Source organism: Trinickia sp. NRRL B-1857, from assembly GCF_050470685.1.
In the GTDB taxonomy this organism is placed as follows: domain Bacteria; phylum Pseudomonadota; class Gammaproteobacteria; order Burkholderiales; family Burkholderiaceae; genus Trinickia.
Genome location: NZ_JBFLUK010000011.1, coordinates 2249193 through 2306863, shown reverse-complemented (window position 1 = coordinate 2306863; position 57671 = coordinate 2249193). Strand labels below are relative to the sequence as shown.

Below are 57671 nucleotides of genomic sequence, written 5' to 3'. Positions count from 1 at the left end.
CGTTTCCAGGTGCTGCCGGGGCGTCCGGCAGTGGTGCTCGACGTGGGACACAATCCGCATGCGGCCGCCGTCCTTGCGCAGAATTTGGGCAGCATGGGGTTTTTCCGCTACACCTACGCAGTCTTCGGCGCGATGCGCGACAAGGATATCGCGGGCGTCGTCAAGCATCTGAAAGGCGAAGTGGATCACTGGTGCCTGACCGATTTGCCGCTTGGGCGCGCGGCGAGCGCCGAGGACCTCGAGAAGGTTTTACGCGAAGCGGGCGTCGAAGAGGGAGCCGAGAGCAGCATCAAACGGTTCGCTTCGCCCGCGCAAGCGTTTCAAGACGCGCTGAGCCGCGCGACAGAGGATGATAGAATCGCGGTTTTCGGCAGCTTCTATACGGTTGCCGGTGTAATGGCCTACCGTAAGTCTCGGCAACATTGACCGATGCGTGCCAGACGGGCCACCCCCTCGAACTCAGCGATTCATGGGATTTTTTTCGTTCGGCAAGAAAGACGACGCACCGCGCCGGCGGGGCGCCGCCGCTAAACCCGCGCACAGCGGGGCCGCGTTCGAAGGGCGCGAGACGCGACGTAGCCGTCGCAGCGAGCGCGCGGGCGATGCCGACGCGATGCTGCTAGATCCGACGTTGCCCGAAAAGCAGCGGGCGCGCCGGCGGCTCGTCGGCGCGATTGCGCTCGTGCTTGCCGCGATCGTCATCTTGCCGATGGTGCTCGATTCGCATCCCAAACCCGTCACCGACGATATCGCCATCGACATCCCGAACCGTCCGGCGACGGTGCCGTCGCGGGCGAGCGACGATCGCGATGCGGACACGCAAGCCGGCGTCGCACCCGATCGCGCCGACGCAAGCGATGCCGAAGCGGGTTCGAGTTCCGCTGCCGCCGGCATTGCATCCGCCCCCGCCGCACCGGCCAAATCCAATCAAGCTCAAACCCAAGCGCAATCGAAGTCGAAGCCGGCTCCGTCCGGCGCTTCGTCGACAGCCGCCACGCGCTCGAACGCCGCTCAAGCCGCACAATCGGCCAAGCCCGTAGCCGTACCCGCGCCGAGCCCAGCTGAGGCCGACTCCGGTACGCCGGCGGCGCCGGCGGGTGCGCGCTTTGCGGTGCAACTGGGCGTGTTCTCCGACGATGCGAGCGCGCGTGCCTGGGAAACGAAGCTCAAGGCGGCGGGCGTGCCGGCTTATATCGAGCATCGCAAGCAGGCCGACGGCAAGACGCGCGCGTTGTTGCGCGCCGGTCCGTTCGCCGATCGCGCGGCAGCGTCCGCCGCGATCGCCAAGGTTCGCGATGCAGGCTTGACGGCGAACGCCGCCAACGCCGGACAGTGACGGCGCGATGCTGACGGCATTCGATTATGCGGCGCTGGCCGTGATCGGTTTATCGGCGCTGCGCGGGGCGTGGCGCGGCATCTTGTCGGAAATTTTCGGTTTGATCGGCTGGGTGGTTGCTTTTTTTGTTGCCTGCCACTATGTACAGCTCCTGGTGCCCTATATTCCAAGCGACTGGCCCGGCGGTGCGCTGACGCAATGGCTGCTCGCGTTTGCGGTGATCATGGTCGGGGTCGTGCTCGTGGCGAGCGTGGCCAACGCGTTGATTGCGCGGCTCGTCGCCGTGACCGGCCTAGGCGGTGTGGATCGGTCTCTCGGCTTGCTGTTTGGCATCGTGCGCGGCGCCGTACTCGTGCTGTTGCTGGTCGCGCTGGCGGGGCTGACCGAGTTGCCGAAGCAAGAGTTTTGGCGCAAGGCGCTGTTGCGGCCCTATGCCGAACAAGGCGTGCGCGAGCTGAAGCCCCTGCTACCTCCGGCGCTCGCGGCGTACGTTCGCGTGTGAGGCGCTTGCGCCGGCTAATGGGCCGGCGCCAATGTTTTCGTATCTTTGAAGGACCCTGCCATGTGCGGCATCGTAGGCGTAGTCTCCCATTCCCCGGTCAATCAGCTGATTTACGACAGCCTCTTGCTGTTGCAGCATCGTGGCCAGGACGCAGCCGGCATCGCGACGGCGAACGGCAGTACGTTCCACATGTACAAGGCCAACGGCATGGTGCGCGACGTGTTTCGCACGCGCAACATGCGCAGCTTGCCCGGCACCGCGGGTATCGGCCAAGTGCGCTATCCGACGGCCGGTTCGGCATCGAGCGAGGAGGAAGCGCAGCCGTTCTACGTGAACGCGCCCTTCGGCATCATCCTCGCGCATAACGGCAATCTGACGAACTGGCAGCAGCTGAAAGACGAGATGTTCCGCATCGATCGTCGCCACGTGAACACGAACTCGGATACCGAGGTGCTGCTCAACGTATTGGCGCACGAGATGCAATTGGCGAGTTCGGGATTGCAACTCGACCCGGGTACGGTGTTCAAGGCCGTCGCCGGCGTGCATCGCCGCGTGCGCGGCTCGTATGCGATCGTCTCGCTGATCGCCGGTTACGGGCTGCTCGCCTTCCGCGATCCGTTCGGCATTCGCCCGCTTTGCATCGGTAAGCATGAAACCGAGCAAGGCGTGGAGTGGATCGTTGCGTCGGAATCGGTGGCGGTCGAAGGCATCGGATTCGAATTCGTTCGCGACGTGGCGCCCGGCGAAGCGATCTTCATCGATAACGAAGGGCATCTGCATAGCCAGCAGTGTTCGGACACGCCGAGCCTGAACCCCTGCATCTTCGAATACGTCTATCTCGCGCGTCCCGATTCGGTACTCGACGGCGTATCGGTCTACAACGTGCGTCTGCGCATGGGCGACTATCTGGCCGAGAAGATCAAGCGCGTGTTGCCCGGCGTGCCGATCGACGTCGTCATGCCGATTCCCGATTCGTCGCGTCCGGCGGCGATGCAGGTGGCTGCGAAACTGGGTGTCGAGTACCGGGAAGGGTTCTTCAAGAACCGTTACGTCGGCCGCACGTTCATCATGCCGGGCCAGGCGGTGCGCAAGAAGTCGGTGCGCCAGAAGCTCAATGCGATGACGATCGAGTTCAAGGATAAGAACGTGCTGATCGTCGACGATTCGATCGTGCGCGGCACGACCTCGCACGAGATCGTGCAGATGGCGCGCGATGCCGGGGCCAAGAGCGTGATCTTCGCGTCGGCGGCGCCGCCCGTGAAATTCCCGAACGTCTATGGGATCGATATGCCGACGCGTAGCGAGTTGGTCGCGCACGGCCGCTCGGACGAGGATGTCGCCAAGATCATCGGCGCCGATCACCTCGTGTATCAGGATGTCGACGCGCTCAAGCAAGCCGTCAACGATATCAACCCCGCGCTGTCGCATTTCGAAGCCTCGTGCTTCGACGGCGATTACATCACGGGCGATATCACGACCGAGTACCTCGATGCGATCGAGCGCGCGCGGCTTTCCCCGCAATCGCAGTCGGAACGCGATTCGGCCGGCGATGCGGTGGACGGCAGCGTGACGCGCTCGCAGCTGCATTTGCAACTGTCGGTGGAGTGACGGCTAACGCGGCGAGGAAGCGAATACGTCAAGGTACCGGCAGGTGCATTGGGTACTTTCTAGCAGTAATCGGAAGGATCCTTGCATCACCGGTCCACTTAGTTGCCGCGTTGTAGTACGGACCCTTGTCCTTCCTGCCGGTTCGCTCGGAATACTGGCGGTATCAATCTTGAAGTCCAACGGAATGTCGCTTTCGGTAATTCCCGGGCGCAGCAGTGTGCGCTTGGCACTGCGTCGTTCTGCCTAATGTCATCAGCAAGGGCCGCCGTCCAGGCGCACTTGCTGCGACTACTCTCCCTCGCCGCTGCCCCCCGTTTTTGTAGTCCGCCTTCCATCCCAAAATGAGGAAGTCTCCGCGAGTCTTGGTGTGGAACGGGGCCGGTGGCCCGGGCTGTGGCCCGGTATAAAATGCGTCCTCTCCCGGATGCGCTCGCTATGTGTGAGGCACACCCCAAATTCAAGGAACGTACGAAGGACACTCCGCCCGAACTTCGAGACCAAGCCTACGACTATGAACTTGACCATCCTATTACCCATCGGGTGCGCCGCGACTACGAGGGTCTCGGTCTTGCAATCCGGCACTAGCATTGCGTCTGCATCGGCTCCGGGGTCGGGTCTGCAAGTCAAGGTGGTAGGCGCGCGCAATGACGATGCTGCTACGGATACAACCTCGCCGCGCAGCCCGCGGTCGCTGATCCAACGACGCGAAATGCGCGATCCGGCCTTTCAGGAAAGGATGGCAGCAGCGAGAGGTCGAGTTGCACGGTCGATGTTTGCTTCAAAACCCAATTCGATCGCGGCGGCTCGCCTCCAAGCGGGCCTCTCGCAAGCCAAACTCGCTGAAGCTATCGGCACAAGCCAGTCCCACATCGCGAAGATTGAAGCAGGGAAAGTGCAAATTCAATTTTCAACTGCGACGCAACTGGCTGATGCGCTCAGCATCACGCTGGATTCGTTGCGCGGACTGATCGAGCAGTCATCAACCCAAATCGTGGAAGTGCAATGAAGCGCGTTGCCTATTGCCACTTTTGTGATGACGTTCGGGTCGAGATAGGCAACAAGACTTCGCTAATGGGGATATATGGGGGAGAGTTGCTGGTGCCGGCAATGCCGACGATGCTTCCCAAACTCGCTGTAGTCATATTCGTCCGCACCCCCATCGACCAACCCATGGTAACGCTCGCGTTTGAGGTTCGAGAAGGGGCAACGGTCTTAGTTCGGCACGAGGTTCCGTCTGAGGAACTACAAGCGGGCCAGAAGTCGATGGTCGACCGTGACTTTGGTGAAGAGCGTCCGAAAAGTCTCTCAATCGGCGCAAACGCGTTTCTCCAGCCGTTTGTAGTTGAACGTCCTAAGGTGATCGATGCCGTCGTTATTTGCGATGGAGAAGAACTCTCGGCCGGGAAGCTTTTCGTGAGACTGATGGATCAAGCGGCGCTAGCCGTTTAGCACGACTGTCGAGATGCGACGGATTGCGGCGTGCCGGATAGTGTTTCTAATAGCGCTTCTGCCATAAATTCCAGCACGCACGGCTTGCTGCACGATTCGGATCCGTTAGCCGTGCTACCATGCCGTTCAGCGTCGATTTGAATTCAGCTTGCGGACGCGGGGCAACCCGAAACAGCTAAAGCGAAAGACGGCGCTACGCCGTCCGACGCCGAACCGGCCCCGCATACGAAGCCCGCTTTTGCCGACGCGAAGCGGGCTTTTTGCTGCCCGTCGTTTATACGGCGGACAGTCTTGGGAAACGGCGTCGAACGCCTAAGGCATAGGGCATCAGGACCATGGACGACTCTTTGAGCTTCGATACGCTTGCGGTGCGCTCGGGCACGGTGCGCACCGAATACAACGAGCACTCGGAAGCGCTCTTTCTGACTTCGAGCTTTTGCTTTACAAGCGCCGCCGAAGCGGCCGAGCGCTTTAAGCATTCCGAGGACTACTACACCTATTCGCGCTTCACGAACCCCACCGTCACCATGTTCCAAGAGCGTCTGGCGGCGCTCGAGGGCGGCGAGGCGTGCATTGCGACTGCATCGGGTATGAGCGCGATTTTGTCGGTCGTGATGGCGGCGACGTAGGCCGGCGACCATATCGTCAGCTCGCGTGCATTGTTCGGCTCGACGCTCGGCATGTTCTCGCAGATCTTCGCGCGCTTCGGCGTCACTACGACGTACGTCGATCCGAACGATCTCGATGCATGGCGGCAAGCGGTGCGTCCCGAAACGAAAATCTTCTTCGTCGAGACGCCGTCCAATCCGTTGACCGAGCTGTGCGATATCGAAGCGATCGGCAAGATCGCGAAAGACGCCGGAGCCTTGTTCGTCGTCGACAACTCGTTTTGCAGCCCGGCCGTGCAACAGCCTTTGAAGCTCGGCGCCGATGTCGTCATGCATTCGGCAACGAAGCTCATCGATGGTCAAGGGCGCGTATTGGGCGGGGCGCTCGTCGGAGCGCGCAAGTTCATCATGGAGACGGTGTTCCCGTTCGTGCGTACGGCGGGACCGACGCTTTCGGCGTTCAATGCGTGGGTGTTGTTGAAGGGGCTGGAGACGCTCTCGTTGCGTGCCGAGCGGCAGTCGGCGAGCGCATTGGCCGTTGCGCGTTGGCTCGAATCGAATCGCGCCGTCAAGCGCGTGTTCTACCCGGGGCTCGAATCGCATCCGCAATATGCGCTTGCGCAACGCCAGCAACGTTCGGGCGGCTCGGTCCTAGCGTTCGAGGTGCTGGGCGATACGCCGGAGGAGCAGCGCGCCAATGCCTGGCGCGTGATCGACGGGACCAAGCTCTGCTCGATTACGGCCAACCTCGGCGATACGCGCACGACGATTACGCATCCGGCGACGACCACGCACAGCCGGATTACGCCGGAAGCACGCGCCGCCGCCGGAATTACCGAGGCGCTGCTGCGGATGGCGATCGGTCTCGAGGACGCCGGCGATATTTGTGCCGATCTCGGGCGCGGCTTGCAGGGCTAGACCTCGGCCCGCGTCTTGCCTTCGTCTTCCCGCCGCTTCAATGCATGCGCATCGCGCGCCACTGTCCCGGCGCAAGCCCGAAGCGGCGCGTGAAGGCGTGGGTGAAGGCGCTTTGATCGGCAAAGCCCACCGTCAACGCGATATCGGTCAACGTCAGGCGCGAATCGGAAAGTAGCGTCAGCGCCGTATCCAGACGCAGACGTTGCAGATAGCGGTGGGGCGTCGCGCCGAACGCCTCGTCGAACAACTGATGAAACCGGCGCTCGCCGAAGCCGCAGTGCGTGGCAAGATCGGCCACTCGCAGCGGTTCCGATAGATGCGCGCGCAACCATTTGTCGATGCGCGCGTAATCGAGGCCGGACGCCGGCGCTTCGATCCCCATGCTATCGCCGAGAAAGGCGGCCAAGCGTGCCGCCGTATCCCACGCCAAGCGTCGCGCTAGATGCGCCGCGTGCGACGGTGACGTCCCGCCGGCCGCGAGATCGGCATCTCCGGCATACGCGGCGGCTTCGTGCACCACGCCGACGAGCGCGTCGTTCATCGTGAGCGGCACCGAGCGCGAGAAGAAGCGCTCCGGCAATGCCAGCGACGCACAGGGTACGTCAAGCACGAGTTGGCGGTTTTCGCCGACACCCGAATATTCGTGACGCGCACCCGCGGGAATCAGCCAAGCGTGGCGCGCATCGATGCGATGGCCGACACCGTCGACGGCCATCTCCATCGCGCCGTCCACGCCGAGCACGATCTGGTGAAACGCGTGCACGTCGCAGGCGCTCACGGCGCCGTAGCGGCGCAGCGACAACGCCGGTGAAGCGATCTCGTGCTCGTGCATGGTCGTGCTCTACCCTTACTCGACGGCAATCGAGACGGGTTTATGCTTGCAGCAATTCGACTTCGAATACGAGCGTCGCGTTCGGCGGAATGACGCCACCGGCACCGCGCACGCCGTAGCCGAGTTGCGGCGGAATCGTCAGACGCCGCACGCCGCCGACCTTCATCCCCTGCACACCCTCGTCCCAGCCCTTGATGACCATGCCGCCACCGAGCACGAAGGCGAACGGATCGTTACGATCCTTGCTGGAGTCGAACTTCTGGCCGTCGGTAAGCCAGCCCGTGTAATGGACGGAAACGGTCGTTCCGGCCTTCGCTTCGGCGCCCGTGCCTTCGGTCAAGTCTTCGTACTTCAAACCCGAATCGGTCGTGACGATTGTCATGATTGTTACGCTCCCTTTTCAGAAGAAACCGTCATTGTAGGCGCTGCACCCGCCGGGGTGCCTATAATGTTCGTCTACTCAACATGCTTATGGCGTCACCGGCCCGTCGCACAAGCGCGAGGCGACTTCCGCCGACGCGTTGCGGCGAGACGGCCGGGGCAGCCAAGCGACTTTTCGAGAGGCCGACCGTGTTGACGTTTCCCAGCGCCGCATCCGCATCCGACGAACGTCTCGCTCATCTGCGGGCGGAAGTCGCGCTCTTCATGCGCGACCATGTATTGTCCCTCGTATCGCACGACCTCCGCAGCCCGCTGAACGCCATTCATAGCTGGGCGTACGTACTCGAACGCAAATTGGACGCCGGCGACGCGTCGGCCCAGCGCGCCCTGGCCGGTATTCGCTCGGGCGTCGAGCAGCAGGTCAAGCTGCTGGAAGACGCGGTCGACAAGACCCGCGCCGAAACTAAATCGCTGCCGCTCGCGCGCGAGGCGTTTCCTATTCGCGCCGCACTGGAACGGGCGCTGGACGATGCGCGTCGCGCGCTCTTGGACGCCCGCGGCACGACGGTGCATCTGGAGTCCGCGCTGGATGCCGAACGATGCGACGGCGATGGCGAACGTCTCGCACAGGCGCTTTGGACGATGCTCGTATTTGCGTCGGAAGCGAGCGCCCCGGGCAGCGCGGTGACGCTGAAGGCGGCATTGGATGCAGGATTCTGGCGCACCGAAGTGGCCTTTACGCCGAGTTTCGCCGCGCTGGCCGACGCGGATTCGCCACATGCGCTGGAACCGTTTGCGCGGACCCAGGCGATGGTCCCGCGCGAAGCCGGACGTATCGCTTGGGTGCTCGCGCTGGTGCAGCGCGTCGCATCGGCGCACGGCGGTACGTTCGAGCAAGGTGCAGCGAACGACGGCGAGCCGAGCACCCTCGTTTTGCGCGTACCGCTGTCTGCTCAATAGTCCAATCAATTGGCGCGGGGCGGGTCCGCCCGCTCCCGCGTAGCCGGCGCGATTTAGTCGCGCGGCACACCTTCTTCCACGAGCAGCGCCACGGGCAACGCACTCAACGCGTCGCGCAGATAGAGCTTGCCCGCGGCGTCGGCTTTCGGCGCGGCGGGACTTAAGCAGTCGAAGAGCGCGCGTCCGGCCAGCGCCGAGGGCAGCGCAATCGACGTGTCTTCCCATTGCGCCGGATCGACGAGCGGGACGTCGCGCTCGTCGGACAGCAACGACGAAGCGAGCCGGGTCGCGATGACGATCGCATAGGCATCCCCATGCTGGCGCGCGAACGCGATCGCATGGCGCGCGCGAGGGCCCGATACGGTCAAAGGAATATACGAGCCTTCGAGAAACAGCGCGGGAGACACGGCGCGCAGCGTCAGTGCTCGATGGACGATGCCGAGCTTGATGCGGCCGTCGCGCCAGTTTTCCAACTGCTCGCTGGGCGGCGTATCGACGAGCCGGCCCCGGCGCTCGCCGAAATCGACGGGTCGCCGGTTGTCGGGATCGACGAGGCTGAAGTCCCAGAGTTCGGTGCCCTGGTACAAGTCGGGCACGCCGGGACACGTTGTCCGTAAAAGCGTCTGCGATAAGCTGTTGATCGCCCCGGCGCGCGCGATGCGGCCGACGAACGCGGAAAGCTCGCGCAGGAAGCCGTCGCGCCGCTGCGGCGCCAAGATGTCGAAAACAAACGCGCGCGACGCCGCTTCATAGGCTTCGTCGTTGGCATGCCAGCTCGTTTGCAGTTTGGCTTCGCGCGACGCCTTCAGTTGCCACACGGCAATGCGCTCGGCGAGTGCGTGTACGCCCTGCGTATCCGTGTAGTCCAGTTCATAGGGCCACGCTCCGACCAGCGTTTGATAAAGCATGGCCTCGGCCGCCGGACCCGGCGCCCAGTCCGGTATCGGCCCCGGCAGCGGCGTGCAGGCCATCGCGAGTCCGGCCGGCGCGGTGGAGGCGGCCGTCGGTATTTGGGACAGGGGATTGTCCTCGGTCGGCGCCGTCACGTTCTGGGCATTGCCGTTCCTAGGCTGGGCGATTTCGTCCGCCGAATCGAACGCACGGCGGTGCGGTGCGTTCAGCGTCGACCAGGCGCGCAGCGTGGCGCTCCATTCGTCGGCGATTTCGCTCAGTACGGCAAGCCGGGCGCGCACGTCCTCGCCGCGCTTATGGTCGTGTGTGGCCGTCGCGATCAGCGCATGCGGAAAGCGGCGCGCGCGTTCGAGGTTGGCCGCGTGAAACGCATCGACGTCGAGCGCGAACTCGCCGGGATCGGCGCCCACTTCATTGCGCGAAAGCAAGCGTCCATAACGATAGAAAACGGTGTCTTCGAGCGCCTTCGCCGCTAACGGGGCGGTGACCTGAGCGAAGAGCGTCGCGGCCGTGCGCCGCTCGCGGTGCGCAAGCGCATTGCCGGTCCCGTTCGATTCGCCCGCACGGCTGTCAGCGCTCAAGGTTGCGGCTAGAAATGCGAGCACCGCATGGTCCCCACGCGGGAGCGAGCGCCGCGCGCCATCGAGCGCTTGACGGAAATAGGCCTCGTCGGCACTCGTGCGCTCCCCGCCCAGCGGGTACATCCGGTAGACGGGAAAGTGCGCGGCCAATTCGGCCAGCGCGCGGCGGATCGACGTGTAAGTGAAATCGCGACTGGCAGGCTGTTCGCGCGCGATCCGATGAATGCCGCGCGCGGCCCGATCGAGTTCGGCCGACAAGTTCTCCACAAGAATCTTGTGCCGCGCGTGGCAAACGAGTTCGGCATAGGGTTCGACCGATCCGCAAAGCTCGCCCCAGGTCGCCGTCAGCGTCGCTTCGCCGCGCGGATCGTGCAGCAGCGCGCCGATGTCGTTCATGAAGTCGTAACCGGTGGTGCCGTCCACCTCCCAATCGGCCGGCAATGCCTCGCCGTGGGCGAGGATTTTTTCGACGACGATGTAAGGGCGCGAGCCGTCGAGCTGCGGCGGTCGCTCCGATTCGCGCTCGACGAGCTTTTCGCGCAGCCGCTGGCAGTACTCGCGCGGATCGACGAGTCCGTCGACGTGATCGACACGCACGCCGTCTATGACCCCTTGCGCGAACAGGCGCAATACGAGGGTGTGGACGGCGTCGAATACCTCGGCGCGCTCGGTGCGCATGGCCGCGAGCGTGCCGATGTCGAAGAAGCGGCGCCAGTTCACTTCGTCGGCTGCCGTCCGCCACCACGCAAGGCGAAAGAACTGGCGCTCCAGCAGTCGATGCAAGCGCTCGCGCGAGGCGTCCGTGTTCGGCGCATACGCGGCAAGGGCTGCATCGAATGGCTGCGAACCGTGCGTCGAGGCGAAGGCGCGCAGCGCCTCGCGCGCGGCTTGCGCATGCGTCCGCTGTTCGGGCTGAGCCGTCAAGCCCTGGAAGTGTTCGGCAAGCGCCGTCAACTCGGGATGATGCGCATGCGCGGCACCACGCAGAATCAACGGATAGTCGACGGGGCAAATCGGGAATCGATGCTCGCCGTAGTGCACGAAGAATCGACCCTGGCCGGCGTCGAAGGCGAGCACGATACGTCCTGCCGCAAGCTCTTCTCCGTAAGGCGCGCCTAGACACGGCGCGAGCACTTTGCCGCGCAGCGCCGGATCGGGCGAATGCCAGTCGATATCGAAGTAGCGGGCATAGGTCGCATGCCGGCCCCATTCGAGAATGTCGAGCCACCAGGCGTTGTGGCCGCCGGCAATTCCCATGTGGTTCGGCACGATATCGGCGATCAGACCCATCTGTCGCGCATGGACCGCATCGGCCAAACGCAAGAGTCCCGGTTCGCCGCCCAGTTCGGGATTCACGCGCGCGTAGTCGATCGTGTCGTACCCATGCATCGAGCCCGGTACCGACGCGGTGATCGGCGATAGATAAAGATGGCTCACGCCGAGCGCAGCGAAGTAATCGACGTGGGCGAGCACGTCGTCGAACGTGTTCTCTCGGTGTAGCTGAAGGCGTAACGTGGAGCGCGGTACGGTCATGGCGTGCGGGACGGATTTGAGGCGGGGCCGTTGCGAGGGCGTGCGGCGGGCGAGCGTCTGCTCGACAACGAGAGCAAGCGGTCCGTCAGCGCGCCGCCGTCGAAAAGCGCATCGATCGGCGCGGCGAGGCGTCGGCGCCAATTCGGGTGTTCGTCGATGGAGCCCGGCAGGTTGGGTTGTTCGGCGAGATCGAGCAGATCCTCGAGCGGATACAGGGCGAGCGGCGCCGGTGTCGCGGCGACGAAAGCGAGCGCTTCGTCCACGGGCGCCTGGTCTTTCGGCGGCGCACCTACCTCGGACGCCGCGACGCCCGCTTGCTGGAACGCGCGCCACAACGCGTGGCGGTCCGCTGCGCGCTCGGCGTTGGCCAATGCAACGGGATCGCGGCCGTCGGCGCGCGCCGCGGTCTGGCCGATCCGGTCGCGCCAGACGATGTCATGGCCGCTCCACCAGCCGGCGACGGTGGGCAGGTCGTGCGTCGTGGTCGTCGCGAGCGAGGTGCGGCTCCATCGCTCGGGACGCTTGAAGCTGCCGCCGTCTTCGCTACGCTCGAACCACAGCACGCTGATACCCAGCAAGCCGTGGCGCGCGAGGCGCTCCCGGAACCCTTCGGGCACGGTGCCGAGGTCTTCGCCGACGACAATCGCGCGATGGCGCATCGATTCGAGCGCGATGAGCCGCAGCAGATCGGTCATCGGATAGCGCAGATAGGCGCCGTCGGCCGCGCTGGCGCCTTCCGGCACGAGCCACAGACGTTGCAGGCCCAACACGTGGTCGATGCGCAAGCCTCCGCCGTGAGCGAACGTCGCGCGCAGCATGTCGATGAACGCGCTGAAGCCTTGCAGGCGCATGGCGCGCGGGGAGAACGTCGTGAGGCCCCACGCTTGACCGGCTTGGTTGAACAGATCGGGCGGGGCGCCGACGGAAACGGCGCGCAGCATGTCGTCCGGATACGACCATGCGTGGCTGCCGGCGCCGTCGCAACCGACGGCGAGATCCGCCACGAGACCGATCGCCATGCCGGCTTCGCGGGCCGCGCGTTGCGCATCGCCTATTCCCTTGGCGGCGAGCCACTGCAAGAACAAGTGGAAATCGACTTCGTGGCGGTGTTCGCGCGCGAAGACGTCGACCTCGGGGCGGCGCGGGTCGTTGAGCGCTACAGGCCAATCGCGCCAGTGGCCGATGCCCTGCGTGCCGCGTTGGATCGCGTCGATCGCCTCGAACCGCGCGTGGTCCTCGAGCGGACGCCCGCCAAGCGCACAAAATGCCTCGAACTCGCGCGCGAGCGGCGTGGCGCCTGCGCGCTCGTGCTCGCAAAACCGCTCGTATAGCGCGCGCAGTACTGCAAGCCGCAGTTGCAATGCACCGGGCCAATCGATGAGCGGCAACGCTTCGAGCGCATCCCATTGCCGATGGGCGGAGGCCGTACCGCTTGCGGATACCGCGTCCAGCGCCGCTTCGAAGGCTTGCCTGCCCAACGCCGCCGCCGGATCGATATGGCCGACGTTCAAAAACAAGCGGGACGAGGGCGCGTAAGGGCTGAATTTGTCCGGCGCCGCGCTGAACATGGCGTGCGTGGGGCTGATCGCCAGTGCGTCCGCGCCTCGCGTTGCAATGCTTCTTGCGAACTGAGCTAGTGCCGTGAAGTCGCCGATGCCGCCGTCGCCTGAGCGGCGCAGTCCATAAAGTTGCGCGCCGATGCCCCAAATCGACGCGGCGCGCGGCGCGTCGGCATCGCTACGCCGCGGCGGCCTGCCGTTCGCAGCGGCCGCGGCGTCGCGACAGGCGTCTTGCACCGTGTAGCAGCGCGGCGGGGCGACGGCGAGACGAATGCGTTGATCGCCCAATTCCAGCGTGTGATAGCCGGCCTCGGCGATCGGGGCGAGCAGCGCCGATTCGCCCTTGGGCGCACCCAAACGTCCTTCCACGGTGCCGCCACTCTCGAGCTCGATTCGATAGGCGGCGCCCGTTCGATCCGATGCGACGGGCAGCGCCGTCGCGCGATGGCACTCCGCCGTCAGAAGCGGCGGGAGCGTTTGCGCCGCGCGCTGCGCATCGAGCATCGCGAGCGTTTGCCGGGCGTCGTCCGCCGTCGCGCAGGGCAGCCCGAGCGCATCCAATAGCGTCGCCAGCGTTTCCGGCTTCACCCGGTGCGTGCGCTTGTTCGCATCTTCCCAATGCACCTCGAAGCCGGCACGCGCGGCGATCCGTTCGATCGCATCCTTGCCGAGCGGGGTCGTTGCGGGTCCGCTCATGGAGTGTTCCCTCCGGGCATCGGCGGCCGCGTGTCGTGCGATAGCGCGAACGCGTTGACGTCACCCGTCAGCCAAGCGAGACACGAATAGCCCGGCAGGCGGTAGACGTCGACGCTATCGCGTGCGCGCGGCGGCGTTTCGAAGATGACTCGGCCGTCGGGCCGTTGGTCGAAAGGCAGCGTGTCGGAAGATAGGTTCAGCGCGATGGTCAGCGTCTCGCCGTCCGCTAGCCGCCAGCGCGTGAGCAGCGCGTTGGCGTCATGGCCGACCGTCGTGCGCAACAGCGTCACGCCGAGCGAGCGAGCGCCCTTAAGCCGAGGCGCAATGAGCTTCGCGCGCACGGCCAGCGCCGAGCGATAGAAGTGGAGCCACGCTTCGCGCTCGCCGCGCGCCGTGCTCGGCTCCTCTTCGGTGGGCGGCGACGACAGTGCGAACGTTTGAACGGCGTTGGGATCGGGAATGCGCGCGCGGCGCTCGGGATCCGTGAAGGCCGAGAACTTCGCGAATTCGCGGCGCCGGCCATCGCGCACGGCCTCGGCAAGTTCCCCGGCGTAATCGGTGAAGTAGAGGAATGGCTGCGTGGAGCCGAATTCTTCCTCCATGAATAGCAACGGAATCTGCGGCGACAGCAAAACAAGCCCCGTCGCGGCGAGCAGCGCCTGCGGTGCGCACAGCGTACGCAGGCGTTCGCCGAACGCGCGATTGCCGATTTGATCGTGGTTTTGCAAAAACATGACGAACGCCGTAGGCGGCAGGTCCGCACTGGGTTCGCCGCGTGGAGCGCCGTCATGGATCGGCGACGGATCGCCTTGATAAACGAAGCCCTCCGAGAGCACGCGCGCGAGTTTGGCGATAGGGCGCTCGCAATAGGCGCGGTAATAGCCTTCGTGTTCGCCCGTGAGCAGCACATGCAGCGTGTTGTGCGCGTCGTCGTTCCATTGTGCGTCGAAGTGCGTCTGCAACAGACTCGCCGTGTTGTGCTCGTTTTCGAGCACGAGATGGATATGTCTTCCCGGCTCCGTCGATCTGCGCACACGCTCGGAGAGTTCGCGCAGCCAACCGTCGTCGCCGATTGCGTGGACTGCGTCGATTCGCAGGCCGTCGAATTGGTACTCATGCAACCAGTACAGTGCGTTCTGAAAGAAGAATTCACGCACTTGCATCCGACGAAAATCGATCGCGGGACCCCACGGCGTCTTGACGTCGTCGCGGAAAAACGCTTTCGCATATTGCGCTAGGTAGTTACCGTCCGGTCCGAAGTGGTTGTAGACGACATCGATCAGAACGGCTAGCCCCAATTCGTGTGCGCGATCGATCAGCGACTTCAAATCCTCGGGGCGCCCATAGGCCGAATCGGGCGCATACGGCAGCACGCCGTCGTAGCCCCAGTTGCGTCGACCCGAAAAATCGTTCAGCGGCATCAATTCGATGGCCGTCGCACCTAGCTGCGCGATGTGCGGCAGGCGCCGCGCGACGTTCGCATAACCTCCCAACGCACCGACGTGCAATTCGTATATGACCATCTCTTCCCAAGCCCGGCCGCGCCACTGACTCTGCTGCCAGCGATACGCGTGCGGATCGACCACCTCGCTCGGCCCGTGCACGTCGTCGGGCTGAAAGCGTGAGGCGGGATCCGGGACGGCCAAGTCACCGTCTAGCCGGTATCGGTAGCGCGTGCCGGCGCCGCATTCGGCTTGTCCTTCGAACCACCCGTCACCGGCCGGGGTCATGTCGACGACACTCGCTTTTCCCTCATATTCGAATTCGACGCGTACGGCGGCGCGAGACGGCGCCCAAAGCCGAAATTGCGTGCGCGGCGCTTCGTTCGCGCCGGCGCGAATCAACTCGGCGCCGAACGTCAGCCGATGCGCGCGGCGATCGTGCGAATCGGATCTGTCATCAGACATCACAGCGGCTCCTTGATCGAGAAGGCGGGGCCCACGTCGCTTACGCGGCAGAGGCGTCCTGGGACGGCGCTGCCCCGTTCGTTCGCGGCGGTTTGGCGGCGAGCAGGACGAACCCATGAGCGTCGACCCGTACTTGCCCGCCGTCGAGCGCATGCTCTGCAACTTCGGGGTCAGTGCTGTTCGCGAGCACAATCCATTCCAGCTCCGGCCCCGGTACGACGAATGTGAGTTCCTCATACGAGCCGTTGTGCATGAGCAGCAAAACCTCGGTGTGTCCATCGAGGTTCAAGCCTGCGCGGCGCAATGTGAGCGCGCGTGCGTCGGGCGCTTGCCATGCCGCGTCCGTCAGCGGTTCGCCGTGTTCGTCGAACCAGCCGACGTCCTTCACGCCGGGCAAGACGTCGGTATCGCCGCGTAGAAAGCGCGTATCGCGCAGCAGCGGATGTTGCCGGCGCAGCGCGATCAGACGCGCGGTGAAGGCAATCAACGCCCGGCCTTCCTTCGAATCGGCACTCGTCCAGTCGAGCCAGGACAGTTCGTTGTCTTGGCAATACGCGTTGTTGTTGCCTCGCTGGCTGCGTCCGAATTCGTCGCCGGCCGCAAGCATCGGCGTACCGAGCGACGTGAACACACTCGCAAGCATCGAGCGTGCGACCCGAGCGCGTATCGCTGCGATCTCCGCGCTGTCGGTCGGGCCTTCCACGCCCCAGTTCGCACTGCAATTTTCGTTGTGGCCGTCGGCGTTGTTTTCGCCGTTCATCTCGTTGTGCTTGTGCTCGTAGGAAACGACGTCGGCGAGCGTGAAGCCGTCGTGGGAGGCCACGTAATTGATCGATGCCCAAGGGCGCCGGAAGCGATGGTTGAACAGTTCGGCCGAGCCGGCGATGCGCGCGGCAAGTTCGGCACGCATCCCCGTGTCGCCGCGCCAAAACCGCCGCACGCAATCGCGGAACTTGTCGTTCCATTCCGCGAAGCCCGGCGGATGACGTCCCACTTGATACCCGCCCGGGCCGACATCCCACGGCTCGGAAATCAGCTTGCGCTGCGATAGCACCGGGTCTTGCCGAATGACGTCGAAAAAGCCCGAGCCCGGATCGAAACCGGTCCCCTCTCGCCCTAACGTGACGCCGAGGTCGAAGCGGAATCCGTCGATGTGAAACGCGTTGACCCAATACCGCAGCGAATCGATGACCATTTGCAGCACGCGCGGATGCGAAAGGTTTAGCGTATTGCCGCAGCCCGTGTCGTTGATGTAGTGCCGTTCGTCGCCGGGAATGAGCCGGTAGTAGCTTGCATTGTCGAGCCCGCGCCAGGAGACGGTCGGTCCGAGCTCGTTGCCTTCGCACGTGTGGTTGTAGACCACGTCGAGAATGACTTCGATGCCGGACGCATGTAGTTGCCGCACCGCGATGCGCATCTCGTTCAAACGCCGCGTAGACAGGTACGACGGATGAGGGGCGAAAAAAGCGGCCGTGTTGTAACCCCAGTAGTTCGTCAAATCGCGTTCGAGCAAAAATCGCTCGTCGAGGAACGCGTGGACCGGAAGCAATTCGATCGCCGTGATGCCGAGTTCATGCAGATGGTCGATGAAGCGCGGCGACGCCAACGCGGCGAACGTACCGCGATCGTGCTGACGGATGTCGGCGTTCAGCATCGATACGCCGCGCAGGTGTGCTTCGTAAATAACGGTTTCCGACCACGGCACATCGGGGCGTACGTCGCGCGACCAGTCGAACGCTTCGTCGATGACGACGCATTTCGGTACGGCCGGCGCGGAGTCGCGCTTGTCGAGCGACAGATCGTGACGGCTCGAATGCACGCGGTAGCCGAATAGCGCATCGGCCCAGCGGAAGGGCCCCGTGAGCTTCTTCGCGTACGGATCGATCAATAACTTCGCGGGATTGAATCGATGGCCGTACTGCGGCTGGTAAGGACCGTGCGCGCGTAATCCGTAGACGGTGCCCGGATGCGCGCCAGGCAAGTAGCCGTGCCAGATCTCATCGGTACATTCGGGCAGCGGCAGGCGCGCGAGCTCCTTGTGGCCCGCCGGATCGAACAAGCACAAGTCGATCTGCTGCGCGTTGGCCGAGAACACGGCGAAATTGACGCCCAGACCGTCCCACGTCGCACCGAGCGGATACGGTGCGCCGGGCTCGAGTCGATCAGGTAACGAATTCGCCATGCCGCGTCCTTCTGATCCGTTTTTGTCGATGCGCGTCGCCGGCAATCGCCCGGCGCAGCGATGTCGTCACGCTCGCGTTCACTCCGCGCGCAACACGATCGTGGCGAGCGGCGGCAGCGTGAGCACGACCGATTGCGGTTTCCCGTGGCTTCCCACTTCCTCGGTGACGACACCGCCGTTGTTGCCCACGTTCGACCCGCCGTAAGCCGCGGCATCGGTGTTCAGCACTTCCCTCCACCAGCCGGGGCGCTGCATGCCGATACGGTAGGCGTGGCGCGGTACCGGCGTGAAATTGCAGACGACCGCCACTTCGCGCCCCGCCCCGTCGCAGCGGCGATAGGCGAATACGCTGTTTGCGCTATCGTCGCCGACGAGCCACTCGAACCCGCCGGGCTCCGCATCGAGCGCATGCAGGGCCGGCTCGGCGCCATAGAGCCGGTTCAGGTCGCGCACGAGCGATTGCACGCCGTGGTGCATCGGATCGTCGATCAGATGCCAATGCGGCGAGGCGTCGTGATTGAATTCTGCGTATTGCGCAAGTTCGCCGCCCATGAACAGCAGCTTTTTGCCGGGGTGCGTCCACATGAAAGCGAAGTACGCCCGCAAATTGGCGAATTGCTGCCAGCGATCGCCGGGCATTTTGCCGAGCAACGAGCCCTTGCCGTGCACGACCTCGTCGTGCGAAAGCGGCAGCACGAAGCGTTCGGAGTACGCATAGACCATCCCGAACGTCATGTTGTGATGGTGATAGCGGCGGTACACCGGGTCCTCGTGCATGTAATGCAGCGTGTCGTGCATCCAACCCATGTTCCATTTGAAGTCGAAGCCGAGACCGCCGTCTTCCGGGCGCGCCGTGACGCCGGGCCATGCAGTCGATTCTTCGGCGATGGTGATCGCGCCGGGCACCCCGGGCGCGTATTTGACTTCATGATTGACGCGCTTCAGGAACGCAATCGATTCGAGGTTTTCGCGGCCGCCGTAGATGTTGGGCACCCATTGCCCTTCCGCGCGCGAGTAATCGCGATAAAGCATCGATGCGACGGCATCGACCCGCAGTCCGTCCACGTGATACCGCAACAGCCACGCAAGCGCCGACGCGACTAGGAACGCGCTGACCTCGTTGCGGCCGAGGTTGTAGATCATCGTGTTCCAGTCTTGGTGATAGCCCTCGCGTGGATCCGCATGCTCGTATAGCGGCGTGCCGTCGAATTGGATGAGCCCGTGGGCATCGTTGGGGAAGTGCGCGCTGACCCAGTCCAAGATAACGCCGAGCCCCGCTTCGTGCGCGCGATTGACGAAATGCGCGAACCCCTGCGGCGGACCGAAACGCGCGGACGGCGCGAACGGCGACAGCGGTTGGTATCCCCACGATCCGCCGAACGGATGCTCGGCGATCGGCAAGAACTCGACGTGCGTAAAGCCCATGCCCAACGCGTACGGAATGAGGCGATCGGCTAGTTCATACCAATCGAGACCGCGGCGGCCGTCTTCTTCGATGCGGAGCCAAGATTCGGCGTGGACCTCGTAGATCGCGATCGGCGCGCGGGCGTTTTGCAGCGCCCCGCGATTGGCGATCCATGCGCCGTCGGTCCATGCGAATTGCTCGATCTCATGCCAATCGGCCACGATCGATGCCGTCGCCGGGGTGTGCTCCGTTTGCAGTGCGCACGGATCGGCTTTGAGCGGCAACGTGTGCCCTTCGCGTGCGACGATCTCGTACTTGTAGCGCGTACCCGCCGCGAGCCGCGGGATGAACAGCTCCCAGACGCCCGCGACATGGCGCAGCCGCATCGGATGGCGGCGGCCGTCCCACGCGTTGAAGTCGCCGACAATCGATACGCGGCGAGCGTTCGGCGCCCAGACGGCGAAGCGTACGCCCGGGACGTCGCCCTGCGTGCAGGGCCGCGACCCGAGACAATCGAGCACGGCATACGGATCGGCGCGCGCGAGACGCGAGAGCGCCTCCTCCGACAACACGGCGCCGAACGAATAGGTGTCCTCGACTTCTTGCTCCACGCCGTGCCAATCGATGCGAAGACGATAGGGTTCGTCGCGCGCAACGAGCCCGGCGAAGAGCCCGCGAGCATCGATTTGAGCAAGCTTGCCGATGCACTCGCCGCTCGCGCGCGAGATGACGGCGACGCTCGAAGCGCCGGGCAAGAGCGCACGGACGGAATGACCTGCCGTCGTGCGGTGTGGACCCAGTTGCGAGCAGGGATCGGGGTGGCGGCCGTCGACGAGCGCATCGATATCGACGGGGTGCATACCCACCGCCGGATCGCGATCGGCGATCTCGCTCACGCGTGAAGGTTGATCGTTCATGGAACCCATTTCACCAAGACTCACGTTTGCGCGGGTGCGGGGGCCGAGCCGCCGCTATCCGCTTCGCCGAGCAGCCGCGATGCGAGCACCGCAAGGCCTCGTAGGGGCAGCCCGAGCCAGGTAGGACGGTTCGCGGCCTCGTAGCGGACTTCGTAGGCCGCCTTCTCGATCAAAAACAAGTCGAGCAAAACGCCTTCGGCCTCGGGCGAGACGAGCGGGTGCACCGCATGGCCGACCGCTTCGCGATAACCGTCGAGGAAACTTTGCTGGCCTTCCTCGCGGAACCGATCGAACAGCGCGCGCTTGCGATCCGCCGTCAGCGTAGGCGCGTTCTCTGACGCGGGTTGGGCCGCCGCGCTTGCATAGGAGAGCGAGCGCAGCATGCCCGCGACGTCTACAAGCGGGCTGCGCTTCATGCGCCGTTCGTCCAAGGGACGGGCCGGCTCGCCTTCGAAGTCGATCAGATAGACGTCGCTCTGGGCGACCAGCACCTGACCCAAGTGGAAATCGCCATGCACGCGAATACGCAGCGCATCGAGCTGATGCGGGACATGAGCCTCCAGCGCCTGAATCAGCGCTGCGCGCCGATCGATGAGCGCTTGGGCGAGCCCGCGCGTCGCCTCGTCGATCGACGAATCAGTCTTCGCGACTTCGGTCGCGAGGACGTCCAGCGCATGTTCGAGCATCGTGCGCGCACCTTCCACCCAACTGCGCACGTCGGCGCGCGTGGCCTTCTCGGGCACGAACGCAGGGTCGTCGCACGGCGCGGCCAGCGCCGCATGCAATTCGCCGAGCCGCCGGCCGATCATCCCCGTGAGGGCCCGGTAGCCTTGGAACTTCTCCGCATCCGGTTCTTCGGTTTCGGGCGTGAGGGCCAGTTCGTCGATGACGCGGCGTAGATAGTCCAGTGCCCAATTCCACGCATCGCCCTGGTTTTCGATGAAACCTTGCAGCAGGGATAGCGTATGCGGGACGCCTTGCGGATCGACGCGCACCACCTCGCCGAACAGCGGGGCCGTGTTCGCGTAGCCGATTTCCGTGAGGTGCCGGCTCATTTCCGCTTCGGGGTGCACGCCGCCGATCAGCCGGCGCACGAGCTTGAGCACCGCGCGCTCGGCGATGATGAGCGAGCTATTGCTTTGCTCCGCGGAGATCCAGCGGATTTCCGGGGTGTCGCCGAGATCGTCGAGTTCACTGAAGCGCGCCGTCGGCACGAAGCGAATCTCGCTCTTTTGCACGGTGGGGATGACGGCTTGTTCGCGCAGATTGTGGAGCACGGCATGCGCGAATAGCGGCAGGGAGAACGCATCGGTCAAGTGGCCGATATTGCGCCCGCGCCGCACGCGCGCCAGCGCCAATTGCATGAAAAGCGGCACCGTGGTGTCGGTACCCCACGAGATCGCGAGCGGCAGGACGTAGCGCTCGGTGTGGCGTCCCACGTCGGCTTCGATTTCGGTGAAGGCGAAGCCGGCGTCGGGAACGGTCGTCAGCGCGGCCAAGCGTACCGAATGGAGTTTTTGATCCTTCGAGGCGAACCAGCGGCGACGGCTCAGATACGAGGGCAGCACCTCCGACTCCAGCAGCCGCACGTTTTCGGGGGTGGGCCCCGTTTGGCCGGTACGCAACACAAGCGTCACGAACTCCGGTAGCTGCTCGGAGCCCGGCTGCGCCCAGCTTGGCCGGTCTTCGCGATTGCAGAGCAAGAACCAGAGGAATCCGTACGGAGGGAACGTCAGCAGGTACGTCAGTTGTCCGATCGCCGGGAAGACCGAATCGGCCGTCATTTCCACCGGCACGCGGCCCGCGAATTCGGACAGATCGAGTTCGACCGCTTGCGGCGCACGCGACAAGTTGGCGACGCAAAGGATCGGCGCTTCGCCTTCCATTTCACGTAGATACGCGAGGATCTTCCGATTCGACGGGCGCAGGAAGCGGATCGTGCCGCGGCCGAACGCGTGCTTGGAGCGGCGCGTCGCGAGCATGCGGCGGGTCCAATTGAGCAGCGAGTGCGGGTCGCGCGTTTGCGCTTCGACGTTGATCGCATCGAAACCGTATAGCGTGCCCATGACGGGAGGCAAGACGAGCTGCTCGGGGTCGGCCCGCGAGAAACCGCCGTTGCGGTCCGACGACCATTGCATCGGCGTGCGCACACCGTCGCGATCGCCCAGGTGGATGTTGTCGCCCATCCCAAGTTCGTCGCCGTAGTAGATGACGGGGGTGCCCGGCATCGAGAGCAACAACGAATTGATGAGTTCGATACGGCGCCGATCGCGCTCCATCAAGGGGGCGAGACGGCGGCGAATGCCCAGGTTGAGCCTTGCGCGCCGGTCGCTTGCGTAGGTGTTCCACAAATAGTCGCGCTCGGAATCGGTCACCATCTCGAGCGTGAGCTCATCGTGATTGCGCAGAAAGATCGCCCATTGGCACGAGGGCGGAAGCTCCGGCGTTTGCCGCATGATGTCGGTGATCGGGAAGCGGTCCTCGCTTGCGATCGCCATATAAATGCGGGGCATGAGCGGGAAGTGGAACGCCATGTGGCATTCGTCTTCCTGACCGAAATACTCTTGCACATCCTCCGGCCATTGATTGGCTTCGGCGAGCAGCATGCGGTTCGGATACTCGGCGTCGATCGTCGCGCGGATGCGCTTTAAGATCGCGTGCGTTTCCGGCAAGTTCTCGTTACTCGTGCCTTCGCGTTCGACGAGGTACGGCACCGCGTCGAGCCGCAATCCGTCGATTCCCATGTCCAGCCAAAAGCGCATGACTTGCAGCACTTCGCGCAAGACCGCCGGATTGTCGAAGTTCAGATCCGGCTGGTGCGAGTAGAAGCGATGCCAGTAGTAGGCACCGGCCACGGGATCGTGCGTCCAGTTCGACGGCTCGGTGTCGATGAAGATGATGCGCGTGCCGTCGTACTTCTTGTCCGTGTCGGACCACACGTAGTAGTTGCGATGATTCGAGCCCGGTTTTGCGCGGCGGGCGCGTTGAAACCACGGGTGCTGGTCCGACGTGTGATTGATGACGAGCTCGGTGACCACGCGCATCCCGCGCGCATGCGCGCCTTGGATGAAGCGGCGCAGATCCGCGAGCGTGCCGTAGTCCGGGTGCACGTTGCGATAGTCGGCGATGTCGTAGCCGTCGTCGCGGCGAGGCGAAGGATAGAACGGCAGCAGCCAAATCGTGTTGACGCCGAGTTCCGCGATGTAATCGAGCTTTGCGATGAGGCCCGGAAAGTCGCCGACGCCATCGTTGTTCGCATCGAAAAACGACTTCACGTGCACTTGGTAGATGATCGCGTCCTTGTACCAGAGCGGATCGTCCGATAGCGGCGAGTTGGCTGCCTTGCGCGAGGCGCGGGCGCGCGCGCCCGATTCCGATTCCGCCAGGGCGGTATCCAAAGATTGGTCTTCACGCTTCATGATTGCTCTCCGAGGCGCCGTGGTTGCCATGGCCGAGGCGGCTTTGCGGGCCGGGCCGGTGCGCTGAGGCATGAGCGCGTTCGTCGTGCGGCAAGCCTGCGGCGGGCGCCACTCGCCAAATGGCGAAGGGCCGGGTATCGGGTTCGATCCTCACGTGCTGACGTAGCCCCTTCCATTCGAGTCGTTGGCCCGTGACGAGATCGGTGACGGCGAGTGCATCCCATTCCTGCATGCGCCAGTGTTCGAACAAATGCGACGGCAGTTCGAGATCGGCCTCTTGCGGCCCGAACGGATCGAGACTGATGGCGACGAGCACGACGTTTTCGCGCGCGGGCGTGGCCTTTTCGAAGAAAAGAATCCGGTCGTTGTGCGCGGTCAGGAACGTGAGACCGAGATGCGAATGCAGCGCCGGGTTCGCGCGGCGAATGCGGTTGAGCGTCGTGACGACATCGACGATATTGCCGGGCCGATTCCAATCCCATGCGCGTAGCTGGTACTTCTCGGAATCGAGGTACTCCTCGCTGCCCGGCAGCGCGGCCGATTCGCAAAGTTCGAAGCCGCTATACACGCCCCAGAGCCCCGACAGCGTCGCCGCCAGGGCCGCGCGAATCATGAAACCCACGCGGCCTTGCGATTGCAGGTGACGGGGGTTGATGTCGGGCGTATTGACGAAAAAGTTGGGCCGGAAAAATTCGCGGACGTTCGTTTGCGTGAGCTCGGTCAAGTACTCGGTGAAGTCGCGTTTCGATTCGCGCCAGGTGAAGTACGTGTAGGACTGCGAAAAGCCGAGCTTCGCGAGGCGATACATCAATCGAGGGCGTGTGAATGCCTCCGAGAGAAAGATGACGTTGGGCTCGCGCGAGCGGATATCGCCGATCATCCACTCCCAAAACGGCAGCGGCTTCGTGTGCGGATTGTCGACGCGGAAGATTCGCACGCCGGCGTCGACCCAGAAGGCGATGATGTCGCGCAGCGCGATCCACAGCGCCGGCTTCGCATCGTGCGCATAGAACTCGGGATTGACGATGTCCTGATACTTCTTCGGCGGATTCTCGGCGTAGCGTAGCGTCCCATCGGGGCGCCAGGCGAACCACGTCGCGTGCTCGGTCAGCCATGGATGATCGGGCGCGCATTGGATGGCGAAGTCGAGCGCGATCTCGAGCCCGTGTGTATGCGCGGCGGCGAGCATGCGCTTGAAATCGTCGAGCGTGCCGAGCTCGGGATGCACGGCCGTGTGACCGCCCTCGTCGCTGCCGATCGCATACGGGCTGCCTACGTCGCCCGGTTGCGCATTGAGCGTGTTGTTGCGCCCCTTGCGATTGATCTTGCCGATGGGATGGATCGGCGGGAAGTAGAGGACGTCGAAGCCCATATCCCGGATGCGCGGCATTTGGGCAATGACATCGTCGAACGTGCCGTGGCGCGAACCGTCGCCGCTCATCGACCGCGGGAAGATCTCATACCAGCTGGCGAAGCGCGCCGCGGCGCGCTCGGCGTCGATGCGATAGATGGTCGTGTCGCGCGAGAGGAACGGACGATGCCGAGCCTTTGCGACGACCTGTGCCGTCTGCGGCGAGAGCACTGCATCGAGGCGTGCGGCGTGGCTTGCGTGCGAGAAGCGCTTCGCGATTTCCTTCAGTTCGGCGATGGCCGAGCGCTGTGCGGCGTATTCGCGATGGTCCTGGTGAATCTGCTGCTGCGCGCCGGTCTCGTCGGCGGTTTCGGCTTCGGCCAGCACGCGGGCGAGCAGATGCCGCGCTTCTTCGAGTTCGAGCTCCACCGATTGATTGGCATCGAGCTTCTTGCGAATGTGATCGACGAGCGAGGCGAAATCGTCGCGCCACGCAACGACGGTGAACTCGTAGCGTCCCACGCGCGTGAGCGTAATCCGGGCGCGCCAGAGGTCGAGCCCGGCCGGCTCGACCGGATGCATGGGGGCTTCGCGCCAAGCCGTTTCGTCGGTCGCGCGCCAAATGACGGCCGCCGCGATCTTGTCGTGCCCTTCGGCGAAAATCGCCGCGCCGACGTCGATCTCCTCGCCGACGATCCGTTTGGCGACGAAACGTCCTGCATCGACGCTGGGCGTCACGCTCTCGATCGCGATGCGCGGCGCCGCGATCGCCTCCGTGGCCGACGCCACCGAGCCGCGCTTGGTCGCGCGTCGTACCGCGATGTTCGGGCAAGGCTGCGCGCGATAGACGAGCACCTCGCCCGGCGCGAGCGTGAAGGGCGTTAGCGGCTCGGCTTCTTCCGTGCAAGGGCTCGCGAGCGGCTTGAACGCCATGAAGCTGCCCGGTACGCCGTCGAGAAAACGCGCGGGCTCGACGAACGCGGAGCGGCTCAAATCGGGATTCGCGATCAGCAGCACAGCCTCGCGGGCTTCGCGCAGGTCGGGGGACTCGGCGCGTACGACGGCCGCGACGTTGGCGCCGGCCGCCGACAGTTGCCGCAGTTCGCCGACCGTCGAGAGCAGCGGCGTTTGCTGACGGAGCGCATTGGTTTGCTTGACGGTATCGCTCAAATCGAAACGCGCGCCAGCGCACGCTTGGCGATATCGATCGACGCTGCCGGCCGTGGCGACGTAGGAGAGCGGTTCGGCGATCCCATATTCGAAGCCCATCGGCATGAGCCACCCGGTACCGAGTGAAGCGCTCGTCGCAATCGCGCGGCGGTAGGCGCGTTCGATCGCAGTTGCATCGGCGGCGTGAGAGATTTCGCTTACGAGACGAGGGCCGTACGGCGCCTCCGGGAACGCGATCGGTGCACCCACGCGTGCGAGTGCCGCATGCTCGTCGCCGAGCCAATCCTCGCGGAAGTCCCACCAGCGTATCGAAGAAAAGACGCTATCGAAGCGCGCGCGAGCGAGCGCGGCGAGGTCGCCGCGCGAGAGTCCCGGCGTGGAAGCGAGCATGCGCACGGACTCGCGGTGTGTGTGCACGGCCGCGCGCAGCTCGAGCCAGACGTCGACGGGTACGCGATGCGGCGAGTCGAAGCGAAAGCCGTCGACGCCCGCATCCGTCAACGCCGCGAGCCGCTTGCTCCACCAGGCACCCAATTGCTCGGCCGCATGCGGATCGCCGAAGTTGGCATAAGCCGCATTGTCTTCGTGCGCCGAGTGCCGCGGATCGAGCCGCACGCGTGCCGGCTCGTACGGATGAAACCATGCCGGATGGGCGCGCGGCAGTTCGCCGTCGGCCGCGACGCGATCGAGGACGAGGTCGATCAGCAGCGACAGGCCGGCGGCATGCGCTTGTTCCGCAAGTCGATGCAGGCCTTCGTCGGCGTTGCCCGACGCGCGAAAGCTCGGATGCAAGCGGGCGTAATCGGCGACGAGCTGTAGGTTCCCGGCTTGCCCCGTGGCGAAGGGCGAGCCGATCAATATGTGGTCGAAACCTAGCGTTGCCGCTCGCTCGCAGTGGACGGGCCAAGCCTCGAGCGGCCCGACGAGCAGGGGATGAACAAAATAAATACGCGGCGCATACGCGAGACGGTGTTCCATCGGTCCGTTCCAGTTCGTCGGCGATGTGGATGCACGTTCCACGTGCGATCGCATCGCGTTGTCAGGCGGCGCTCGATGACCCGCGCGCCGGCGCGGGCTTGCCGCCGGGAGGGCGGCAGGCATGAGCGCGCGAGAAAGCGGGAAGCACGATGCATGCCGCCGTTCCCCGAGCGGGGTCCGCGTACGACGAACGGAAGGCGTCGATGGCGTTAAGTATGCGCGCGTCGAGCGATGCCGGCATGAGGTGTTGCACGGGCATCGGGACCCGTCATCGACTAGTCTTGATGGAACATTCGCCCGTTTTGCGCGGTGTAAATGTGACAGATGCAGGCGCGTTTTTACAGCGATGCCCGGCGCCGCTACCGGATGCTGCCGAGTGACGGCGGCTGTCGCTCGCGTGCGCGATTTGTGCGCAGGCGAAAACGGGAAAACAAAAAGGAGACGCCATGCGGAAAAACACGCCGTTTCTTTGGTTCGAAGATCAGGCAGAACAAGCGGCGGCGTTCTATACGTCGGCATTCGAGCGATCTCGGATCGTCGATGTCGTCCACTACCCGAACTCGGGCTCGGACTCGGGGCGCGGCGAAAAACGCCGCGTCATGAGCGTGACGTTCGAACTCGACGGACAGACGTTCATCGCCTTGAACGGTGGCCCGAGCCCGCAATTTCCGTTTTCTCCTACGATGTCGTGCTCGATTCATTGTCGGACGCAAGACGAAGTGGACGCGCTCTGGATGAGGCTTGGGGAGGGTGGCGAATGGCTTCAATGTGGCTGGCTGAGGGATCGATTCGGCGTGACTTGGCAAGTGATGCCGGCGGTGGTCGACGAGATGTTGCGCGACGACGACCGCGAGCGCGCGGGGCGGGTGATGCACGCGATGACCCGTATGTGCAAACTCGAAATAGAACGGTTGCGCCAAGCGTACGAGGGCGCGGCCGGCTAATGCGCGCGCGGTGACGCGGTCCTAGGCGGCCGGATGGGGCGCCTCGGTCCGGGCCCTTTCTCGCCGCCCCTGCTATTCCGGACAAGATCGTTTTCATCGTTCTTGCGATACCTATCCATTTGCGTATGCCGATTGTCTAAATACTGCGACGCGGCTATAGTCGCAGCCAATGGGTGAAACCTGAGGGTTACTACTGATAAGAAAGACCGCTACGGCTAGGGCGGCACGAAAAGACCGAGATCGGGGGCGAGGACCGTCGGCCAAGGCCGGCGGTGTCATGGACACCATGCTGGAGCCCATATGAGAGATGCTCGAACCAGCGAGCCGCAGCCGGCTGCCGCTCGCAGACATTTTCTGCTGAGCGCCGGTGCGTCGGCCGTAGCGCTCGCCTTCACGGCGGCCGTCGGGCTACCGTTCACGTTTTCGAGCGCGTTTGCGTTCGCCCCTCCGGCCGGCGGCGGTCTCGATGCTTTCACTGCGCTGACCAAGCAATTGACGGGGCGCGCGACTCTCGATGCCACGCTCGCCTCGCGCATCTACAACGCCCTGTCCAAATCCGACAGCGCCTTCGTCTCCAATGTCGCCGCGCTGAACACGTGGCTCAAGACTCATGCCGGCGTGCCGAGCGACCAAGTGGTGCCCGTGCTTCAAAGCCAAGATCCCGTCTTGGCCAAGGCCGTCGTCAATATCGTCCGTGCCTGGTATCTCGGGCTCGTCGGCCAGATGCCGACCGTCCAAGTGGTGGCTTACGAACATGCGCTGATGTTCGATCCGGTGAACGACGTGCTTACGATTCCCTCGTATTGCCGGGACGTGCCGTTCTACTGGACGCAGAAACCGGCCGGCGTTTGACGCCGACATCCGAGACGCGGCGCGGCGACGAGCCCGCGCTCGCTTGCCAACCCCGTGCGGCACTGCTTGAGAACCGAGAAGGCGAAGCGTCATGGGAAACAACACTTCGGCCGACGTTGTAATCGTCGGTTCGGGCGTGGCGGGAGGACTCGTCGCGCATCGGCTTGCATCGGCAGGTGTCTCCGTGACCATGCTCGAGGCGGGTCCGCGCTTCGCGCGATGGCAGATCCTGCGCAACTTTCGCAACTCGCCGGCCAAGGGCGACTTCGCCGCGCCGTATCCGTCGATGCCGTATGCGCCGCATCCGGAGTATTCGCCGGCCAACCAATACCTGATTCAGAAGGGGCCCACGCTCTACAACGTGCAATATCTGCGGCTCGTGGGCGGGACGACGTGGCATTGGGCTGCGGCTGCTTGGCGCTTGCTGCCCTCCGACTTCAAACTGAAGACGACCTACGGTGTGGGCCGCGATTGGCCGTTTCCCTACGAAACGCTCGCGCCCTGGTATGACGCGGCCGAGACCGAACTCGGCGTGTCCGGGCCTGCTTTGTCGATCGATCTCGGTTCGCCGCGTACGAAACCCTATCCGATGCCGCAGTTGCCGCTGTCGTATATGGACGCCCGCTTTTCGCAGGTGCTCAACGGCAACGGCTTCAAGGTCGTGCCCGAACCGATGGCGCGCAACAGCCGGCCCTACGACGCGCGCCCCACCTGTTGCGGCAGCAATAACTGCATGCCGATTTGTCCGATCGCAGCGATGTACGCGGGCATCGTCCATGCCGACAAAGCCGAAGCGGCCGGTGCGAAGTTGATCGACCAGGCCGTCGTCTATCGAATCGAAGCCGATGACAACGGCCGCATCACGGCCGTGTATTACAAAGACCCGAAGGGCGCGACGACCCGCGTCGCCGGCAAGCTCTTCGTGCTCGCGGCGAACGGTATCGAGACCCCGAAGCTCATGTTGATGTCGACTTCGAGCAAGTTTCCGAACGGCATCGGCAATCGTTCGGATCAAGTGGGCCGCAATCTGATGGACCATCTCGGCACGCTCGTCCGCTTCATGGCCAACGAACCGCTCTGGCCCGGACGCGGCCCGATGGAGATGACGTCTGTCGTCAATTTTCGAGATGGGGCGTTCCGCTCCGAGTACGCGGCGAAGAAGCTGCATCTGTGGAACGGCGAGGGGACGATCGGCAACACGCAGGCATTGATCGACAAAGGCGTGATCGGCACGGATTTGGATCGGCAGATTCGCGAGCGCGGCGCGCGCCGGCTGACGATCAACAGCTTTCACGAACAGTTGCCCGAGCCTCAGAACCGTATCGTGCCGTCGGCCGATCATAAGGATGCGCTTGGCATTGCCCAGCCCGAGATTTCCTATTCGATCAGCGACTACGTCAAAAAAAGCGCGGCCGACACGCACGAACGCTATGCGCAGATCGCCGATCTATTCGGCGGCACGGAGGTGACATTCGGCGATGTCTTATATCCGAACAGCCACATCATGGGTACGACGATCATGGGGGCCGATCCGCAAGATTCCGTGGTCGATGCCGATTGTCGGACGCACGATCACCCGAACCTGTTCCTCGCGACGAGCGGCGTCATGCCTTCGGCCGGTTCGGTCAATTGCACCCTGACGATCGCCGCGTTGGCGCTGCGGCTGGCCGATACATTGACGCATCAACTATGACCTGATGACGAAGCCATGACACAACGAGCACGAATCCGCGGCGGGCAAGCCTGCCTTATCCATCTCGATCCCTGCATGCAATACCGCAAAAGAACGAACTAGGCGAAGCGCTTATGGCAAACACACCTTCCGCCGACGTTGTCGTCGTCGGCTCGGGCGTGGCGGGTGGTATCGTCGCGCATCAGCTCGCGTTGGCGGGCGCCTCGGTCCTCATTCTCGAGGCCGGCCCACGCCTGCCGCGCTGGCAGATCGTCGAGAACTTTCGCAACTCGCCCGCCAAGTCGGATTTCGCGACGCCGTATCCGTCGATGCCCTACGCGCCGCATCCGCAATACGCGCCGCCCAACGGATACTTGATCCAGAAAGGCGACTATCCGTACGACTCGCAGTATTTGCGGCTCGTTGGGGGGACGACGTGGCATTGGGCCGCGGCTGCTTGGCGCTTGCTGCCGTCCGACTTCAAGCTGAAGACAACTTACGGTGTAGGCCGCGATTGGCCGTTTCCTTATGAGGCGCTGGAGCCGTGGTACTACGCCGCGGAAGTCGAACTGGGCGTATCGGGGCCCGACGTGTCGATCGACCTAGGCTCGCCGCGTTCCAAGCCCTATCCGATGGCGCAGTTGCCGCTCTCGTATATGGACGCGCGATTTTCCGAGGTGCTCAATGCGAACGGTTTCGCGGTCGTGCCCGAGCCGGTCGCGCGCAATAGCCGCCCCTACGACGCGCGCCCCACGTGCTGCGGCAACAACAACTGCATGCCGATCTGCCCGATCGCCGCGATGTACAACGGCGTCATGCACGTGGAGAAAGCGGAAAAGGCCGGTGCGAAGCTGATCGATCGAGCCGTCGTCTATCGGATCGAGGCGGACGACAAAGGGCTCATCACCGCGGTTCACTATAAGGATCCGTCGGGCGGTACGACGCGCGTCACCGGCAAGCTGTTCGTGCTCGCGGCGAACGGCATCGAGACGCCGAAGCTCATGTTGATGTCGACGTCCGACAAATTCCCGCACGGGATCGGTAACGGCTCCGATCAGGTCGGACGCAACTTGATGGACCACCCAGGCACCGGCGTGAGCTTCCTCGCGAACGAAGTGCTATGGCCGGGACGCGGCCCGATGGAGATGACGTCTGTCGTCAATTTTCGAGATGGATCTTTCCGTTCCGATTACGCCTCGAAGAAGCTGCACTTGTCGAACGGCGTGCCGACGATGGCAGTCGCTTCGGCGTTGATCGGCAAGGGCCTAACCGGCGCGGAACTCGATCGGCAAATCCGCGACCGGGCCGCTCGTACGCTGACGATCAATAGTTTCCACGAGCATTTGCCCGAGCCGGGCAACCGGATCGTGCCGTCGTCCGAGCACAAGGACGCGCTCGGTATTGCGCAACCCGAGATTTACTACTCGATAAACGATTACGTTAAAAAAAGCGCGGCCCATACGCACGAGCTCTATGGGCAGATCGCGAATTTATTCGGTGGTGCCGAGGTGGCGTTCGACGATCGATTCGCACCGAACAACCACATCATGGGCACCACGATCATGGGCAGCGATCCGCAAGATTCGGTCGTCGATGCGGATTGCCGGACGCACGAGCATCAGAACTTATTCCTTGCCACGAGCGGCGTGATGCCCACCGCTGCTTCGGTCAACTGCACGTTGACGATTGCCGCGCTGGCGCTGCGGCTCGCCGACAAGCTCAAGCATGAACTGTAATTGCCCGACGACTTCACGAGAGTTCCGATGACGAATTTGCGACTGAGTTCCGACGCGACCGACCTGCGCCAGCGCCCGATGGGAGGCGATAGGCGGCGCCGTCCGATTCGCATGAAGGGCTTCGCCGCGGCCTTTTCGGTCTTCGCGTTGTACCTCGCCTGGCATGCGCCGACGGGCGGCGAGGGCGGGGCAGCCGACGAATTGCCGATGTCCGCCGCGCAAGCACAAGGCGCAAGCCAAGTCGCGACAGCCGGGGCATCGGCACCGCTGGCGGTCTCTGTGGCCAGCGCCGCGGTAACGGCAAGCGTGCCGTCGCCGTCGAATGCAGCCGGCTCGGCACCGATGGGCGCCGGTAGCGAGGCGACGACGGGTGCGGGCGGCCCCCCGGGAGGTTCGGGCGCGAACGCCGACGGAGCGGCACCCGTGGACGCCGCGATGACCGATCTCGCGAAGCGAGGCGAATATCTTGCGCGAGCGGGCGACTGTATCGCTTGCCATACCGCCGACAAGAGCCGGCCCTTCGCCGGCGGGCTACCGATGGGTACGCCGTTCGGCACGCTCTATACGCCGAACATTACGCCCGATCCGGAGACAGGTATCGGCCGCTGGACCGACGCCGAGTTCTTACGCGCGATGCAACAGGGTATCGGCAAGGGCGGCCAACACCTGTACCCGGTGTTCCCCTACACCGAATACACGCGCGTCACCGAGCGCGACTTGCTTGCGATTCGCGCGTACTTGAATACGTTGCCGCCGATCCGCTATACGCCGCCGCGCAATGAACTCAGTTTTCCGTTCAATCAGCGCTGGCTCATGATCTTTTGGAATCTGTTCAATTTCCGCGAAGGCCGCTTTGTGCCGGATCCGAAGCAGAGCCCGCAATGGAATCGTGGCGCTTATCTCGTCGAGGGACTGGCGCATTGCGAGGAATGTCATACGCCGCGCAACTTCACGCAGGGTTTGAGTTCGCACGATCGCTTCTCGGGCGAGGCGCAAGCGGGCTGGCACGCCTTCAACATTACCCCCGATAAGGCTGGTGGCATTGGCAACTGGAGCGAGCAAGATATCGTCGATTACTTGGCGAAGGGTGCGGTGCCGGGGCGGGCGAATGCGGCCGGCCCGATGGCCGAGGTAGTCGAGAACAGCACGCAATATCTAACGAGTGAGGATCTGCGCTCGATCGCCGTCTATTTGCGCTCGGTGCCGCCCGTTGCGGGCGGTCAAACGCGGGCGCGCGACGAGCGGGGACGTCCGGCCGACGACGTCCTACGTCTGCGGGGAACGCGCGTCACGGGCATCGACGGCGCGCAGCTGTTCGCGGGGAACTGCGCAAGCTGTCATAACTGGACGGGACAAGGCGTCGGTGCATCGGCGCCGCTCGCCTATCCCTCGTTGATCCACAATAGCGCGGTCGGTGCGTCCGATGCCGGCAACTTGGCGATGGTCATCTTGCACGGGGTGAATCGGCGGACAAAAGATGCCGACGTGATGATGCCCGCCTTTGCCGATGAATTGAACGATGAACAAATCGCGGCGATCACGAATTACGTGACGCAGCATTTCGGGGATCCGAACGCGACCGTGACCGCGAGCGACGTGGCGAAGCTGCGTCAACATTAGCGGTAGCGCGAGGGCCGGCGCGACAGCGCGCATCGATGTCTCGAACACCGGCGCGTCGCGCCGGACTATGATGGGCCGTATGAATATGACCAGCGAGGCCTACCCTATCGTCTGCCGGCACGCGGCCAATACCGCGGGCCGCGATTTCGTCGTCGGCGATCTGCACGGGTGCGTCGACGCGCTGCGTTATTTGCTGCGCGAAATCGTGTTCGACCCGGCCTGCGATCGGCTTTTTTCGGTTGGCGATCTGATCGATCGAGGCAGCCAATCCGAACAGGCACTCGCGCTGCTCGATAAGCCGTGGTTCTTCCCGGTGCTCGGCAACCATGAGGAGGCGTTGTGCTTGGTGGCGGAGGGCGCCATGCGGCACAGCACGTGGAACGGCCTTGGCGGCGAGTGGGCGCAGGCGTTGCCCGATCGAGTCTTGCGCGCATACGCCAGGCGCTTGCGCACGTTGCCGCTCGTGCGCGTCGTCGGCAACGGCGAGCGGCGGTTCAATGTTCTGCACGCGGAGTTTTTCGGCGACGATGCCGCGCTCGACAGCGGCCTGTTCACCGAGCGAGTGCGCCAGCAATTGCTGTGGGGCCGCGAGCTCGCGCTCGGCAGCGGTATTGTGGAGCGGCAAGCGGGGCTGTCGCCCACTTACTGCGGCCATACGCCGATGCGCGAGATCGGCCGAATCGGCGCGCAGATCTTCATCGATACCGGCGCGTTCGCCTCGACGGGCAAGCTGACGGTCACCGAAGCGCTGACTTCGCGCGCCTGGTCCGTCTCGCTTGCTCGGGCGGTGGAAGAGGGCGCGCCTCAAATGTCGCTGCCGTAAGTCGCGGCTCGCGCGTCATCCGATCTGATTCAGCTCGAACACGCTGTCGATGGCATTGCCGTTCCAGTTGTATTCCAAATAGGCGGCGTGGCGGCAGTCGCGCAGCAAGGTCGTCTTGAAGGCGGCCAAGCATTCGCCCGACGTATCGCGCACGGACGGATACACGATGCCCGCCGCGCCGGCTTGCCGAAGCCGCCGTCCGAGCGCTTGGCCCGCCGAATAGTCGATTGGCGAAAGCACGGCCGGATCGATCGTCGGGTCGTTGCGCAAATCGATTGCTTCGCCGCGTGCGAGTACCGTATAGAGCCGCATTTGTTGGCGCAACGGCGCCTGCTTCGTTGCAGCCAAGAACAAGCCCGAGTGATACCGCGTTTCCGCAACCGCCGTTCGCGCCTCGCGCGCGCAGTAGAACACGCCGTAACTGCCGTCGGAGAACCTGCTGCCGAGCGGATTCAAATGTGTGAACGCAGCCATGATCGGACCGCATCCGGGACCGAAGCAGCGTTCCTCGGGGGGAACGAGGTCGAGTTCGCCCACCTCCGTGCGCAGCCGATCGTTCGTCATCGCTTCGAGCGCATAGAGCGCGTCGAAATCGTCGGACGAGGCGACGCGATCGAACAGGTTGACGGCAGGAAAGCGCGTGGGGATGACACGGTACGCCGGCGTCCAATCGAGCCGGACGGCAGGGGGCAAGTGAATGTCGCGTTTTTCCGTCGTCACGCCCAGCCGCCTCGCATTGCGTCGAGATATTGCCGGACGGCGACGAGGTCGCTGACGTTGCCGGCCAGCATCCGGTCGAGCGCGCTGCTGCCGCCGAACGGCGGTGCGCTATTGGGCCGCTTGACCCATGTATCGGCCGCGGCCGGCTCCGGCAGCAGGATTTGCAATGCCTTGTAGATACCGAGCAGCAGCGATAAACGTTCGAGCGTATCGCGCGAAAGCCGCGCCGAAGCCGGCGCGGCTTTCCACTTGAAAAACGTCGAGCGGCCGGGCGAGCCGAGCAAAACGATTTGCTCGTCGATGGCGAGTCCCCAATCTCGGGAGATATTGAAGAACGCCCGCAAGCCCGCCGCGGACATCTCCGCCATCGACGGGGCGGCAATAGGCGCCTGGCCGCGCGGATGCGCTTCGGCGGCGGAAAAGCGATGAGCGGCAGCAGGCGACATGATCGATCTCTAATTGAACCACGATTCGATCTTAGTCTATTTATGGATTAATGCAAGGCGATCTGGGGACGTGGTTGCGATCTTCCAACAGTGAACGGTCAGCTCGCCGTTTAGCCGGGACCGGCTGTCTGCGGGACGCTTCTTCGTCCGGCATTGGACGTGCCTGACGGCCAGCATTGGGAGAGCAAGAGTCCCGCAAGCATGACGACGGCGCCGATCAGCGCCCGCGGCGACAGCGTTTCGCCGAGCGCGAGCCAGCCCGCCAGCGCGGCAAACACCCCTTCCATGCTGAAGATCACGGCAGCGTGGGCTGGAGCCGCGTCGCGTTGCGCGATGACTTGCAGCGTGTAGCCGATGCCGACGGACAGCGCGCCGCCATAGACGATGGCGGGCCACGCTTGCACCAGCGCTGGCGCGCGCACAGGTTCGAACGCCAACGCCACAGCCAGGCAGACGATGCCGCACGTGGCGAATTGGACGAGCGCCAGCACGAGCGGGTCTCGCAAACGCGCGAACCGGCCGACGAGCAGGACCTGGCCGGCGATCACGATGGCGCAACCGAGCTGATAAAGATCGCCCGCGCCCACTTCGAACGACGATTGGACGCTCAGGAAGTAAAGCCCCACGGCGGCGAGCAGCGCCCCGAGCCACGTTGCCGCGCGCGTGCGATGGCCGAGCGCGGCGCCGGCGAGCGGCACGATCACGACATAGAGAGAACTGATGAAACCGGCGTTGGCCACCTTCGTGTATTGCAAGCCGATCTGTTGCAGCGAAATGGCCACGGCGAGGATGAGTCCGAGCGCGATGCCGGGCAGTGCGTCTTTCGGGCGACGAGCAAGCTTAGCGAGGTCGATACGCGAGGCGCGAGCGCTCGGCCGCAGGCACAGCGCGAAGACGACGGCGGAACCGAGTATGAACCGCAGCCCGGTAAAGAGGAACGGGCCGATGGCGTCGAGGCTTAGGCGCTGCGCGACGAAGGCGGAGCCCCAAATCATGGCGGCCGCGAGCATCAGCAGATTGGCGCGCGTGTGCTTTTTCGTTTCCTCGGTCGAATGAAACATGTGTGTGGCGGTAGCGGGTCGGGACAAAGGAAAGACTTTACGTGAGTTAGCCGTCCCGCTGCACTGGCCCGCTAGCTGAGGTAGATTGACGGCACGCGCCATGGGCGCCTAATTCGCATTTCATTGACGGGGGAAGCGATTCGATGACGACCACGATACGCAAGATCGAAGCACGCGACGAAGCGCGTTGGCGGGAGCTCTGGGACGGTTACACGCGATTTTACGAACGCGAACCGTCGGAGCCGGTCACCCGGCACGCATGGTCGCGTATCCTCGATGAGCGTTCGCCCGTGCATGCGATCGTCGCCGAGCGAGAAGGCGTCGTAGTCGGCATCGCGAACTACGTCATTCATGAAAGCACGTCGTTGCTGACGCCCGTTTGCTATTTGCAGGATCTTTTCGTCGATCCGGCGATTCGGGCCGGGGGTGTGGGCCGCCAACTGATCGACTGGTTGCTCGACGAGGCTAGGCGCCAAGGCTGGTCGCGCGTGTACTGGATGACGAAAGAGAACAACTACCGGGCGCGCGGTCTCTACGATAGTTTCACGCCTCGCAGCGAGTTCGTTCAGTACCGTATCGATACGCATTGAGCCGGGCAGCCTCGGCGCACGGCCGGTCTCGTTCTCGGATCTAGCCTCGCCCAAGCGATTTGGCCAGCGTACGCAGTGCGTCGACCGAGCGCGAATCGCGCACGCGCGAGTACATCACCACATGCGATTCGGGCAGCGGCGGTAGGCCGAACTTTTCCCCGACGTCGACGACCCCGGGCGGTGCGACGCGCCGGGCTAGTGCCGACACGGCGAGCCCGGCCGCGAGGGCTGCCCCGACGGCGGCGATGCCGCCGCCGACGAACGTTTCCTCCCATTCGATAGACGCGCGTTCTAACGCCCGCTGCGCGGCGACTCGTACACCGCAAGGTCCCGAGAGGACGGCGAGCGGGAGCGGCGCGCCGGCCGGCGGCGCCCAATGCGGCGCCGCGAGCCACGCGAGCGGTTCGACGAACAGCGGTTCGCCGTCCGGCGCGCCGCCCGTTCCGACGGCACGCGCCGCGACTTCCTCTGGCTCGTGCCGGACGATTGCCGCGTCGAGCCGTCTATCGTCGTATTGAGCGACGAGCGCGGCGGACGAGCCCAAATGCATCTCGATCACGAGCCGCGGATCGTGCCGATGCAAACTCGCGACGATCGGCGCGAGATGAGGCCCGGCGACGTGTTCGCTAAGGCCGATCTTCAATCGCCGGCGTTCCGTGCCGAGCGAGCCCCATGCTCGCTCGTGCGCTTCGAGCAGCTCGCGCGCGGCATCCAAGAACGCACCGCCAGCCGGGGCTAGGCGCACCGAGCGTGGGGTGCGCTCGAAGAGCGGCTTGCCGATATGGGCCTCCAGCCGCTTGACCTTTAGGCTCACGGCGGACTGCGTCGTCCCGAGCAGGTCGGCGGCGCGCGTGAAACTGCTTAAGTCGGCGACATGAACGAACGCCCGCACGGCGTCGAGATCGAGCAGATTCATTTCGAATGTAAATGAGAGAAATGTTGTTTGATTTCTGTTCATTATGGATGAGGTTCCTTATGCTGGCTACATCGATCACGCAAAAGGAGAACCGCTATGCCGCTCGCTCGAATCTCGCTTCCGTCCGGCCGTACCGATGAATACAAAAAGAGTCTGGCCGACGGCGTGCTGCGCGCGCTCGTCGAAACGTTCAACGTGCCGCAGGACGATCAGTTCATGGTCCTGAGCGAGCATGCGCCGCAGGACTTCATTTACAACCGCGGCTACCTCGGGATCGAGCGCAGCGACGGTTTCGTGATGATTCAGCTCACGGTCAGCAACACACGGCCGCTCGAGAAAAAGCGGGCGCTGTATCGCCGTATCGTCGAATTGTTGGCGGACAACCCGGGCATCAGAAGGGAAGACGTCTTCATCAATCTCATAGAAGTGTTGCCCGAGAATTGGTCGTTCGGTAACGGCGAGGCGCAATACGTCAAGGACTGACGGTATCTTTGCGCGGCCAATGGCTTGGGCAGCTCGGGCATTGTGCTCGACGGCCGTTCATGGCCGAGAAAGCGTGCTCCCTTACGTTGCGTCAACCTCTCCGGCCGCAGGCGTGTATATCATGAATGATGCACATCTGCGGGAGAGGAGGGAGCATGTCGGGCACCGTCGAACTCGTGCTTGCGGTCGAGGCCATGTCGGCGAAAGAGTGGATGGCCGGCCCAGTGGTCTCTGCCGACGCAAGCCGCACGGCACGACGTAGTCACGCCGCCGCGCGCCGTGGCCCCTCGGTCGCGCCTAAGCGCGGCGCCCGGACGAGTGCAAGCGCGGCAGCGGGCACGCCGGACGACGTCGGTACCGCGATCGCCGATGCGCTCGGCAGAATGCCGGGCATCGAGGCGATCGACGCTGTGCGGCGTTCGACCGCGCGCGTATTTGCCGAACCTGCGGGCGCCTGGCGTGTCGCGTTGACGGCGGCCGACGACGGTTCGCGCCATATCAAAGCCGCTCGCGCGCATGAACTCACGCCGGGGGTGTTCCGATGCGAGACGGTTTGCGACGAGCCGCTCGATGCGGGAATTGCGCTCGCATTGAGCGATGCCTTCCCGCAAGTACTCAAGGATGCGCTCGGCAAACCGGGCAAACTCGCGCCGTCTCCGGCCCTCGCGATGCGCCGCGGTATCTGGCGCTGGAGCGGTGCCGATGGCGCCGTCGTCGAACTTGAGCTGAGCGACGCGCGCGCGCTCTTCGATAGCGTCGAGACGACGGCGACGGCTCGAGCGGCCGAATCGGCCGAACTCGCGCAAGGTGCGCAGGCGGCACCGGCTCCCGATGCAAAGTCGCCCGAACCTGGGCAGATGCCGATCGCGTTCTGCGAATTGCGGCTCATCGCTCGAATCGAGCCGGCGTCGGCAACGAACGAGCCGGCGGCGGAGGCTTCGAGCGGCGTGACGACTTCGGTTGCGACTGTGGGCCGTGGCGCACCGGCCGGCGGGGACGCTGCGTCCACGTCGCCGCGAAACGCGCGCGGCGAATCGGAGTCGATGGCCATCCACGCGCTGTTCGCGGCGGCCAGTGCGCTCGTCGATGCGTTGCCGGTTTTTCCGGTTCTCGAGAGTGGGTGCGAGCGCGCCTGCGCACCGAGCGCGGAACGGGAGCCGGCCCGCGCCGTGCGCACCGATTTGTCGGATGTGAAGACGCCGCATGGGGCGCTGACCGCCGTCGCGGCGAGCGTGGCCCGACAATGGTTCGGCAACGAAACGGGCGTGCGAGACGGCGTCGGCACCGAAACCGAATTCGTGCATCAAATGCGGGTTGCTTTGCGCCGGCTCAAGACGTTGTTAAAGACGTTTCCGAAGTGGGCCGATGAGCGGTGGGAGCGTACGATCGTTCCCGAACTCGATTGGCTGGGCGGTTTGCTCGGTCGCGCGCGCGATTTCGACGTATTCGTGGACGCCACGCTTCCTGCGCTAGCCGGCGCGGATGTCGATGCCGCCGCTTGGGCGCCGCTGCAAGCACGCGCCGCTATCCGTCGCCACGAAGCGCGAGAGCAGGTGCGCTCCGCGTTGCGCTCGCGTCGATACGCGGCGCTTTCGCTGGCTTGGCTGCAATGGCTCGCGACTCAACGATTCTCGACGGGACCGGCCGACATGGCGGGCAAGCCGCTTGCCCGTTATGCGGCCAAGCGCGTGCGTAAGCATTACGCGCGCTTGATCGACAAGCCCGCGCTGAGCGATTTGACGCCCGCCGAGCGGCATCGGCGACGCATCGAAGCTAAGCGCTTGCGCTATACGCTCGAGTTTTTCGAATCGCTGGCCTCGCATAAGACGCGCCGCGCGGTATCGAAGCAACTCGGCCGAATCCAAAGCGTGCTCGGCGACGGCAGCGATGCGACGGCGGCCTTGCATTTTCTCGAAGTGCTCGACGTGCCGCCGTACATACACGGCTTCGCGCGCGGCTGGTGCGAGGCGGTCAATCGCTGGTCGGCGATCGAGGGCGAGCGGCTGTTGGAAGCACTCGGCAAGCCGAAGATCCTACGCGACGCATAGCGCCGGCCCCGACGCGTTGGGGGGCGCGCAGCAAGGCTGAAGCAAGGGCGGAGATCGGCCGCCTATAATTCCGACTTCTTTTGGCCTTGCTATCTGCTCATGAGCGATCAACCCCCATCTTCGGCTCGTTCCGTTTCCGGCAGCCTCGGTGCCGCGCCGCTCGAGCTTGGCGGCTCGGTGTGGCTGCGCGCGGGGCAGCAGACGCTCGGCGGGGCCGCGCGGATTGCCCTGCTCGCCGCGATCCGCGATACAGGCTCGATCACGTCTGCCGCGAAGGCAGTCGGCATGAGTTATAAGGCGGCATGGGATGCCGTCGATGCAATGAACAATCTCGCCGGCGAACCGCTGGTCATGCGCGCCGTGGGCGGCAAGGGCGGCGGCGGCACGACCCTCACGCCGCGCGCTCACCGCTTGATCGAGACGTTCGACGCCGTGGAGCGCGAGCATCGCAAGTTCATCGAACGCGCGAGTGCGGCGATCGAGCACTTCGCCGGCGATTGGGCATTGATCGGGAGAATCGGCATGAAGACGAGCGCTCGCAACCAACTTTACGGGACCGTATCGTCCGTCAAGCGCGGCAGTGTCAACGACGAAATCTCGCTTGCGCTTCCCGGCGGGCAGGCGATTGTCGCCGTGGTAACGCACGAAAGCACGGAAACGCTCGGGCTCGCGGTGGGTGCGCCTGCGTTCGCGCTGGTGAAGGCCTCATGGGTGATGCTCATTGCCGACGATGCCGATGCGGGACAGCCGCTGCGTGTGTCGGCTCGCAATCAACTAAGCGGCGTCGTCACCCAGGTGACGCGTGGGGCGGTCAATGCCGAGGTGTCGTTGGCGCTCGACGGTACGGCCGGTGCATCGCCCGATATCAATTCCACCGTGGTCACCGCGGTCGTGACCAATGAGAGTGCCGACACGCTCGGACTTGCCGAAGGCAAGCGGGCGACGGCAGTGTTCAAGGCATCCAGCGTGATTCTCGGCACGGCCGATTAAACGCGGCAGGAGCGTGCTGCCGGTAACCGCGCGCGTTGTTCAGCGAGGCGGCGTGTTGCGTGCCGCGAATGCCTCGTAGGGCGCCACTTCTTGCACGCTGCCTCGGGCCAATTGCACCACCTGATCGCCGAACGCGGCGACGTCGGCTTCATCGTGCGTGATGAGCACCATCGGAATGTCGAGACGCGTCTGCAACTCGGAGAGTTCGTGACGCATTCGGTCGCGCATACCGGCATCGAGCGCGGCGAACGGTTCGTCCAGCAGCAAGATCCGCGGTTTGGCCACCAAGGCGCGCGCAAGCGCGACGCGTTGCTTTTGTCCGCCCGAGAGCTGCGCCGGATAGCTGCCGGCGAGGCCGCTCAACTCGAACGCATCGAGCCAGTATTCGACTTCGCGTGCGCTTTCGCGCGAGCGCGGATTGAGCCAGCCGCGCTTGAGCGCAAAGCCCACGTTCTGCCGCACGTTCAAATGCGGGAAGAGGGCGTAGTCCTGGAACAAATAGGCGGCGCCCCGCATCCGGGTAGGCACGTCGATGCCGCGAGCGGCATCGAACAGCGGTTCGCCGCCGAGCGCAATGGTGCCTGCATCTGGCTTGAGCAGTCCGGCGACGGCTTGCAAGGTGAGCGTCTTGCCGGCGCCGGAAGGTCCGAACAGCACGATGCGCTGGCAACTGCCGGTAAACGAAACGCAAAGCTCGAACCGGCGTTCGCGCGCGACGAGCGTTTTACGGATGTCGACGGTCAATGACATGGCGGCATCCGCACTAGCGAGACGTCAAGAGTTTGTGCTGCGGAACGAGCTGCCCGGCGATGAGCAGGACGACGACGCAGACAGCCGACGTGACGAGCACCAGTACGTTGGCCGTATGGTCGTCGCCCGCCTGTACGGCCGAATATACGGCGACGGAGAGCGTTTGCGTGCGGCCCGGTAAGTTGCCGGCGATCATGAGCGTGGCGCCGAACTCGCCCAACGCACGCGCGAATGCGAGTAAAGCCCCGCCGAGAATGCCGCGTGCCGCGAGCGGCAGCGTCACGCGGAAAAACAGCGCCGTTTCGCCGATCCCGAGCGTTCGCGCGGCGTGCTCGAATTGCGGCTCGACGGCTTCGAACGCCGAGCGTGCCGATTTGAGCACGAGCGGAAACGCCGCGATCATCGACGCGATCACGGCCCCTTGCCAAGTGAAGACGAGACGAATGCCGAAGGTGTCGAGCCAAGCGCCGATGGGGCCGCGCCGGCCCAGCAGCACGAGCAGGTAATAGCCGAGCACGGTCGGCGGCATGACGAGCGGCAACGTCAGCAGCGCATCGACGATGTCGCGTGCCTTCGAACGCCAACGCGCGAGCGCAAGTCCGGCGGCGATGCCGAAGAGCGCATCCAGCGCGGTCGCCCATCCGGCGACCTTCAGCGACAGCGCGAGTGGAATCCAAGCGTCTTGCATGGCGTGCTGCTCACCCGAGGGTTAATGACTCGCCGGCGGCTCGAAGCCGTATTTCGCGAGAATCGCTTGGCCTTGGGGCGACAGAACCAAACCCGTGAACGCTTCGGCTTCGGCGGCATGCGCCGATCCCTTGACGACGGCGATCGGGTAGGCGACCGGGGTCTCGGTCGGCACCTTCATCGCGACCTTAACTTTTTGCGGCATGATCGCGGCATCGGTGCCGTAGACGAAACCCGCGTCTACTTCGCCGCGCGCGACGTAATCGAGCGCCTGACGCACGTTGTTGGCCAGCACGGCTTTGGCGCTCACCGCGTCCCAGCTCCCTTCATGCTCGAGCGCCGCCTTCGTATAACGTCCCACCGGCACGGATGCCGGATCGCCCAGCGCGACGCGTTTGACCTCGGCCATCGCCACGGTCTCCCGTACGGAGCGCACCTTCAGATGACTATCGGCCGGCACGATCATCACGAGCGAGTTCGTGGCGAAATCGTGTCGCGTGCCGGTGACCACGTCGTTCTGTGCCACGGCTTTGTCCATCGCGGTTTCGTCGGCCGATGCGAATACATCGGCGGGGGCGCCGTTGGCGATTTGCTGGAGCAGGATGTCCGATGCGCCGAGATTAAGGACCACCTTCGTGTCCGGATGCGTTTTCTCGAATGCGGTCGCCACGTCGCGGAAAGCATTCGTCAGGCTGGCGGCGGCCGACACGATGAGTTCATCGGCGTGCGCGACGCCTTGAACTGACAAGGCGGTGAGCGCGCCGGCGCTGAGGATGAGCGCGCGGATCGGACGGCGGACGGCGGACACGTGAGCGTTCATGAAGACGGAAAAGAGGAGTCGAAACCGACATCGTAATATAGCGGAGGTGATAACGCATTCTACGATGCCGGACATACGGCCGCGGCTATGGAGTGACTAGCGGGAATCGAAGGCCGATACCTGGGCGCCGGGCGGCTCGCCCCGGCATGCCGCGCCGTCAGGCGAATGGGGAGGTCAGCGCGGCGCTTCGGCCCATGGGCGAGGCCGGCACGGGGCGCGGCGCCGGGTAGGCCGCCTTCCAGCGCGCACGGATGTAGGGCCGGTCGCGCCCGGACAAGTGCAGGGCGATGTGCGTGATCCAATATTGAGTGGGCACGCGGACGTCGTGCATCGCGGCAGCGAGCATGAGCAGGCTGACGGCGACCGGTACGGCCGAAAGCTTGCTGGGCTTGGCGTCCCAGGCCCACCAGACGAACAAGATCGCGGCGAGTGCGCCGACGATGCAGCCGGCCACGGCCTCCGACGGCGAGTGCGCGCTCAAGACGACGCGCGAGAGGCCGACGGCTAGACCCGCGGCGAGGCCGAGCGCGACGCCCGCCACCCGAAAGCTCGGCCGCGCGGGCAACAGCGTTAGGAACAAGGCGACAGGATAGACTGCGGTGGAGAGCATCGCATGCCCGCTCACCCCCGTGAAATCCCATTCGCGAATGCCGACGCCCCAGCCCAGAAAGGCGAGCTTGGTGAGCGTAACGAGGCCTGCCGCCGCACCGACGATGACGAGCCAGCCGAGCGCCAAGCGCCGCGAGTAGCCGAGCGCGAGCCAGAAGGCGATCGCGATCGCGAGCGGCAACGTAAGTCCCGCGCCGCCGAGGCGCGTGATCGAGAACCAGAGGTGGACAGGCAAATCGTACATATCGGACCAGGCCGGGCGGAGTGGCCGCACGGCTCCTCTCTACTTAACGCACGGGCCGTTCGAAACGACGACAGGCGTAACGTGAAGGGACAGTATAACGAGCACGACGCTCCGGGGTGGCGCAGCGCGTGCGGTGACGTACGCGGCACGCATCTCACTTGGTGCGAGTGTTGCGCAGGCGCCGGGACGCGAAAAGCGTATATTGTGCATTGCATCAAAATACTGCGTCCGGTCCCTTTTTAGCGAGCCACGTCCAATGACTAAAAGTTTGACGAAACTCTGGCTGCAAGGTTTCAAACGCATCATGTCCAGCGTGCCGGCGGCTCAAGCGGAATTCTTGCGCCAAACGTCGAAGTCTAAGCCGAAGCGCCGCCCCCGAGCCGAGCCCAAGCGGCGCACTGCGGAACGCGCCGCGCCCGGCGGACGCGAGCCGCACCAATCGCGGGTGCGCCCGCGCGCCGGTGCCTGGACGAAGGGGCAGTGGACCCGCTCGTACCATTCGGCGCCGCCCGTGCCGGGCCGGCTCGTCAACCATTTGTCATACGGCTTATATATTCCGCCGACGGCAGCCAAGGGTGCCTTGCCGCTCGTCGTCATGCTGCACGGCTGCAAGCAGACGATCGACGAATTCGCGATGGGTACGCGTATGAACCTCCTGGCGGACGAGAACGGCTTCGCGGTCGTCTATCCCGAGCAGTCGAAGCATGCGCACGCGCATCGATGTTGGCATTGGTACGACGACCGCGATACGGCCGGACTGGGCGAAGCGCGCGCGGTCGTCTCGCTTGTCGATTCGCTGATCGCACATCACGGCATCGACCCCGAGCGCGTTTATGTTGCCGGTTTGTCCGCCGGTGGGGGCTTGGCCTCGTTGCTGGCGCTTCATTACCCGGAGCGATTCGCGGCCGTGGCGCTGCACTCCTCGCCGGCATTGGGCGAAGCCCATTCGGGCATGACGGCCATGGACGTCATGCGGCGCGGCGTACGGCGCGATCCGGTTGCCCTCGTCGATGCGATCGTCGATGTCGCGAGTTACCCAGGCATGCCGGCAATCGTGGTGCATGGCGAGGCCGACCGCGTCGTCGCCCCTAAGAACGCCGAGCAACTCGGTTTGGCGTTCCTGCGTTTGAACGGTTTCATCGATCGCGCCGGCGCTTGGGTCGCAGGAACCGCTCTCGAAGCGCAGGAAGGATCGGCGCGGATCGAGGACTATCTCATGAGCAACCGCCGCGTGCTGACGGTTTGCCGCGTCGCCGACCTCGGCCACGCTTGGGCCGGTGGCGACGAGGCCGTGCCGTTCCATTCGGAAGCCGGTCCCGACGCCAGTGCGTTGATCTGGGCCTTTTTTCGCGATCACCGCAGGCGTCTTTCTGCAACGGCGCGCCGGGCCGCAGCGCGCTAGCTTGTCGCCGGGCAATGGGATGGCGAGTTGATGCGGAAAAACCACATGCTCGGATAGCGCTAGCGCAACCCTAGGGTTTTCCCTATAATTCGGGTTATCGCTTAGGTGTTAACACCTACTACCGCACGAGGTCATCATGTTCCTGCTCAGCCGCCTGTTTCTTCTTCTGACGCAAACCGCCGAAGCTCGCCAAAAGGCGCGTAACGACGCGTACCTCGCCGAAGCTACCGATCTCTACGATCTCGAGTTCCGCATGCGCAAGCTCGATCGCGAAGCCGTGATCGTTCAGCCGTCCTGGCAAGCCGCGCGCTGAGCTGAGCGTAGCGATCCGGCGCTTGCGCGCCGGCTCGCCTTAGAGGCTCGTCGTTCCGGCGCCGTTATCGGGCGTGGATTCTTGCACCCCGTAGCAGCCGCGGTACGTCGCATAAAACGAGCAGTACAGCATCGTCGTCAGCGTGATCGAGGCCGGAAAGAGCACCGTGAAGGCATAATCGGTTGCGCCGATGGCGTTCATGAGCAGCGATAGGCCGATCGAAACGACGATGGCCGTGGCGAACCAGAGCACGCCATAGACGATGAAGGCGCCTCGGTTGCGCCAGCATGTCACGAAGCTGAAGAACATCGCCTTGACGGGCGGCAGGTCATGCCATGCCGTCAATATCGGCGCGAACCAGAACAGCATCGCAACCGGCACGTAGCAAACGAGCGCGACGAATATCGCTTTCATGAGCGGCGCCGCCGCGAGCGTGTCGGCAGCGACCGGCTCGGTGCCCATCATCAGCTTGAACAGCGCCCCGCCGTCGGCGAGCGCGGATCCCGCGAAAACGAGCGCGATGGCGGCTAAATACATGCCGCCGAGTTCGATCAATCGCATTGCGCCGAGCGCGCCGTAAGACCGAAACCCATCCACGAGCACCGTCGGAAAGACGATCTTGCCCGCAACCGTATCGCGGCACGCGGTCATAAAGCCCACCGCGACGCCCGGGATCAGCGCGAGCGGAAGCACCGCGCCGACGACGGGAATCAGCGATATCGCCCACATCGCAAGCAAGTAGGTGAAGAAAATCGTCAGGAATCCGAGCGGATTGCGACGAAACAACCAAACACCTTGCCGGTACCAGACGTAGCCGGTCTTTGCGGAAACTTCAGTTAGTTGCATGTATTTGACGCATCCAGAGGCGCGACGCCGGCAAGGCGCTCGCGCAAGATGCGTTCGAAATGGGTTGGGTCGTGCGGCTTGAGCATTTCAGCCGCGCGAGGCAAGTAAAAGTCATACAACCGCGACACCCAGAAGCGATAGGCCCCCGCTCTGAGCATATCGGGCCAGTGACGCCGTTCCTCCGGCGTGAAGGGCCGCACCGTTTGATAGGCGCGCAGCAGTGCGTTCGCGCGCGCATCGTCGAGTTGGCCCGTCGCTAGATCGACGCACCAATCGTTCACCGTCACCGCCACGTCGAACAGCCACTTGTCGCAACCGGCGAAATAGAAATCGAAGAATCCGCCGAGGCGCACCGTGTGATTCGTCTCGGGCGCGGCCGGCGCGAACAGCACGTTGTCGCGGAACAAATCGCAATGGCATGGGCCGCCCGGCAGCGCCGCATAGTCGGACGATGCGAAGAACGCGCTCTGATGCGCGAGTTCGGCGCTCAGCAGTTCGCGTTGCCGCTCCGCGAGGAAGGGCAGGACCTGCGGCACCGTGTCTTGCCACCACGGCAGGCTGCGCAGGTTGGGCAGATACGGCTTGAAGTCGCGTCCGGCCAGATGCATGCGGGCCAGCATTTGGCCGACTTCGGCACAATGCTCCGCCGCTGGCGCCAGTTCGCACTGGCCCGGCAGTTTCGTGACGATGGCCGCGGGCTTGCCGTGCAAGATGCCGAACAGCGCGCCGTCGGTGCGCGGCATCGGGTCGGGCACCGGTACGCCGTGATGCGCGAGGTGGCGCATCAACTCGAGATAGAACGGCAACTGCTCGGCCGTCAATTTCTCGAAAATCGTCAGCACATAGGCGCCGCGTGTGGTCGTCAGAAAGAAGTTGCTGTTTTCGATGCCGGAAGGGATGCCTCGGAAATCGACGACAGCGCCGAGATCGTAGTGGCGCATCCAATGCGCGAGATCGGTTTCGTTGACAGCGGTAAAGACGGCCATGCGGAAGACTTCAGGTGCGATTGAACGGGAAGCGGCGCACGACCTTAAGGTCGCGCGCCGCGCGGCCGGTCCGTTGCGAGGCCGGCCGCGGCGGGTCGAGCGAGGCGATCAGTAGTGCAGGTTGATCGACGGCAATCGGGTGCTGGGTTGGCCGCTGCTATGGACTTGAGGCGACGTATCGGGCGACGCGCTCATTTGATAGCGCGTGCCGAAGTTCGAATGAACGTCGATTTCCACGGGCTTGCCGCGATCGCGATATTCGGTGATCTCGGTTCCGTTCCGGCTCTTCTCGTGGAAGCTCGGCGTGCGGGGCACGTCGTTGATGTCGACTTTGGACGACACCTGCGCGGCGGGACGATTAATCTCGGTCAGATCGGGCAGGCCGGCCGCCTCGTTGGCTGCGCGCTGCGACTCGCGCGCTTGCGCGTCGTCGGCTTGAGCCGCGAACGCGAGGCGCGGTGCCGCGGCAAGACTTGCGACGGCCAGCGCGGCGCAAACGGCGGCGGAAAGGTACGGCTTCATGGTGGGTCTCCGGAAGATCCTTGGATTCTAGCAAATGCGCCCCCGGCGCCGCTTGCGACCTGACGAGCGGGCGTCGCGACCGGCCGTTCGGGCGAGGGCCGGATGACGGCGCTTCGTGGTAATGTCGTTGCAACGAACGAGGCGATACGAACGATGAAAAACGATCTGACACAACACGCGCGTACGATGCATCCCACGGATTTTCCGACCGAGGCATTCGCCGATGCCGCCGACGCCGTTACGCGGCTATCCGAGATCTACGAAGCGAATGCGGCCTTTTTGCGCGACGCCTTCGCGCGCTACCGCCGTAACGAACCGTTCGGCGAGCGGGTGCGGGCGTGTTATCCGTTCATCCGCGTGCGGACCGAAATCAACACGCATATCGACTCGCGCCGCTCATACGGTTTCGTCGCGGGGCCGGGGGTATTCGAAACCACGGTGACGCGTCCCGACTTGTTCGGCAACTACTATCGCGAGCAATTGCGTCTGCTGGCCAAGAACCATCATGTCGCCATCGAGGTGGGGGTCTCCCAGCAACCTATCCCCATTCATTTCGCCTTCGCGGAAGGCATTCACCTCGAGGGCGATCTCGGGCGCGAACGCTTGATGGCGATGCGCGACGTATTCGATACCCCCGATCTCGCGGCGCTCGACGATCGTATCGTCAACGGCACGTACGAACCGTTGCCGGGCGAACCGTTGCCGCTCGCTTTGTTCACGGCGCCGCGCGTCGATTTTTCGTTGCATCGTTTGAAGCACTACACGGCCACCTCGCCGACGCATTTCCAAAACTACGTTCTTTATACGAACTACCAGTTTTACATCGACGAGTTCACGAAGCTCGGTCGGCAGTTGATGTCGCATACGGACGACGAAGAGTTGCGCGCCTATCGAAGCGAGTACACCTCGTTCGTCGAGCCGGGCGACGTGATTACGTACAACGCGAACCTGGGCGAGCAGCCCGATGAGGGCACCGTACCGGCACGCTTGCCGCAAATGCCGGCTTATCACTTGAAGCGTGCCGACGGCAGCGGCATCACGATGATCAACATTGGCGTGGGGCCGTCCAACGCGAAGACGATCACCGATCACATCGCGGTGCTGCGGCCGCATGCCTGGGTGATGCTCGGGCACTGCGCGGGGCTGCGCAACACGCAGCGGCTCGGCGATTACGTGCTTGCGCATGGCTATGTCCGCGAAGACCACGTGCTCGATGCCGATTTGCCGCTGTGGGTGCCGATCCCGGCACTGGCCGAAGTTCAGGTGGCGCTCGAGCGCGCAGTGGCGCACGTCACTCGGCTCGAGGGGGCTGAACTGAAGCGCGTAATGCGAACGGGTACCGTGGCGAGCGTCGATAACCGCAACTGGGAGTTGCGCGATCACCGGGAACCGGTTCAGCGGCTTTCGCAAAGCCGTGCGATTGCGCTCGATATGGAAAGCGCAACGATCGCCGCGAACGGGTTTCGCTTCCGTGTCCCCTACGGCACGCTGTTGTGCGTGTCGGACAAACCCCTCCACGGCGAACTCAAGTTGCCGGGCATGGCCGACCAGTTCTATCGCGCCCAGGTCGACCAGCACTTGCAAATCGGGGTGAAGGCGATGGAGCTATTGAGAATGAACGGGCTCGATCGGTTGCATAGCCGCAAATTGCGCAGTTTCGCGGAAGTGGCATTCCAATAATTCATTTGGCTATCCCTGTGCGTCGTTACGCGGGTAAACCATTTTTTTTGAATTTTTTTTGGAACCTCTTGTCTGTAGGCTTGTGGTAATGAATGTGGAAGTTATTTGAAAGAATGACTTCCGCACCAGTCCGGAACTACAGCAGGAGGACATCGATGAATCACGCGAAGCGGCTGCTGCTCGCGAATCGCGCCTGGTCGCAAGAGGCCACGGCGCGAGACCCAGGTTTTTTCGAACGACTAGCCCAAGGCCAGCAACCGCGGGTGCTTTGGATCGGTTGCTCGGATAGCCGCGTGCCCGCCGAACGGATTACGAATGCGCAGCCAGGCGAGCTATTCGTTCATCGCAACATCGCCAATCTTTACACGTCCGACGACGGCAATACGTCGAGCGTCGTCGAGTACGCCGTCCATGCGCTCGGCGTCGAGCATATCGTCATCTGCGGACACCATCATTGCGGCGGCGTGCGCGCGGCGCTGTCGGCCCCGTCCGACGCGTTGCCGGCCGTCAATCGGCGTATCGCCGGCCTGCGTCAACTCGCGCACCGCCATCGAGACACGCTGAACGCCATCGACGATTTCGAAGCCCGCGTCGACCGCTTGGTGGAATTGAACATCGTCGAGCAGGTTCGGCTGTTGCGCGAATCTCCCATCGTTCTTAGCGCGCCCGTCAGACCTACGGTGCATGGCTGGGTATTCGGGCTGAGGCAAGGGTTGTTGACGCCGCTGACCGATCTCGACGACGTGCCGGATTCCATGCCAGCGGCGATCGCCGCGGCCTGACGCGCGCTCCATCGCCACGCTTCACACGTTCGTTTCCGATTCGTCCGCTGCCTAGATTGCGCAGCGCGGCGCCATTCGACCATTCGCTTTCTGCAAGGCCATGTCAACCTCGTCCCCTTCGAACTTATTTCCTTCGCTGTCGACGTTGCGCAACGACGTATTCGCCGGCATCGTCGTCTTTCTCGTCGCCCTGCCGCTATGCCTCGGCATCGCGACCGCATCGGGCGTGCAGCCGTTTGCCGGCCTCGTGTCGGGCATCGTCGGCGGCTTGATCGTCGCGCTGCTGAGCGGGTCGCACCTGAGCGTCAGCGGGCCGGCCGCGGGGCTCGTCGTCATCGTCGTATCGGCGATCGCCTCGCTCGGCAGTTTCTCCGCATTTCTCGCCGCCGTGCTCATCGCCGGCGCGCTTCAAATCGGCTTCGGCGTGCTGCGCGCGGGGCGTATCGCGAGCTACGTGCCCGCGGCCGTCATCAAAGGGATGCTGGCATCGATCGGCCTCATCCTGATCATCAAGCAGATCCCCCTGGGCGCGGGTGTCATCGGCGAGGCGGAGTGGAGTGTCGCGCATCCGGCCGCTGTCTCGACGCCGTTCGGCGAGATCCTGCCGATCGCACTCGCGCTTTGCGTAGTTTCGGTTGCGATCCTGTTTGCGTGGGAAACGCCGCAAGCCAAGCGTTTCGCATTCGTGCGCGCCGTGCCGGGCCCGTTGGCCGTCGTTGCGCTCGGCATCGGCGTCACATTGGTGCTCGAGCGATTCGCGCCGTCGCTCGCCGTGCCGGTCGAGCATCGCGTGTCGCTCGCCGCGCTCGATTCGCCGGCGGCGCTGCTCAATTCGGTCTCGATGCCCGATCTCTCGCAATTGATCAGCCCCGACGTCTGGCGCGTTGCGATCACGCTCGCCATCGTCGCGAGCTTGGAAACGCTGCTCAGTCTCGAAGCGCTCGAGCGGATCGATCCGAAGCGCCGGCGCGTTTCGCCCGATCGCGAATTGAAGGCGCAAGGCGCGGGCAACATCGTCGCCGCGTTGTTCGGCGGGCTGCCGCTGACGGCCGTGATCGTGCGCAGTTCGGCGAATGTGCACGCCGGGGCGCAGACGCGCATGTCGGCCGTGATTCACGGTGTGCTGTTGCTGGCTAGCGTGTTCGTGCTCACGGCGGTGCTGAATCTGATTCCGCTGGCCAGCCTCGCGGCCATTTTGATTCAGACAGGCTATAAGCTTGCCAAACCCAGGTTATTTATCGAGATGGCGCGCGAAGGCGCCGGGCGATGCGTGCCGTTTGCTGCAACCATCATCGGTGTGCTCGCGACCGATCTGCTGATCGGCATCGCAATCGGGATTGCGACGAGCGCGCTGTTCGCGATGCAGGCAAGCCTGTCTCGCACGTTCGTGCTGACCCGGCATGACGATTACTTCTTGCTCTCGGTCCGCAAGGATGCGACGTTCTTCGCCAAGCCGATGCTTGCCCGCTGCCTCGCGCAAATTCCCGAGCGCGCGACGGTACTGATCGACGCCGAGCGCGCCGATTTCATCGATACGGACATTCGCGATGCGATCGATGCGTTCGTGCGCGATGCGCCTCATCGGCAGGTGACGGTGGAGCGGCTGCGCTGGCCGGAGTTGTCGCCCGTGGGATGACCGGTGGCCGTCGACCGCTCGCAACCAGCTATCATGTGCGCAATTTGAAACTAACGAGCCAATGCGCCCGATCGGCTGGAGAACTCTATGGCTTCCCCCCAAGATAGCGTCAGCATGGCGCTGTTCTGCGACTTCGAGAACGTCGCGCTCGGCGTGCGCGATGCGAAGTTCGAGAAATTCGACATCAAGCCCGTGCTGGAGCGGTTGCTGCTTAAAGGAAGCATCGTCGTCAAGAAGGCCTATTGCGACTGGGATCGCTATAAGGGATTCAAGTCGTCCATGCACGAGGCCAGCTTCGAGCTCATCGAAATCCCGCACGTGAGGCAGTCGGGTAAGAACTCGGCGGATATCCGTCTGGTCGTCGATGCACTCGATCTTTGCTATACGAAGTCGCACGTCGATACGTTCGTCATCATCAGCGGCGATTCGGATTTCTCGCCGCTCGTCTCGAAGCTGCGCGAGAACGCCAAGAAAGTCATCGGCGTGGGCGTGAAGAATTCGACGTCGGATTTGTTGGTCGCCAACTGCGACGAATTCATTTTTTACGACGACCTCGTCCGCGAGCAGCAACGCGCGAACGCCAAGCGCGACGCGCGCGAAGCGAGTGCCGCCGCCAAACGCGCAGCCGACGAGGACAAGCAGCCCAAGGCCGAGATGGAATCGCGGAAGGCGAAAGCCATCGCGATCGCCGTCGAGACGTTCGACGCACTCGTGTCGGAGCGCGGCGAAAGCGGCAAGATTTGGGCGTCGGTGCTCAAGAGCGCGATTAAGCGCCGCAAGCCCGATTTCAGCGAGTCGTATTACGGCTTCCGCGCGTTCGGCAATTTGCTCGACGAAGCCCAAGCGCGCGGCTTGCTCGAGGTTGGTCGCGACGACAAATCCGGCGCATTCGTCTACCGGCCGAGCCAGGCGCCGGTCGCCGACGCGCCGAGGCACGGCGCCCAGGACCTGAGCGCTCAAGAAAACGGGATGGTGCCCGAGACGGCCGGTCACAAAGGGCGGAAGAAAGGCAAGGGCGTGCGCAAACAAGGGCGGGACCATGCGCCGGCCGTAGGAGCCGAGATGTCGCCCGAGGTCGCACCGCAGCCGGACGTCGAGCCCGTCGTGGCGCTTGAAGAACCCGCACCGATGCCGGCAGCGCCCAGCGAGGCGGCGGCGGAGGCGGTGCCCAAGCCGCGTCGCGCGCGCAAGACGCCCGCGAAAAAGGCCCAAGCACATAGCGCTCGCGCGCCGCAGGAGCAAGCCGAGGCCCAAGCGGCCGAGCCTGTGCCCCAAGGCGCGGAGCAAGCCAAACCGGCGAGAGCCTCGCGCAAGTCCGCGTCGCGAACGAGCCGTGCGCGCAAGGCTCCCGTGGAAACCAGCAACGAACAATGAGTTGGGAGAGTAGAACGTGTTGATTTGCAGGAATCAAAGCTGTCAGGCCCAGTGGGAGCCGTCCGACGTAGTCGTCAAGAACGAAGGGCAGGGCTTGCTGTTCCGCTGCCCCATGTGCGGCGCGCGCAATTACGTCGAGAAATTCGAAGCCGAGGACGGCACCGTCGTCTACGAGCAAATTGAGGGAAAACCCTTCATTTGACGATGTAACGGATGACATATTGCCGCGGCACGTCCGTCGCGCCACCGTGCGGGAGCGGGCAGGGGCACGGGCGGGCAGCCCGGCGCCCCGTGCGGCCTCGTTTCGTCGCTCGTTTAGTCGGTTCAGGCGTCAACCGAATCGGCTCGTACCGCGTTGTAAGAGATCACAAGTTGCTATATCGATCGCCCGGCGCGGTCCCCACGATCTTGGCCTGATAAATAAACGGCGCGATGACGCCGGCGCCACGACTCGCTCCGTTGCCGCTGAGAAAGACCGATTTACAGGAAATGCAAGACGATAGTCACGGAGACCGTCCCTCGAGAGTCGTAGCCTCGTTCTACGCGAAAGCGCGTCGCATCGACCATAAGCGTCTCGTTTCGCCCGCCATTGCGCTCATTATCTGTGCGCTGTTGCTGCTCGCGCTGCAAAAAATCTCGCAAAGCATCGACTACCACTCCGTCAGCCGGCAATTGTTCTGTATTGGCCCCGGCAGATGGGCCGCCGCGCTTGCCGCGACGGCGCTGAGCTTTGTCGCCCTCGTCGCACGCGATGAAATCGGCTTGCGCCATGTCGACGCCAAGGTGCCGCGTTCGTTGCTTTGGATCGGAGCGACGGCAGCGTCCGCGCTCGGCAATATCGCGGGCTTCGGTGCGCTGACGGGCGGCGCGGTGCGTTGCCGCGTGTACGGCGCTGCCGGTGTCACGTCGTCGCAAGTCGGTCGCTTGACGCTGCTGACCAGCGGCTCGCTGATTTTGGCCACGTTGCTGATCAGCGCGTTGGGCGCGCTGTTGGATACCGGGCCGCTCTCGGCGATGACCCACCTCACGCCGCGTGCGTTGACCGTAGGCAGCATCGTGGTGCTCGTGGCCCTGGCCGTGGCGATCGTCTGCTGTGGCGCCACGACCAAACGGATCGCTACGCGCTGGGAGCGCGTCACGCTCGACATCCCTTCCCGGTCGAGCCTCGTTTCGCAGATCATCTTCGGCGTGGTCGACGTCGTCGGTGCCGGTGCTGCCTTATGGGTGTTTCTGCCGGACACGCATACCGGTTTCGTGAGCTTTCTCGCGGTCTATTCGGCGTCCTTGCTGCTCGGTATCGTCGGACACACGCCGGGCGGCGTCGGCGTTTTCGAATCCGTCATGGTGTTCGCGTTGCGTGGCGACATTGCGACGCCGTCGCTGCTCGCCGCACTGCTGGCCTATCGCGCCGTTTATTTCGGCTTGCCGCTCTTGTTGTCTGTCGCCGTGCTGATCGCCTATGAAGGCCGGGCATTGCACAAGCGCCTGCCGCTACGCAGCGTGGAGCGCATCGCGCCGCTCTTTCTATGTCTGATCACGTTCGTCGTGGGCTCGATGCTGATCGTGTCGAGTGCGACGCCGGCGTTCGCGCATCGTCTGGCCTTGTTGCGTCAGCTCGTGCCGCTGTGGGCCCTCGAAGGCTCGCAACTGGTGAGCGGCGTCTTCGGCGTGCTGCTGCTGTTCGCCTCGCGCGGATTGCTGCGCCGACTCGATGCGGCATGGTGGCTCAGCGTTGCGTTGACGGCCATCAGCCTCGTGTTGTCCGTCATCAAGGGGTTGGCCTTTGTCGAGGCTGGCGTACTGGCCGCGTTGCTCGTTTTGCTGTTGTTCACGCATCGCGGCTTCAACCGGCGCGCGGCGCTGTTCGCCGAGCCGTTTACCCCCGGCTGGTTGATCTCAGTGGCGATCGTGCTGATCTGTTCGGCGTGGGTCATGTTCTTTGCCTACCGCAACGTACCGTACCGGACCGATTTGTGGTGGCAGTTCGCGTTCCATGCCCCCGTTTCGCGCTCGCTACGGGCGATGCTCGCCTCAAGCCTCGTCGCCACGGCTTTTGCCGTCTGGCAACTGCTGCGTCCCGCGGCCGGACGGTTCGTCCATCCCAGCGCCGAAGATCTGACCGATGCGGTTCGGATCATTCGCTCGCAAGAGCGCAGCGATGCGGGATTGGCCATGATGGGCGATAAGAGCTTCTTGTTCTCCGATTCGCGCCAGGCCTTCCTCATGTTCGCGAAGCACGGCCGCACCTGGGCGGCATTGCACGATCCCGTCGGCCCGCGTGCCGAATGGGCGGAGCTGATTCGCAAGTTCGTTATGCTCGCGCATAAACACGGCGGACGAGCCGCGTTTTATCAAGTGAGAGCCGACTCGCTGCCGCTGTATTTGGATTCGGGATTGACGCTGATGAAGCTCGGCGAAGAGGCTCGGCTCGCGCTCGATCAATTCGATTTGAGCGGACCCAAGCGGGCCGCCTTGCGCTACTCGATGCGTCGCGCCGAGCGCGACGGCTGCACGGTCGAGGTCGTCGACGCGGCGGCGATGCCCGAGCACCTCGATCAGTTGCGCAGCATCTCCGATAGCTGGCTCGACAGCCGTTCCGCGCGAGAAAAAAGCTTTTCGGTGGCGGCGTTCAGCGACGCCTATCTTGCGGCGCAGTCGGTCATGCTGGTCCGGCAAGACGGCGTGCCCGTCGCCTTCACGACTTTCATGACGACCGATCTGAACGTCGAGGCGACGGTAGGGGTGATGCGGCATTTAGCCGATGCCTCGCCGTTCGTCATGGATTACTTGTTCGTGCAGCTGGCGATGCACTTGAAGGCCGAGGGCTATCGTTACTTGAGTCTCGGCATGGCGCCGTTTTCCGGCGTTCGGCCGATGCCGCTGGGTTCGCCGCTTCACCAGCTCGGTTCGCTCGT

At 64.1% G+C, this 57671-nt stretch carries 45 protein-coding genes and 1 pseudogene (2 of these 46 cut by a window edge); 26 read left to right on the top strand and 20 right to left on the bottom strand.

Annotated features, from left to right (window positions below):
* The 7 genes and pseudogenes from folC to AB1286_RS30650 form a co-directional block, all read left to right on the top strand.
* A protein-coding gene (gene folC / locus AB1286_RS30680; protein WP_430366948.1) for a bifunctional tetrahydrofolate synthase/dihydrofolate synthase crosses the window boundary here: on the top strand, nt 1-426 show its end. Its footprint begins 885 nt before the window's first position; 426 of the gene's 1311 nt are visible here — the last part of the coding sequence; its start codon lies beyond the left edge, outside the window; its stop codon occupies nt 424-426.
* A 43-nt stretch (nt 427-469) separates the two neighbouring features.
* Nucleotides 470-1336: an SPOR domain-containing protein gene (locus tag AB1286_RS30675; RefSeq protein ID WP_430366947.1), complete on the top strand. Its 867-nt coding sequence runs from the start codon at nt 470-472 to the stop codon at nt 1334-1336.
* A 7-nt stretch (nt 1337-1343) separates the two neighbouring features.
* Nucleotides 1344-1838, top strand: a complete 495-nt coding sequence (locus tag AB1286_RS30670; protein WP_430366946.1) for a CvpA family protein — start codon at nt 1344-1346, stop codon at nt 1836-1838.
* Nucleotides 1839-1898: 60 nt separating this feature from the next.
* The gene (purF, locus tag AB1286_RS30665) at nt 1899-3446 is read left to right on the top strand and encodes an amidophosphoribosyltransferase (RefSeq protein ID WP_430366945.1); all 1548 of its coding nucleotides are present in this window, start codon (nt 1899-1901) and stop codon (nt 3444-3446) included.
* Between the two features lie 709 nt (nt 3447-4155).
* Complete coding sequence (locus AB1286_RS30660; RefSeq protein ID WP_430366944.1) at nt 4156-4452, top strand: helix-turn-helix transcriptional regulator; 297 nt, start codon at nt 4156-4158, stop codon at nt 4450-4452.
* Nucleotides 4449-4895: a hypothetical protein gene (locus AB1286_RS30655; protein WP_430366943.1), complete on the top strand. Its 447-nt coding sequence runs from the start codon at nt 4449-4451 to the stop codon at nt 4893-4895. The genes AB1286_RS30660 and AB1286_RS30655 overlap by 4 nt, the downstream gene beginning before the upstream one ends.
* Before the next feature lie 335 nt (nt 4896-5230).
* A pseudogene (locus tag AB1286_RS30650) lies at nt 5231-6421 on the top strand (O-succinylhomoserine sulfhydrylase).
* Between the two features lie 37 nt (nt 6422-6458).
* Here AB1286_RS30650 and AB1286_RS30645 read toward each other — a convergent pair.
* Together AB1286_RS30645 and AB1286_RS30640 are read right to left on the bottom strand one after the other, a co-directional pair.
* Nucleotides 6459-7253: a helix-turn-helix domain-containing protein gene (locus AB1286_RS30645; RefSeq protein ID WP_430366942.1), complete on the bottom strand. Its 795-nt coding sequence runs from the start codon at nt 7251-7253 to the stop codon at nt 6459-6461.
* 40 nt (nt 7254-7293) lie between these two features.
* The gene (locus tag AB1286_RS30640) at nt 7294-7635 is read right to left on the bottom strand and encodes an FKBP-type peptidyl-prolyl cis-trans isomerase (protein ID WP_430366941.1); all 342 of its coding nucleotides are present in this window, start codon (nt 7633-7635) and stop codon (nt 7294-7296) included.
* A 188-nt stretch (nt 7636-7823) separates the two neighbouring features.
* On the opposite strand from AB1286_RS30640, the gene AB1286_RS30635 reads away from it, so the two are divergent.
* The gene (locus tag AB1286_RS30635) at nt 7824-8594 is read left to right on the top strand and encodes a sensor histidine kinase (RefSeq protein ID WP_430366940.1); all 771 of its coding nucleotides are present in this window, start codon (nt 7824-7826) and stop codon (nt 8592-8594) included.
* Nucleotides 8595-8647: 53 nt separating this feature from the next.
* Here AB1286_RS30635 and treY read toward each other — a convergent pair whose 3' ends face one another.
* From treY to AB1286_RS30600, 7 genes are all read right to left on the bottom strand, one after another.
* Nucleotides 8648-11620 carry a malto-oligosyltrehalose synthase gene (treY, locus tag AB1286_RS30630; RefSeq protein ID WP_430366939.1) on the bottom strand — a complete coding sequence of 991 codons (2973 nt, stop codon included), beginning with the start codon at nt 11618-11620 and terminating at the stop codon, nt 8648-8650.
* Nucleotides 11617-13875: a 4-alpha-glucanotransferase gene (gene malQ, locus AB1286_RS30625; protein ID WP_430366938.1), complete on the bottom strand. Its 2259-nt coding sequence runs from the start codon at nt 13873-13875 to the stop codon at nt 11617-11619. Before malQ ends, treY begins: the two co-directional genes overlap by 4 nt.
* The gene (treZ, locus tag AB1286_RS30620; RefSeq protein WP_430366937.1) at nt 13872-15782 is read right to left on the bottom strand and encodes a malto-oligosyltrehalose trehalohydrolase; all 1911 of its coding nucleotides are present in this window, start codon (nt 15780-15782) and stop codon (nt 13872-13874) included. Before treZ ends, malQ begins: the two co-directional genes overlap by 4 nt.
* A 40-nt stretch (nt 15783-15822) precedes the next feature.
* Nucleotides 15823-17964: a glycogen debranching protein GlgX gene (gene glgX / locus AB1286_RS30615; RefSeq protein WP_430366936.1), complete on the bottom strand. Its 2142-nt coding sequence runs from the start codon at nt 17962-17964 to the stop codon at nt 15823-15825.
* A 78-nt stretch (nt 17965-18042) separates the two neighbouring features.
* Nucleotides 18043-20256 (bottom strand): 1,4-alpha-glucan branching protein GlgB, encoded by a 2214-nt coding sequence (glgB, locus tag AB1286_RS30610; protein WP_430367370.1) that lies wholly within the window; start codon nt 20254-20256, stop codon nt 18043-18045.
* A gap of 50 nt (nt 20257-20306) precedes the next feature.
* The gene (treS, locus tag AB1286_RS30605) at nt 20307-23705 is read right to left on the bottom strand and encodes a maltose alpha-D-glucosyltransferase (RefSeq protein ID WP_430366935.1); all 3399 of its coding nucleotides are present in this window, start codon (nt 23703-23705) and stop codon (nt 20307-20309) included.
* A complete protein-coding gene (locus AB1286_RS30600) occupies nt 23695-27204 on the bottom strand; it encodes a maltotransferase domain-containing protein (protein WP_430366934.1) in 3510 nt (1169 codons plus the stop codon). The genes treS and AB1286_RS30600 overlap by 11 nt, the downstream gene beginning before the upstream one ends.
* A 446-nt stretch (nt 27205-27650) precedes the next feature.
* On the opposite strand from AB1286_RS30600, the gene AB1286_RS30595 reads away from it, so the two are divergent.
* The 6 genes from AB1286_RS30595 to AB1286_RS30570 all read left to right on the top strand — a co-directional run bounded on the left by AB1286_RS30595 (nt 27651) and on the right by AB1286_RS30570 (nt 34851).
* Nucleotides 27651-28148, top strand: a complete 498-nt coding sequence (locus AB1286_RS30595; protein WP_430366933.1) for a VOC family protein — start codon at nt 27651-27653, stop codon at nt 28146-28148.
* Between the two features lie 300 nt (nt 28149-28448).
* Nucleotides 28449-29000, top strand: a complete 552-nt coding sequence (locus tag AB1286_RS30590; RefSeq protein WP_430366932.1) for a sugar dehydrogenase complex small subunit — start codon at nt 28449-28451, stop codon at nt 28998-29000.
* Nucleotides 29001-29091: 91 nt separating this feature from the next.
* Complete coding sequence (locus AB1286_RS30585; protein WP_430366931.1) at nt 29092-30693, top strand: GMC family oxidoreductase; 1602 nt, start codon at nt 29092-29094, stop codon at nt 30691-30693.
* 113 nt (nt 30694-30806) lie between these two features.
* Nucleotides 30807-32408 carry a GMC family oxidoreductase gene (locus tag AB1286_RS30580; RefSeq protein ID WP_430366930.1) on the top strand — a complete coding sequence of 534 codons (1602 nt, stop codon included), beginning with the start codon at nt 30807-30809 and terminating at the stop codon, nt 32406-32408.
* A gap of 27 nt (nt 32409-32435) precedes the next feature.
* Nucleotides 32436-34028 (top strand): c-type cytochrome, encoded by a 1593-nt coding sequence (locus tag AB1286_RS30575; protein ID WP_430366929.1) that lies wholly within the window; start codon nt 32436-32438, stop codon nt 34026-34028.
* 85 nt (nt 34029-34113) lie between these two features.
* Nucleotides 34114-34851, top strand: a complete 738-nt coding sequence (locus tag AB1286_RS30570; protein WP_430367369.1) for a metallophosphoesterase — start codon at nt 34114-34116, stop codon at nt 34849-34851.
* A 15-nt stretch (nt 34852-34866) separates the two neighbouring features.
* On the opposite strand, the gene AB1286_RS30565 is transcribed toward AB1286_RS30570, so the two are convergent.
* From AB1286_RS30565 to AB1286_RS30555, 3 genes are all read right to left on the bottom strand, one after another.
* Nucleotides 34867-35577, bottom strand: a complete 711-nt coding sequence (locus AB1286_RS30565) for an RES family NAD+ phosphorylase (RefSeq protein WP_430367368.1) — start codon at nt 35575-35577, stop codon at nt 34867-34869.
* Entirely contained in the window at nt 35568-36017 is a 450-nt protein-coding gene (locus tag AB1286_RS30560) for an MbcA/ParS/Xre antitoxin family protein (RefSeq protein WP_430366928.1), read from the bottom strand. Before AB1286_RS30560 ends, AB1286_RS30565 begins: the two co-directional genes overlap by 10 nt.
* 110 nt (nt 36018-36127) lie before the next feature.
* Entirely contained in the window at nt 36128-37078 is a 951-nt protein-coding gene (locus AB1286_RS30555) for a DMT family transporter (protein ID WP_430366927.1), read from the bottom strand.
* Between the two features lie 143 nt (nt 37079-37221).
* Here AB1286_RS30555 and AB1286_RS30550 point away from each other — a divergent pair, with 143 nt between their 5' ends.
* A complete protein-coding gene (locus AB1286_RS30550) occupies nt 37222-37668 on the top strand; it encodes an N-acetyltransferase family protein (RefSeq protein ID WP_430366926.1) in 447 nt (148 codons plus the stop codon).
* 40 nt (nt 37669-37708) lie between these two features.
* On the opposite strand, the gene AB1286_RS30545 is transcribed toward AB1286_RS30550, so the two are convergent.
* On the bottom strand, nt 37709-38584 hold the full coding sequence (locus AB1286_RS30545; RefSeq protein WP_430367367.1) for a LysR family transcriptional regulator: 876 nt from the start codon (nt 38582-38584) through the stop codon (nt 37709-37711).
* Nucleotides 38585-38680: 96 nt separating this feature from the next.
* Between AB1286_RS30545 and AB1286_RS30540 the strand changes: the two genes are divergently transcribed.
* The 3 genes from AB1286_RS30540 to AB1286_RS30530 all read left to right on the top strand — a co-directional run bounded on the left by AB1286_RS30540 (nt 38681) and on the right by AB1286_RS30530 (nt 42105).
* Nucleotides 38681-39067, top strand: a complete 387-nt coding sequence (locus AB1286_RS30540; RefSeq protein WP_430366925.1) for a tautomerase family protein — start codon at nt 38681-38683, stop codon at nt 39065-39067.
* Between the two features lie 155 nt (nt 39068-39222).
* Nucleotides 39223-41115: a CHAD domain-containing protein gene (locus tag AB1286_RS30535; protein WP_430366924.1), complete on the top strand. Its 1893-nt coding sequence runs from the start codon at nt 39223-39225 to the stop codon at nt 41113-41115.
* Nucleotides 41116-41214: 99 nt separating this feature from the next.
* The gene (locus AB1286_RS30530) at nt 41215-42105 is read left to right on the top strand and encodes a TOBE domain-containing protein (RefSeq protein WP_430366923.1); all 891 of its coding nucleotides are present in this window, start codon (nt 41215-41217) and stop codon (nt 42103-42105) included.
* A 39-nt stretch (nt 42106-42144) separates the two neighbouring features.
* Here AB1286_RS30530 and AB1286_RS30525 read toward each other — a convergent pair whose 3' ends face one another.
* The 4 genes from AB1286_RS30525 to AB1286_RS30510 form a co-directional block, all read right to left on the bottom strand.
* The gene (locus tag AB1286_RS30525) at nt 42145-42855 is read right to left on the bottom strand and encodes a sulfate/molybdate ABC transporter ATP-binding protein (protein ID WP_430366922.1); all 711 of its coding nucleotides are present in this window, start codon (nt 42853-42855) and stop codon (nt 42145-42147) included.
* Nucleotides 42856-42868: 13 nt separating this feature from the next.
* The gene (gene modB, locus AB1286_RS30520) at nt 42869-43543 is read right to left on the bottom strand and encodes a molybdate ABC transporter permease subunit (RefSeq protein ID WP_430366921.1); all 675 of its coding nucleotides are present in this window, start codon (nt 43541-43543) and stop codon (nt 42869-42871) included.
* A 21-nt stretch (nt 43544-43564) separates the two neighbouring features.
* Complete coding sequence (gene modA / locus AB1286_RS30515; RefSeq protein WP_430366920.1) at nt 43565-44362, bottom strand: molybdate ABC transporter substrate-binding protein; 798 nt, start codon at nt 44360-44362, stop codon at nt 43565-43567.
* A gap of 157 nt (nt 44363-44519) precedes the next feature.
* On the bottom strand, nt 44520-45215 hold the full coding sequence (locus AB1286_RS30510; protein WP_430367366.1) for a phosphatase PAP2 family protein: 696 nt from the start codon (nt 45213-45215) through the stop codon (nt 44520-44522).
* A 256-nt stretch (nt 45216-45471) separates the two neighbouring features.
* On the opposite strand from AB1286_RS30510, the gene AB1286_RS30505 reads away from it, so the two are divergent.
* On the top strand, nt 45472-46617 hold the full coding sequence (locus AB1286_RS30505; protein ID WP_430366919.1) for an extracellular catalytic domain type 1 short-chain-length polyhydroxyalkanoate depolymerase: 1146 nt from the start codon (nt 45472-45474) through the stop codon (nt 46615-46617).
* Nucleotides 46618-46753: 136 nt separating this feature from the next.
* Entirely contained in the window at nt 46754-46930 is a 177-nt protein-coding gene (locus AB1286_RS30500; protein ID WP_430366918.1) for a DUF3563 family protein, read from the top strand.
* Nucleotides 46931-46969: 39 nt separating this feature from the next.
* Here AB1286_RS30500 and AB1286_RS30495 read toward each other — a convergent pair whose 3' ends face one another.
* From AB1286_RS30495 to AB1286_RS30485, 3 genes are all read right to left on the bottom strand, one after another.
* Nucleotides 46970-47776 (bottom strand): BPSS1780 family membrane protein, encoded by an 807-nt coding sequence (locus AB1286_RS30495; RefSeq protein WP_430366917.1) that lies wholly within the window; start codon nt 47774-47776, stop codon nt 46970-46972.
* Nucleotides 47767-48762, bottom strand: coding sequence for a homoserine kinase (locus tag AB1286_RS30490; protein ID WP_430366916.1), 996 nt, complete (start codon nt 48760-48762; stop codon nt 47767-47769). The genes AB1286_RS30495 and AB1286_RS30490 overlap by 10 nt, the downstream gene beginning before the upstream one ends.
* Before the next feature lie 108 nt (nt 48763-48870).
* Nucleotides 48871-49284, bottom strand: a complete 414-nt coding sequence (locus AB1286_RS30485) for a hypothetical protein (RefSeq protein WP_430366915.1) — start codon at nt 49282-49284, stop codon at nt 48871-48873.
* Nucleotides 49285-49437: 153 nt separating this feature from the next.
* On the opposite strand from AB1286_RS30485, the gene AB1286_RS30480 reads away from it, so the two are divergent.
* The 6 genes from AB1286_RS30480 to mprF form a co-directional block, all read left to right on the top strand.
* Complete coding sequence (locus AB1286_RS30480; RefSeq protein WP_430366914.1) at nt 49438-50964, top strand: AMP nucleosidase; 1527 nt, start codon at nt 49438-49440, stop codon at nt 50962-50964.
* A gap of 155 nt (nt 50965-51119) precedes the next feature.
* Nucleotides 51120-51746: a carbonic anhydrase gene (locus AB1286_RS30475; RefSeq protein WP_430366913.1), complete on the top strand. Its 627-nt coding sequence runs from the start codon at nt 51120-51122 to the stop codon at nt 51744-51746.
* Nucleotides 51747-51846: 100 nt separating this feature from the next.
* Nucleotides 51847-53382, top strand: a complete 1536-nt coding sequence (locus tag AB1286_RS30470; RefSeq protein ID WP_430366912.1) for a SulP family inorganic anion transporter — start codon at nt 51847-51849, stop codon at nt 53380-53382.
* Between the two features lie 87 nt (nt 53383-53469).
* A complete protein-coding gene (locus AB1286_RS30465; protein ID WP_430366911.1) occupies nt 53470-54756 on the top strand; it encodes an NYN domain-containing protein in 1287 nt (428 codons plus the stop codon).
* A 16-nt stretch (nt 54757-54772) separates the two neighbouring features.
* Nucleotides 54773-54958 carry a hypothetical protein gene (locus AB1286_RS30460; protein WP_430366910.1) on the top strand — a complete coding sequence of 62 codons (186 nt, stop codon included), beginning with the start codon at nt 54773-54775 and terminating at the stop codon, nt 54956-54958.
* Nucleotides 54959-55245: 287 nt separating this feature from the next.
* Nucleotides 55246-57671: the 5' portion of a bifunctional lysylphosphatidylglycerol flippase/synthetase MprF gene (mprF, locus tag AB1286_RS30455; RefSeq protein WP_430366909.1), read on the top strand. 163 nt of this gene lie beyond the right edge of the window; 2426 of the gene's 2589 nt are visible here — the first part of the coding sequence; the start codon lies at nt 55246-55248; the stop codon falls past the right edge of the window.

What these genes read in the sequence shown, in the direction of transcription:
- AB1286_RS30675 (WP_430366947.1), top strand. Translation starts at nt 470, where the DNA reads ATGGGATTTTTTTCGTTCGGCAAGAAAGACGACGCACCGCGCCGGCGG.
- AB1286_RS30670 (WP_430366946.1), top strand. Translation starts at nt 1,344, where the DNA reads ATGCTGACGGCATTCGATTATGCGGCGCTGGCCGTGATCGGTTTATCG.
- purF (WP_430366945.1), top strand. Translation starts at nt 1,899, where the DNA reads ATGTGCGGCATCGTAGGCGTAGTCTCCCATTCCCCGGTCAATCAGCTG.
- AB1286_RS30660 (WP_430366944.1), top strand. Translation starts at nt 4,156, where the DNA reads ATGCGCGATCCGGCCTTTCAGGAAAGGATGGCAGCAGCGAGAGGTCGA.
- AB1286_RS30655 (WP_430366943.1), top strand. Translation starts at nt 4,449, where the DNA reads ATGAAGCGCGTTGCCTATTGCCACTTTTGTGATGACGTTCGGGTCGAG.
- AB1286_RS30645 (WP_430366942.1), bottom strand. Translation starts at nt 7,253, where the DNA reads ATGCACGAGCACGAGATCGCTTCACCGGCGTTGTCGCTGCGCCGCTAC.
- AB1286_RS30640 (WP_430366941.1), bottom strand. Translation starts at nt 7,635, where the DNA reads ATGACAATCGTCACGACCGATTCGGGTTTGAAGTACGAAGACTTGACC.
- treY (WP_430366939.1), bottom strand. Translation starts at nt 11,620, where the DNA reads ATGACCGTACCGCGCTCCACGTTACGCCTTCAGCTACACCGAGAGAAC.
- malQ (WP_430366938.1), bottom strand. Translation starts at nt 13,875, where the DNA reads ATGAGCGGACCCGCAACGACCCCGCTCGGCAAGGATGCGATCGAACGG.
- treZ (WP_430366937.1), bottom strand. Translation starts at nt 15,782, where the DNA reads ATGTCTGATGACAGATCCGATTCGCACGATCGCCGCGCGCATCGGCTG.
- glgX (WP_430366936.1), bottom strand. Translation starts at nt 17,964, where the DNA reads ATGGCGAATTCGTTACCTGATCGACTCGAGCCCGGCGCACCGTATCCG.
- treS (WP_430366935.1), bottom strand. Translation starts at nt 23,705, where the DNA reads ATGAAGCGTGAAGACCAATCTTTGGATACCGCCCTGGCGGAATCGGAA.
- AB1286_RS30600 (WP_430366934.1), bottom strand. Translation starts at nt 27,204, where the DNA reads ATGGAACACCGTCTCGCGTATGCGCCGCGTATTTATTTTGTTCATCCC.
- AB1286_RS30595 (WP_430366933.1), top strand. Translation starts at nt 27,651, where the DNA reads ATGCGGAAAAACACGCCGTTTCTTTGGTTCGAAGATCAGGCAGAACAA.
- AB1286_RS30590 (WP_430366932.1), top strand. Translation starts at nt 28,449, where the DNA reads ATGAGAGATGCTCGAACCAGCGAGCCGCAGCCGGCTGCCGCTCGCAGA.
- AB1286_RS30585 (WP_430366931.1), top strand. Translation starts at nt 29,092, where the DNA reads ATGGGAAACAACACTTCGGCCGACGTTGTAATCGTCGGTTCGGGCGTG.
- AB1286_RS30580 (WP_430366930.1), top strand. Translation starts at nt 30,807, where the DNA reads ATGGCAAACACACCTTCCGCCGACGTTGTCGTCGTCGGCTCGGGCGTG.
- AB1286_RS30575 (WP_430366929.1), top strand. Translation starts at nt 32,436, where the DNA reads ATGACGAATTTGCGACTGAGTTCCGACGCGACCGACCTGCGCCAGCGC.
- AB1286_RS30570 (WP_430367369.1), top strand. Translation starts at nt 34,114, where the DNA reads ATGACCAGCGAGGCCTACCCTATCGTCTGCCGGCACGCGGCCAATACC.
- AB1286_RS30560 (WP_430366928.1), bottom strand. Translation starts at nt 36,017, where the DNA reads ATGTCGCCTGCTGCCGCTCATCGCTTTTCCGCCGCCGAAGCGCATCCG.
- AB1286_RS30555 (WP_430366927.1), bottom strand. Translation starts at nt 37,078, where the DNA reads ATGTTTCATTCGACCGAGGAAACGAAAAAGCACACGCGCGCCAATCTG.
- AB1286_RS30550 (WP_430366926.1), top strand. Translation starts at nt 37,222, where the DNA reads ATGACGACCACGATACGCAAGATCGAAGCACGCGACGAAGCGCGTTGG.
- AB1286_RS30545 (WP_430367367.1), bottom strand. Translation starts at nt 38,584, where the DNA reads ATGAATCTGCTCGATCTCGACGCCGTGCGGGCGTTCGTTCATGTCGCC.
- AB1286_RS30540 (WP_430366925.1), top strand. Translation starts at nt 38,681, where the DNA reads ATGCCGCTCGCTCGAATCTCGCTTCCGTCCGGCCGTACCGATGAATAC.
- AB1286_RS30535 (WP_430366924.1), top strand. Translation starts at nt 39,223, where the DNA reads ATGTCGGGCACCGTCGAACTCGTGCTTGCGGTCGAGGCCATGTCGGCG.
- AB1286_RS30530 (WP_430366923.1), top strand. Translation starts at nt 41,215, where the DNA reads ATGAGCGATCAACCCCCATCTTCGGCTCGTTCCGTTTCCGGCAGCCTC.
- AB1286_RS30525 (WP_430366922.1), bottom strand. Translation starts at nt 42,855, where the DNA reads ATGTCATTGACCGTCGACATCCGTAAAACGCTCGTCGCGCGCGAACGC.
- modB (WP_430366921.1), bottom strand. Translation starts at nt 43,543, where the DNA reads ATGCAAGACGCTTGGATTCCACTCGCGCTGTCGCTGAAGGTCGCCGGA.
- modA (WP_430366920.1), bottom strand. Translation starts at nt 44,362, where the DNA reads ATGAACGCTCACGTGTCCGCCGTCCGCCGTCCGATCCGCGCGCTCATC.
- AB1286_RS30510 (WP_430367366.1), bottom strand. Translation starts at nt 45,215, where the DNA reads ATGTACGATTTGCCTGTCCACCTCTGGTTCTCGATCACGCGCCTCGGC.
- AB1286_RS30505 (WP_430366919.1), top strand. Translation starts at nt 45,472, where the DNA reads ATGACTAAAAGTTTGACGAAACTCTGGCTGCAAGGTTTCAAACGCATC.
- AB1286_RS30500 (WP_430366918.1), top strand. Translation starts at nt 46,754, where the DNA reads ATGTTCCTGCTCAGCCGCCTGTTTCTTCTTCTGACGCAAACCGCCGAA.
- AB1286_RS30495 (WP_430366917.1), bottom strand. Translation starts at nt 47,776, where the DNA reads ATGCAACTAACTGAAGTTTCCGCAAAGACCGGCTACGTCTGGTACCGG.
- AB1286_RS30490 (WP_430366916.1), bottom strand. Translation starts at nt 48,762, where the DNA reads ATGGCCGTCTTTACCGCTGTCAACGAAACCGATCTCGCGCATTGGATG.
- AB1286_RS30485 (WP_430366915.1), bottom strand. Translation starts at nt 49,284, where the DNA reads ATGAAGCCGTACCTTTCCGCCGCCGTTTGCGCCGCGCTGGCCGTCGCA.
- AB1286_RS30480 (WP_430366914.1), top strand. Translation starts at nt 49,438, where the DNA reads ATGAAAAACGATCTGACACAACACGCGCGTACGATGCATCCCACGGAT.
- AB1286_RS30475 (WP_430366913.1), top strand. Translation starts at nt 51,120, where the DNA reads ATGAATCACGCGAAGCGGCTGCTGCTCGCGAATCGCGCCTGGTCGCAA.
- AB1286_RS30470 (WP_430366912.1), top strand. Translation starts at nt 51,847, where the DNA reads ATGTCAACCTCGTCCCCTTCGAACTTATTTCCTTCGCTGTCGACGTTG.
- AB1286_RS30465 (WP_430366911.1), top strand. Translation starts at nt 53,470, where the DNA reads ATGGCTTCCCCCCAAGATAGCGTCAGCATGGCGCTGTTCTGCGACTTC.